General features: G+C 66.7%; 41 protein-coding genes and 3 pseudogenes. 13 read left to right on the top strand and 31 right to left on the bottom strand.

Annotated features, from left to right (window positions below; translation table 11 throughout):
• Window positions 1-192: pseudogene (locus HX774_RS09870) on the bottom strand (COQ9 family protein); the annotation flags it as partial.
• Between the two features lie 192 nt (window positions 193-384).
• Between HX774_RS09870 and rpsU the strand changes: the two are divergent.
• Window positions 385-633 (top strand): 30S ribosomal protein S21, encoded by a 249-nt coding sequence (rpsU, locus tag HX774_RS09865; RefSeq protein ID WP_114816932.1) that lies wholly within the window; start codon window positions 385-387, stop codon window positions 631-633.
• A 236-nt stretch (window positions 634-869) separates the two neighbouring features.
• On the opposite strand, the gene HX774_RS09860 is transcribed toward rpsU, so the two are convergent.
• From HX774_RS09860 to HX774_RS09835, 7 genes and pseudogenes are all read right to left on the bottom strand, one after another.
• Window positions 870-2315, bottom strand: a complete 1446-nt coding sequence (locus HX774_RS09860) for an ABC transporter permease (protein ID WP_178826419.1) — start codon at window positions 2313-2315, stop codon at window positions 870-872.
• Window positions 2312-3292 (bottom strand): ABC transporter ATP-binding protein, encoded by a 981-nt coding sequence (locus HX774_RS09855; RefSeq protein ID WP_178826417.1) that lies wholly within the window; start codon window positions 3290-3292, stop codon window positions 2312-2314. The genes HX774_RS09860 and HX774_RS09855 overlap by 4 nt, the downstream gene beginning before the upstream one ends.
• Window positions 3293-3405: 113 nt before the next feature.
• Window positions 3406-4035: a M23 family metallopeptidase gene (locus HX774_RS09850; protein WP_178826416.1), complete on the bottom strand. Its 630-nt coding sequence runs from the start codon at window positions 4033-4035 to the stop codon at window positions 3406-3408.
• A gap of 228 nt (window positions 4036-4263) precedes the next feature.
• Window positions 4264-6081: an autotransporter domain-containing protein gene (locus HX774_RS09845; protein ID WP_178826414.1), complete on the bottom strand. Its 1818-nt coding sequence runs from the start codon at window positions 6079-6081 to the stop codon at window positions 4264-4266.
• 97 nt (window positions 6082-6178) lie between these two features.
• Window positions 6179-7408 carry a phosphoglycerate dehydrogenase gene (serA, locus tag HX774_RS09840; RefSeq protein WP_370523468.1) on the bottom strand — a complete coding sequence of 410 codons (1230 nt, stop codon included), beginning with the start codon at window positions 7406-7408 and terminating at the stop codon, window positions 6179-6181.
• A gap of 135 nt (window positions 7409-7543) precedes the next feature.
• A pseudogene (locus HX774_RS20395) lies at window positions 7544-8068 on the bottom strand (HAD-IB family phosphatase); the annotation flags it as partial.
• Between the two features lie 84 nt (window positions 8069-8152).
• Entirely contained in the window at window positions 8153-8692 is a 540-nt protein-coding gene (locus HX774_RS09835; protein ID WP_178826429.1) for a hypothetical protein, read from the bottom strand.
• A gap of 190 nt (window positions 8693-8882) precedes the next feature.
• On the opposite strand from HX774_RS09835, the gene HX774_RS09830 reads away from it, so the two are divergent.
• Window positions 8883-9809, top strand: a complete 927-nt coding sequence (locus tag HX774_RS09830) for an Hsp33 family molecular chaperone (protein ID WP_178826410.1) — start codon at window positions 8883-8885, stop codon at window positions 9807-9809.
• A 107-nt stretch (window positions 9810-9916) separates the two neighbouring features.
• Entirely contained in the window at window positions 9917-10894 is a 978-nt protein-coding gene (locus tag HX774_RS09825; protein WP_178826408.1) for a glycerophosphodiester phosphodiesterase, read from the top strand.
• A gap of 425 nt (window positions 10895-11319) precedes the next feature.
• On the opposite strand, the gene HX774_RS09820 is transcribed toward HX774_RS09825, so the two are convergent.
• Window positions 11320-13179, bottom strand: coding sequence for an ABC transporter transmembrane domain-containing protein (locus HX774_RS09820; protein WP_178826406.1), 1860 nt, complete (start codon window positions 13177-13179; stop codon window positions 11320-11322).
• Window positions 13180-13312: 133 nt separating this feature from the next.
• On the opposite strand from HX774_RS09820, the gene rpmE reads away from it, so the two are divergent.
• Window positions 13313-13537 carry a 50S ribosomal protein L31 gene (rpmE, locus tag HX774_RS09815; RefSeq protein WP_114818770.1) on the top strand — a complete coding sequence of 75 codons (225 nt, stop codon included), beginning with the start codon at window positions 13313-13315 and terminating at the stop codon, window positions 13535-13537.
• A 153-nt stretch (window positions 13538-13690) separates the two neighbouring features.
• Window positions 13691-15247 carry a murein L,D-transpeptidase gene (locus HX774_RS09810; RefSeq protein ID WP_178826404.1) on the top strand — a complete coding sequence of 519 codons (1557 nt, stop codon included), beginning with the start codon at window positions 13691-13693 and terminating at the stop codon, window positions 15245-15247.
• A 36-nt stretch (window positions 15248-15283) separates the two neighbouring features.
• Here the strand turns inward: HX774_RS09810 and HX774_RS09805 are convergent, their stop codons facing one another.
• Both HX774_RS09805 and HX774_RS09800 read right to left on the bottom strand, forming a co-directional pair.
• Entirely contained in the window at window positions 15284-15811 is a 528-nt protein-coding gene (locus HX774_RS09805) for a DUF1465 family protein (RefSeq protein WP_114818768.1), read from the bottom strand.
• A gap of 103 nt (window positions 15812-15914) precedes the next feature.
• A complete protein-coding gene (locus HX774_RS09800) occupies window positions 15915-16118 on the bottom strand; it encodes a DUF1192 domain-containing protein (RefSeq protein WP_114818774.1) in 204 nt (67 codons plus the stop codon).
• A 79-nt stretch (window positions 16119-16197) separates the two neighbouring features.
• Between HX774_RS09800 and HX774_RS09795 the strand changes: the two genes are divergently transcribed.
• Window positions 16198-17169 carry an NAD(P)H-quinone oxidoreductase gene (locus HX774_RS09795; protein WP_178826427.1) on the top strand — a complete coding sequence of 324 codons (972 nt, stop codon included), beginning with the start codon at window positions 16198-16200 and terminating at the stop codon, window positions 17167-17169.
• A gap of 46 nt (window positions 17170-17215) precedes the next feature.
• Here HX774_RS09795 and HX774_RS09790 read toward each other — a convergent pair whose 3' ends face one another.
• Window positions 17216-17851: a beta/gamma crystallin-related protein gene (locus tag HX774_RS09790; RefSeq protein ID WP_178826402.1), complete on the bottom strand. Its 636-nt coding sequence runs from the start codon at window positions 17849-17851 to the stop codon at window positions 17216-17218.
• Between the two features lie 212 nt (window positions 17852-18063).
• Here HX774_RS09790 and HX774_RS09785 point away from each other — a divergent pair, with 212 nt between their 5' ends.
• The 5 genes from HX774_RS09785 to HX774_RS09765 all read left to right on the top strand — a co-directional run bounded on the left by HX774_RS09785 (window position 18064) and on the right by HX774_RS09765 (window position 32092).
• On the top strand, window positions 18064-18729 hold the full coding sequence (locus HX774_RS09785) for a DUF1013 domain-containing protein (RefSeq protein WP_114818696.1): 666 nt from the start codon (window positions 18064-18066) through the stop codon (window positions 18727-18729).
• Between the two features lie 324 nt (window positions 18730-19053).
• Entirely contained in the window at window positions 19054-28014 is an 8961-nt protein-coding gene (locus HX774_RS09780; protein WP_178826400.1) for a peroxidase family protein, read from the top strand.
• Between the two features lie 57 nt (window positions 28015-28071).
• On the top strand, window positions 28072-29820 hold the full coding sequence (locus HX774_RS09775) for a type I secretion system permease/ATPase (protein WP_178826398.1): 1749 nt from the start codon (window positions 28072-28074) through the stop codon (window positions 29818-29820).
• Window positions 29821-29824: 4 nt separating this feature from the next.
• Window positions 29825-31180: an HlyD family type I secretion periplasmic adaptor subunit gene (locus tag HX774_RS09770; protein ID WP_178826396.1), complete on the top strand. Its 1356-nt coding sequence runs from the start codon at window positions 29825-29827 to the stop codon at window positions 31178-31180.
• Window positions 31181-31441: 261 nt separating this feature from the next.
• Window positions 31442-32092 (top strand): response regulator transcription factor, encoded by a 651-nt coding sequence (locus HX774_RS09765; RefSeq protein WP_178826394.1) that lies wholly within the window; start codon window positions 31442-31444, stop codon window positions 32090-32092.
• Here the strand turns inward: HX774_RS09765 and HX774_RS09760 are convergent.
• The 7 genes from HX774_RS09760 to HX774_RS09730 form a co-directional block, all read right to left on the bottom strand.
• A complete protein-coding gene (locus tag HX774_RS09760; protein ID WP_178826392.1) occupies window positions 32089-33270 on the bottom strand; it encodes an aromatic amino acid transaminase in 1182 nt (393 codons plus the stop codon). The two genes, HX774_RS09765 and HX774_RS09760, sit on opposite strands and share 4 nt — an antisense overlap.
• Complete coding sequence (locus HX774_RS09755) at window positions 33263-33508, bottom strand: DUF6356 family protein (protein ID WP_178826390.1); 246 nt, start codon at window positions 33506-33508, stop codon at window positions 33263-33265. Before HX774_RS09755 ends, HX774_RS09760 begins: the two co-directional genes overlap by 8 nt.
• A gap of 108 nt (window positions 33509-33616) precedes the next feature.
• Window positions 33617-34084 (bottom strand): Lrp/AsnC family transcriptional regulator, encoded by a 468-nt coding sequence (locus HX774_RS09750; RefSeq protein ID WP_114818298.1) that lies wholly within the window; start codon window positions 34082-34084, stop codon window positions 33617-33619.
• Window positions 34081-34962 carry a LysR family transcriptional regulator gene (locus HX774_RS09745; RefSeq protein ID WP_178826388.1) on the bottom strand — a complete coding sequence of 294 codons (882 nt, stop codon included), beginning with the start codon at window positions 34960-34962 and terminating at the stop codon, window positions 34081-34083. The genes HX774_RS09750 and HX774_RS09745 overlap by 4 nt, the downstream gene beginning before the upstream one ends.
• 255 nt (window positions 34963-35217) lie before the next feature.
• Window positions 35218-36138 (bottom strand): TonB-dependent receptor domain-containing protein, encoded by a 921-nt coding sequence (locus HX774_RS09740; RefSeq protein ID WP_178826386.1) that lies wholly within the window; start codon window positions 36136-36138, stop codon window positions 35218-35220.
• Window positions 36135-37481: a TonB-dependent receptor gene (locus HX774_RS09735; RefSeq protein WP_178826384.1), complete on the bottom strand. Its 1347-nt coding sequence runs from the start codon at window positions 37479-37481 to the stop codon at window positions 36135-36137. The genes HX774_RS09740 and HX774_RS09735 overlap by 4 nt, the downstream gene beginning before the upstream one ends.
• 163 nt (window positions 37482-37644) lie before the next feature.
• Entirely contained in the window at window positions 37645-38943 is a 1299-nt protein-coding gene (locus HX774_RS09730) for an MFS transporter (protein ID WP_178826382.1), read from the bottom strand.
• A gap of 50 nt (window positions 38944-38993) precedes the next feature.
• Here HX774_RS09730 and HX774_RS09725 point away from each other — a divergent pair, with 50 nt between their 5' ends.
• The gene (locus HX774_RS09725; RefSeq protein ID WP_178826380.1) at window positions 38994-39155 is read left to right on the top strand and encodes a hypothetical protein; all 162 of its coding nucleotides are present in this window, start codon (window positions 38994-38996) and stop codon (window positions 39153-39155) included.
• On the opposite strand, the gene HX774_RS09720 is transcribed toward HX774_RS09725, so the two are convergent.
• The 10 genes from HX774_RS09720 to HX774_RS09675 all read right to left on the bottom strand — a co-directional run bounded on the left by HX774_RS09720 (window position 39146) and on the right by HX774_RS09675 (window position 49208).
• The gene (locus HX774_RS09720) at window positions 39146-40681 is read right to left on the bottom strand and encodes an AMP-binding protein (RefSeq protein ID WP_218650362.1); all 1536 of its coding nucleotides are present in this window, start codon (window positions 40679-40681) and stop codon (window positions 39146-39148) included. The two genes, HX774_RS09725 and HX774_RS09720, sit on opposite strands and share 10 nt — an antisense overlap.
• Window positions 40681-41658 (bottom strand): nitronate monooxygenase family protein, encoded by a 978-nt coding sequence (locus HX774_RS09715; RefSeq protein WP_178826378.1) that lies wholly within the window; start codon window positions 41656-41658, stop codon window positions 40681-40683. Before HX774_RS09715 ends, HX774_RS09720 begins: the two co-directional genes overlap by 1 nt.
• Before the next feature lie 200 nt (window positions 41659-41858).
• Window positions 41859-43307: an alginate export family protein gene (locus HX774_RS09710; protein WP_178826376.1), complete on the bottom strand. Its 1449-nt coding sequence runs from the start codon at window positions 43305-43307 to the stop codon at window positions 41859-41861.
• A 55-nt stretch (window positions 43308-43362) separates the two neighbouring features.
• Window positions 43363-43992, bottom strand: coding sequence for a maleylacetoacetate isomerase (maiA, locus tag HX774_RS09705; RefSeq protein ID WP_178826374.1), 630 nt, complete (start codon window positions 43990-43992; stop codon window positions 43363-43365).
• A gap of 4 nt (window positions 43993-43996) precedes the next feature.
• Window positions 43997-45331 carry an MFS transporter gene (locus HX774_RS09700; protein WP_178826372.1) on the bottom strand — a complete coding sequence of 445 codons (1335 nt, stop codon included), beginning with the start codon at window positions 45329-45331 and terminating at the stop codon, window positions 43997-43999.
• A 73-nt stretch (window positions 45332-45404) separates the two neighbouring features.
• Window positions 45405-46100, bottom strand: a complete 696-nt coding sequence (locus tag HX774_RS09695) for a fumarylacetoacetate hydrolase family protein (RefSeq protein WP_178826370.1) — start codon at window positions 46098-46100, stop codon at window positions 45405-45407.
• On the bottom strand, window positions 46097-47152 hold the full coding sequence (gene gtdA / locus HX774_RS09690; RefSeq protein WP_178826368.1) for a gentisate 1,2-dioxygenase: 1056 nt from the start codon (window positions 47150-47152) through the stop codon (window positions 46097-46099). Before gtdA ends, HX774_RS09695 begins: the two co-directional genes overlap by 4 nt.
• 3 nt (window positions 47153-47155) lie before the next feature.
• Window positions 47156-47485 carry a non-heme iron oxygenase ferredoxin subunit gene (locus HX774_RS09685; RefSeq protein ID WP_178826366.1) on the bottom strand — a complete coding sequence of 110 codons (330 nt, stop codon included), beginning with the start codon at window positions 47483-47485 and terminating at the stop codon, window positions 47156-47158.
• Complete coding sequence (locus HX774_RS09680) at window positions 47482-47961, bottom strand: nuclear transport factor 2 family protein (RefSeq protein ID WP_218650361.1); 480 nt, start codon at window positions 47959-47961, stop codon at window positions 47482-47484. Before HX774_RS09680 ends, HX774_RS09685 begins: the two co-directional genes overlap by 4 nt.
• Window positions 47958-49208 carry an aromatic ring-hydroxylating dioxygenase subunit alpha gene (locus tag HX774_RS09675; RefSeq protein WP_218650360.1) on the bottom strand — a complete coding sequence of 417 codons (1251 nt, stop codon included), beginning with the start codon at window positions 49206-49208 and terminating at the stop codon, window positions 47958-47960. The genes HX774_RS09680 and HX774_RS09675 overlap by 4 nt, the downstream gene beginning before the upstream one ends.
• 124 nt (window positions 49209-49332) lie before the next feature.
• On the opposite strand from HX774_RS09675, the gene HX774_RS09670 reads away from it, so the two are divergent.
• Entirely contained in the window at window positions 49333-50523 is a 1191-nt protein-coding gene (locus tag HX774_RS09670; RefSeq protein ID WP_178826364.1) for an NAD(P)/FAD-dependent oxidoreductase, read from the top strand.
• Window positions 50524-50527: 4 nt separating this feature from the next.
• On the opposite strand, the gene HX774_RS09665 is transcribed toward HX774_RS09670, so the two are convergent.
• Together HX774_RS09665 and HX774_RS09660 are read right to left on the bottom strand one after the other, a co-directional pair.
• Window positions 50528-51295, bottom strand: coding sequence for an IclR family transcriptional regulator (locus HX774_RS09665; protein ID WP_178826362.1), 768 nt, complete (start codon window positions 51293-51295; stop codon window positions 50528-50530).
• 162 nt (window positions 51296-51457) lie between these two features.
• Window positions 51458-52067, bottom strand: a pseudogene (locus tag HX774_RS09660) (IS5 family transposase).
• Between the last annotated feature and the right edge of the window lie 414 nt (window positions 52068-52481).

The following is a 52481-nucleotide window of genomic DNA, read 5'->3' as shown; positions in this document are numbered from 1 at the left end:
GTTCGGCAACAGCAGTTCCTCGTCGCCCAGCGACAGGCCGTTGGCCTCGCACGCCGCACGCACCAGACGGCTGTTCCAGCCTAGCGCGGGCGCGCGTTCTATAGCGGCGTCCAGCACCGCCTGCTCCATACGGACAGCCCAGTCGTCCTTGGGCGGGGCGGGTTTGGGATCGGCGGGGGCGGCTTCGGTCATATCCCCAAGATAGTCCTGTCCTTCCGGCATTTCGACCCATCACGATTGCCTGTGTCGATCTGGACAGGCCCCGACTGGTCGTGTATCAGCGCGCCTTCATCCGAGAGCCTTAGTTCTTTCGGTCGAGATTTTTATTTTGTCTGCCCGTCTCCCTTCGAAAGGACGCGGCGGGCGGCCAAAGGAGAGATAACCCTGGTTCAGATTTTCGTTCGCGACAACAACGTCGATCAGGCGCTCAAGGCCCTGAAAAAGAAGATGCAACGTGAAGGCAGCTTCCGTGAAATGAAGCGCCACGTGCACTTCGAAAAGCCTTCGGAAAAGCGCGCCCGTCAAAAGGCTGAAGCTGTCCGTCGCGCCCGCAAGCTGGCTCGCAAGCGCGCCCAGCGCGAAGGCCTGCTGCCGGCTCCGAAGCCGCGCGTTCCGGGCGCCGGCGGCCGGTAATACCGCCCCAGCCCAGGCTGAAAAGATCAAGGCCCGCCCCGGGAAACCGGAGCGGGCCTTTTCTTTGTCTCCCTAAAAATCCTTCTCCCCTTGAGGGNNGCTCGGATGAGGGGTGTGAGCGCCACCTGCTCGCCGAAGATCGCCACGCCCGATTTGCGAACCTTCTGAAGGCTGCGCCCCCTCATCCGACCCTGACAGGTCCCCTTCCCCCTCAAGGGGAGAAGGTTTCACACGCCTCAGCTTCCCCCGCGCACCGCGCCGAGGAAGCTCTTCCAGTTCAGCTTCACGTCCGACAGGGCGCCGGCGCGGAAGGCGCGGCCCGCAACCCAGACCATCAGGGCGGCGAACAGGAACATCCCGATCAGGGCGCCGATGATCTCGATCAGAGGCGGACCGCTGGGCGCGCGCGCCGCCATGACGAAGGGGGTGAAGGGCGGGATCAGGCTCATCACCTTGACCACCGTGGCGTCGGGCGTGCGGATGGCCATCTGCATGACGATCAGCGGCACGAACAGCACCATCATGATCGGCCCCATCAGGGTCTGGGCGTCGCGCGGCGTCTCGCAGAAGGCGCCGATGGCCGCGAACAGGACGGCGTACATCAGATAGCCGCCGACCATGAACAGCAGGAAATAGATCAGCAGCCCATTGCTCATCAGCACCGAGCCGATGTCGCCCGCCATATCCGGGGCGGCGGCGATCAGGCCGATTCCCCCCAGCCCGCCCCAAGCGACCAGCACCGTCAGCGTCAGCAGGGCCACGCCCAGCACCTTGCCGGTCAGGATCTCGGTCGCCGAGGCCGAGGACAGCAGCACCTCCAGGATCTTGTTCGACTTCTCCTCCATGACGCTGTTCAGCAGGATCGAGGCGCCGGTGATGATCAGCGACCACAGGATGAAGCCGACCGCTAGGCCGACCACGGTCGGCAGCTTGTCACGGAACGACACCTCGCCGCCCGACGCCGCCTTGGGCGAGAAGACAGCCAGCTCGGGACGGAAGCGATCGGTCTGGGCCACCACGGCGGGGTCGATGCCGCTGGCGGCGAAGACCTGACGGCGGTTGACGTCCTTCAGAGCGTCGCGGACGGCGTTCTCGACCGCGTCGTCGGTGGCGCGGGCGGTCCAGACGCGAGCGCCGGGCTGGCCTTCGGTCTCCGTCAGGAAGACGACGGCGCTCAGTTTCCGGCCGTCCGGCGCCTCATCGCTGAGGTAGCGGCGCGCCAGGGCGTCGCGGGCCTCGCCCGGCACGGCGGCGACGATCTCGGCGGGCGGGGCCGCCAGGGTCAGGCTGGGCTTCGGCGCGGTGAAGCCGGCCCCGGCGCGGGGCGCTTCACGCTTAAGGGCGGCAACCCCGGCCTCATAGCCCTGCGTCTCGGCGATCTGGCGCACCCGGTCGCCGCCCGCCACGCCCGCCTCAGGGATGGCGGCCATGCGCAGAGCGTTGATGTCGCCCTTCGCCTGCTCGTTCTCCAGCGACTGCCGCACGGCGGCCGCCAGGCCGGAGCCGGTCGGCGCCTCGTCGACCAGGGCCACCGAGCGCGTCGGCTCAGCATGGCTCATCAGAATGGGAATGGCCCCGCCCAGCGCCCCGAACAGGGGGAAGGCCAACAGCGACAGCCAGAAGCCGACGGTCTTGGCGTAGGCCATGTATTCACGGCGCGCGATCAGAAGGGTGCGGTTCATCGGGCGGCCTCCGCCTTGAGCCCATCGTGGGCGGCGTCTCTGGCGACGCTCTGGTCCTCGTCCGGGTGATCGCCGGTCAGGGCGATGAAGGCGTCGTGCAGGGTCGGCTCCTTGATCTGGAACCGGCGCACGTCCAGCCCAGTCAGGAAGGCCGACTTCAGCGCCTCCTGCCCCCCTGCCCCCTGGGCCAGACCGGCCCGAAGGGTGCGCGCCCCGTCGTGGTCGTTCAGCACCTCGACGCCCGACACCCCCGGCAGGGCCGAAACGGCGGCGACATCCAGCGCCCCCTCCAGTTCCAGGAAGCGCGGCGAGGTCGCCCTCGCCTGGTCCACCGTGCCTTCAAAGGCCTTCCTGCCGCGCGCCAGCAGCACGACCTTGTCGCACAGGCGTTCGGCGTGCTGCATGACGTGGGTCGAGAACAGGACCGTCGCGCCGTCGGCGGCCAGCGCCCGGATCATGGCCTCCAGCCCCTGCTGGTTCATCGGGTCGAGGCCGGAAAACGGCTCGTCCAGGATCACGAACTCAGGCCGATGCACGACCGATGCGATCAACTGGACCTTCTGAGCCATCCCCTTGGACAGCTCCTTCATCTTCTTCTTCTGGGCGTCGCCCAGGCCCATCTGCTCCAGCATCTCGCGGGCGCGCTTGCGGCCTTCGGCCACGGGCAGCCCTTTTAGCCCGCCGAAGAAGGCGATGGCGTCCACCGGCGTCATCTTCTTGTAGAGGCCGCGCTCTTCGGGAAGGAAACCGATCCGGTCGCGCACCTTGCGCCCGTCGTCGGCGCCCAGGATATCGATCCGGCCCGAGGTGGCGGGCTGCAGCCCCAGAATCATGCGCAGGGTCGAGGTCTTGCCCGCGCCATTCGGGCCCAGGAAGCCGCAGATCGTGCCCTTCTCGACCTCGAAGCTCAGGTCGGACACGGCCTGAAAGCCGCCGTATCTCTTGCTGATCCCATCCAGCGTCAGCGCTGCCGCCATGCCCTATCCTCCAACCGTCAGAGCCGAATCCTAACGGTCAGAGACGGGGGATGGAAAGGGCATTTTACATTACGGAACGGTCATCATTGCCGCAGACCCCGACGCGGCGCGTCCTAGACCTTGGGCGCCGTGACTTTCACGTCGAAACTCTGGCCCACGACCTTGGTCGGGTTCACCTGACCGCCGTTGCGGCGCACCTCGAAATGCAGGTGCGGGCCGGTCGAATAGCCGGTCGAGCCGACCAGGCCGATGCGCTCGCCCGTGGCTACCGACTGGCCGGTGTGGACATCGATACGGCTGAGGTGGCCATAGACGCTGCTCATCCCGTTCGGATGCTGGACCTCGATGAAGTTGCCATAGCCGCCGGCCTGGAAACCGGCGCGAACCACCTTGCCCTCGGCGGTCGAATAGACGCTGGCGCCCTTGGGCGCGGCGATGTCCACGCCCTTGTGGGCGCGGGCCTTGGCCTCGATGGCCAGCTTGCGCAGACCAAAGGCCGAGTTGATCCGATAGCCCTTCACCGGGGCTTCGAACACGACCTTGCGCATCAGGGGACCGGCGGGCTTGGCCACCGCCGTCACCGGCGGAGCGGCGGGGGCCGACAGATCCTCGACCTTGTCCGGGGCGGGATTGGCGCCGTTCAGCGGCGCGGCGGCCATGGCCAGAACAGCAGCGCCGGCCAGCAGGGTGATCTGACCGACATGAAGCACGAACGGCCGGGCGGCCGGGGGAAGAAAACGCATACGAAACAACAGCTCCTGGCGCTCTTTCAAGCGGGAGGGCCGTCGTGCTCGCGCGATGCGCGGATGGCGGAGAAAACAGTCGCCGACGGCCGGGGTTGTCCTTTTCTGGCATCACACCGGGACCTGAATGGGGCGCCTCGGGGGCGACACGGCGTCGCATCGTGGAACCCAAACGCAAAGGGGCCGCGCGGTCCTCGACCGCGCGGCCCCTCTTCGGTTGCTTTCGCCTTACAGCGGCAGGGTCAGCTGCACCCCGCCCATATGGCTGTTGGCCTGATCGCCGAAGCGGCCCTTGTAGCCGATCGAGACCTTCAGGCGGTCCATCACCGTGCCTTCGATCCCCGCCGAGGCCAGGAACTGACCGCCCCAGGGCTGATCGACCTCGCGCGCCAGGATCTTGGCGGGATTACCGGCGATGCCGGTGCGCACGGCGTCGCTGTCGTCGCTGAGGCTGTCGCGATAGCCGCCCTCGGCGAAGAAGCGGAAGCGGTCGACGCCGCCCTCGGCGCGCAGGGCGATCTCAGCGGTCGTGCCTTGCACCGAGCGGTCCTGATAGGCGTACTGGGCCGCGACGCCCTGCTCCATGAAGCCGTCCACGTCGCTGTTGATCCAGGCCACAGCGGCGCGCGGCGACAGGGCGATTCCGCCCATGTCGAACCACATCCCGCCCTGCAGACGCGCGCCGGTCGAAACGCCCCGCGTTGAACCTGTGTGGACGACGGGGGCCAGCGAGGTCAGACGGCTGATGTCATTGAAGTCGTCCTGAGCCACGCCCGCCGCCGCGTTGACGAAGATGTCGCCCGAGCGCCAGCCGCCGTAGAGGTCGAGGCCGAAGGTGTCGAGATCGACGTTCAGGCTGCCTGCGTCCACGTCGGCGTTGCGATAGCTGCCGGCCAGGCCGAACTTCATCGTCTCGGTGCCGGACTCCAGGGCGATGCGAACGCCATAGCCGTTGGAGGTCGCCTCGCCGATGGCGCCGCGCGCGTCCGTCTCGGTCCGGTCGGCCAGGGCCGAAACCGAGATCGCGGTCCCCGCCGTCCAGGCGTCGCGCCCCGACAGGCTGGCGGTCGAACCGTCCAGCGCATCCTCGCGGTGCCGCCAGGCCGTCTCGCCCAGGACCGCCGTCTGCGAGCCCAGATCGCCGTAGTAGAGATAGTCGTTGGCCAGGCGCGCGATCAGCCGGTGCCCCGCCGCCGTCGGGTGCACGCCGTCCCAGTAGAGGTAGCCGTCGGGATTGGCGCAGACGGTCGCGCCGTTGAAACAGGCGTCCTTGGCGTTGGTCAGACCGAAGCGATCCGGGCTGGCCGTCAGGGTGTCGCTGATCTTGTAGAGATCCATCAGGATGATGTTGCTGTTGGCCTGGTTCGCCGCCACCGTCATCAGCCCCGTCTGCAAGGCCGTGTTGAACGTGGTGCCGGCATAGTCGGCCAGAGGCTTGGCCGGCAGGCCAGGCCCCTGATTGAACTGCGGCGTCGTGCCCAGACGCGGCAGGTTCGTCACCAGGATCGTCCCCGCCCCGGCCGAGGCCACGCTGTTGACGATGAAGTTGACGTCCGCGGCGGCGCTCTGAGCCACCGGGGCGATGGCGCCCTGCGGGTTGGCGGATGCGCCCGCCGCCGGAACGGCCTGGAAGATGTTGTTGGCCCCGCCCAGGATGCTGACCAGATCCCCCGCGCCGAACTTGCCGCCCGCGCCCGTATAGGCCAGCAGTTGATTGCGCATGCCCGGCGGCGAGGCCTGGCTGTCGGTGCGCGCGCCGCCAAAGGCCAGATTGATGCTGCCCGTCACCGGCGCGCCGGCGGCGTAACGCCCGGCGTTGAAGCCCAGCAGTTCGGTAAACACCGGCCCGTTCGAGAAGCGACCCTGATAATAGGGCGGCGAGGTCGGCGTCGTATTGCCCGTCGCGGCGTAGAGGTTGCCGTTGTCGGACAGACTGTCGCCGAACACGACCAGACGGTTGTAGCTTTGGGCCCCGGCGGCGCCGGCGGTTGACACGGCAGCCAGGGTCAGCGCCGCCAAGGCGGCTCCGCGAAGAAGACGAGACATCGGTGTTCCTCCCTCGACCGTCAGTGCGCGGTCGTTATGGAGAGGATGCGCTGCTTCGCCGCGAACGCAAGATGCCCCTAGGGAAGGTGAACGTCGTTCAGTGAAGCATTCGGAAGCGGACCGTGCCCGGCAGGTCACGCAGGACCTTCAGCACCTCGGGATCATAGTCGCGATCCACGTCGGTGATGACGTAGCCGGTGCGCTCGTCCGTCTTCAGATGCTGGCCCAGGATGTTGAAGCCTGCCGCCGACAGGGCGCGGTTCAATTCGGCCAGAACGCCCGGCTGGTTCCTGTGGATGTGCAGCAGACGGTGGGCGCGCGACACCTCGGCCAACTGCACGTTCGGCAGGTTGACGCAGAAGGTGGTGTCGCCCCGGTTCAGATAGCCCAGCAGCCGCTCGGCCGCGAACTCGGCTATGGCTTCCTGCGCCTCCTCGGTCGAGCCGCCGATGTGGGGCGACAGGATGACGTTCTTCAGTCCGCGCAGAGGGCTGTCGAAGGGGTCGGCGTTGGTGCGCGGCTCCTCGGGGAAGACATCGACCGCCGCGCCGGCGACCCGGCCCGACTTCACCGCCTCGGCCAGGGCGTCGACATCGACAACGTGCCCGCGCGACAGGTTCAGGAACAGGACGCCCGGCTTCATCTTCGCGAACTGGGCCGCGCCGATGACGTCGGCGTTTTCCTTGCGCCCGTCGACATGCAGGCTGACCACGTCGGCCTCGGCCAGCAGGGCGTCCAGCGAACGCATCCGCCGGGCGTTGCCCAGGGCCAGCCGCTCCGACAGGTCATGGAAGATGACGCGCATCCCCAGCCCCTCGGCCAGCACCGACAGCTGCGAGCCGATGGCGCCGTATCCGACGATGCCCAGGGTCTTGCCGCGCAGCTCACGCGAGCCGGTGGCCGACTTGTTCCACTGACCCTGGTGCATGGCCGCCGACTTGTCGGCCACGTCGCGCATCAGGACGATGGTCAGCCCGATGGCCAACTCGACCACCGAGCGGGTGTTGGAATAGGGGGCGTTGAACACGGCCACGCCGTGCGCCGCCGCTGCGTCCAGGTCGATCTGGTTGGTGCCGATGCAGAAGGCGGCGACGGCCAGCAGACGGTCGGCGTGCTCCAGCACGCGCGCGCTGACATTGGTCTTGGAGCGGATGCCCAGAACATGCACGCCCTTGATGGCCTCGATCAGGTCGTCCTCGTCCAGCGCGCCCTTCATCGTCTCGACGGAGTAGCCCGCCTCCTCCAGCCGTTCGACGGCGGCGGGGTGGATGTTCTCCAGCAGCAGCATCTTGATGCGGTTGCGCGGGTAAGACCAGCGGCCCGACACGCCCTCGGCGAACAGGACCTCGTCCAGCGAAGCGGCGACGGCGTCGGCGACCTCGATCACCTTGGCCCGGCTGACGACCTCGGTGAAGGCGTAGAAGCGGTCGGCGGCGCCGGCCAGCTTGACCTCGGCGTCGGTCCAGCCGTCGCCGACCATGACCACGGGTCCGGCCAGTTTCAGGGCATTGATGACCTCGGGCTTGCCGTTGTCGCGCGACAGGGGGTTGGCGTCGTCCACGCCCGTCACCAGGCCCTCGGCGTCATAGATCAGGTCGTTGGCCAAGACATGATCGGCGGCGATCCCCAGCCGCGCGGCCAGGGGCGCGATCACCTCGCGGAAACCGCCGGACAGGATATAGACCCGCTCGGCGTGACGCTCGAAGAAGTCCACGTTGCGGCGGATCGAGGCGCTGGCCTCGTCCAGAATACGGTCGCTCAGCGCCTCGACGTGACTGCGGTTCAAGGCCAGCAGTTCCAGCCGACGACGCAGGGCCGTGCCGAAGTCCACCTGCCCCGTCATGGCCTGATCGGTCAGGGACGCGATCTCGGCCTTTTTCGCCGCCGCATCAGGCGCGTCGGACAGGGCGATGTCAGCGAGCGCTTCAAGCGTCTCGATGCGCACCAGGGTGGAATCGAAGTCGAAGATGAAGACGGGCGAAGTCATGCGCCGCACCTAGCCCACCTTCGCACTTGCAGCAATAAAAAGGGGGGCCGAAGCCCCCCTTTCCGCATGAATTTTCCAAAACCGTCACAATTTGCCGAAACCGCCTGATCCCTGGCTCTTGCGACGGCTTTCCAGCGCCGCAGCGCCGATGGCGGCGGCGATGGTGGCGACCGCCAGCAGGGCCCCGCCCTCCCTGGCGTGGTCACGCGCGAAATCGCCCGCGTCCTCGGCATAGCGCCGCGCCTGCCGTGCGTAGCGCTTCATGGGCTTGCGCGTCTTCTTGCCCGAATGGTGCAGCCAGTGCTCGGCCTTGGCCCGCGCGTCCTGGCCGAGGTGCCCGGCGCGCTCGCCGGCGTAGCCGCCCAGGTCGGCGGCGCGGTGGGTCAGGTCGTCGGCGCCGTGCCGCACGCCGCGCGCGATGTCATCGAACCGATGGCGCAGGGCCTCCGCATCGAACCAGCCGCGCGGATCGACCCGCTCACGCAGCCGCTCATAGCGGGTCGGGCCTGAACGCTGCATCAGCAACAGGGCGGCAATCCCTACGCCCGCCAGGACGGCGACCACGCCGGCGGTGATGCCTGGATGTTTGCGGACCTCGTCCACGGCGTTGAACTGTCGAACCATGGGCAATCAAACCTCTTCTTGTCGAAAACTGTCGTCAGGACAGGAGCGAACCGCGCCGAAAGAGGTTCCGCCGTAAACGGTCAAGCTGCAAGCCTCGTCGGCGGATCGGCCCCTCCCCCTTACCAAGGGCGGGTCGCCTCCCTATGTTGCGCCGCTTCCAGACAGTTTCGCCTTTTTCAGGATCTTCGCCGTGACCGATCACGCGCCCGCCGCACAGACCATCAAGGCTCACGCCGACGATTTCGCCGCCGCCTTCCAGATCGAAGGCTGGCCCGTGCGCGGCCGCCTGGTGCGGCTGGGCGAGGCGGTAAACAAGATTCTGTCGGCCCACGACTATCCCGAGCCCGTCGCCGCCCTGCTGGGCGAGGCCTGCGTCCTGGCCGCCATCGTCGGCTCGGCGCTGAAGTTCGAGGGCCGCCTGATCGTTCAGGCCCAGGGCGACGGCCCGGTGCGCTATGTCGTGGCCGACTACGACACCGCCGGCACGCTGCGCGGCTTCTGCCGCTTTGATCCCGAAGAGGTCGCCCAGGCCTCTGGAGGCGCTGCACGCCCCGGCGCGCAGGCCCTGCTGGGCCAGGGCGTCTTCATCATGACCATCGACCGGGGCGAGGATTTCGAACGCACCCAGGGCATCACCCCGATCGAGGGCGACAGCCTGTCGCTGTGCGCCGAACACTACTTCACCCAGTCCGAGCAGGTGCCGACCAAGGTCCGCCTGGCCGTGGGCGAAGTGACCACCGAGGCCGGAACCTCGTGGCGCGCGGGCGGGGCGATGATTCAGGTCATCGCCGGCGACAGCGCGCGCGGCTCGACCGAGGAGGTGTGGGAACGCACCCGCGCCCTGTTCCACACCCTGGGCGACGACGAACTGATCGACCCGACCATCAGCGCCGAGACCCTGCTGTATCGCCTCTTCCACGAGGACGGCGTGCGGCTGGAAGGCGCCCGGTCCCTGGCCGCCGTCTGCCGCTGCTCCAAGGAACGGCTGGTCACGGTGATGCAGTCCTTCCCCCTCGAAGACCGCGCCGAGATGGTCGAGGACTACGGCATGATCCACGCGACGTGCGAATACTGCTCGACCATCTACAAGATCGACCCGCAAGAGATCGCCGGCTGATCTTCCTTTTTCAGGGACACTGAGCGAAGGCGGCGGGGCGATGGCTCCGCCGCCTTTGTCCTATCCGCCCCCTACCCTCGGCGGGCGATCCAGCCCATCCTGACGCCATGTCCGCCCCCCAAGTCATCGCCCATCGCGGCGCGTCCGGCGAACGGCCCGAGCACACGGCCTCGGCCTATCGACTGGCCGTCGAACAGGGCGCGGATGTCATCGAGCCGGATCTGGTCATGACCCGCGACGGCCAGTTCGTCGTCCGCCACGAGAACGAGATCGGCGACACGACCGACGTGGCCGACCGCCCCGCCTTCGCCGCCCGCAAGACCACTAAAACCGTCGACGGCGTCCAGACCACCGGCTGGTTCACCGAAGACTTCACCCTCGCCGAGTTGCAGACCCTGCGCGCGCGCGAACGCCTGCCGCTGCTCCGTCCCGCCAACACCGCCTGGGACGGTCAGGAGCCGATCCTCACCTTTGACGAGGTCGTGGCCATCGCCCGCCAGGAGACCGTCCGCACCGGACGGGTCATCGGCGTCGCCCCCGAACTGAAACACCCCTCCTATTTCGCCGGCGTCGGCCTGCCGATGGAAGACGCCTTCGTCGCCGCCCTCGACCGCCACGGCCTGACCGCCGCCGACGCCCCCATCCTGATCCAGTGCTTCGAGGTCGGCCCGCTGCAACGGCTCAAGGCCCGCATCGACGCCCCCCTCTTGCAACTGATGAGCGTCATGGGCGGCCCCGCCGACCGTCCCGACCTGACCTATGCCGCCATGAGCACGCCTGAGGGCCTCAGCGCCGTCGCCGCCTATGCGGACGCCATCGGTGTCGAGACCGGCCTGATCCTGCCGCGCGACGGCGCTTCCCGCAGCCAGTCCCCCACGCCCCTGATCCCCGACGCCCACGCCGCCGGGCTCAAGGTCGTCGCCTGGACCTTCCGCGCCGAAAACGCCTTCCTTCCCCTGGAACACCGTCACGGCGACGCCCCCGCCGCCCACGGCGACCTGACCGCCTATCTCAAGGCTTTCTACGCCCTCGGCGTCGACGCCGTGTTCAGCGACTTTCCGGGCGTCGCGGTCGCGGCGCGCTAAGACATCCCTCTCCCAACGGGAGAGGGTAACGATCACGCGGCCAGCCATCACAACGTCGCTGCCTCGCGCCTTGATCTCAAAGCCTTTTCCAACGCGCCGACGCGCAACGCATGGCGCCGCCCCAGACCGCGTTATCATGCTCGCGTTCTTTGACATCGTCGCAGCCGCAAGCGCCCCTCGATCCTCCCCCGCTCCGCAGGGAAGGATCGTCGCTCACCCGGCGAATATTGCACCAATTGCACTGTTTTTTTTCGAAGCACAGTGCAATCGCCCCCGCTCTTTCCTCCCCATTCCATGGGGAGGGGGACCGCGCAGCGGTGGAGGGGGCGACGCAAACGTCTTCGGTCGAGTCGCCCCCTCCGTCTCGTCTGCTATCGCATCCGATCCACCTCCCCATCGCTTCGCGACAAGGAGGAAAGAAGCCGCTACGTCCCCTGGAACTGCAGGGCCGCTAGTCGCGCATAGAGCCCGCCCTTGGCCGTCAGTTCGGCGTGGGTGCCCTCCTCGACCACCTGGCCACCGTCCATGACGACGATGCGGTCGGCGCGCAGAACCGTCGCCAGACGGTGGGCGATGACCAGGGTCGTGCGCGCCTCCATGGCCTGATCCAGCGCCGCCTGCACCAGACGCTCGTTCTCGGCGTCCAGGGCGCTCGTCGCCTCGTCCAGCAGCAGGATCGGGGCCTCGCGCACCAGAGCCCGCGCAATCGCCAAACGCTGGCGTTGACCGCCCGACAGGCTCTTGCCGCGCTCACCCAGCGGCGTGTCGAAGCCCTGCGGCAGGGCCTCGATGAAGCCCAGCGCCTGGGCCTCGTCGGCGACGGCGCGGGCCTCGGCCAGGGTCGCGGCCTCGCGGCCGAAGCGGATGTTCTCCAGCGCCGAGCCCGAGAACAGGGGCGCCTCCTGCGACACCCAGGCGAAGCGCTCACGCACCGCGATCGGATCGGCGGCGCGAACGTCCACGCCGTCCACCGACACCAGACCCGATTGCGGATCATAGAAGCGCAGCAACAGACGGAAGACGGTCGACTTGCCCGCCCCCGACGGCCCGACCAGAGCCACGGTCTCGCCCGGACGCACGGTCAGGCTGAAGCCCTTCAGCGCCGGCAGGTCGGGACGGCCCGGATAGGCGAAGTCCACCGCCGACATCGACACCTCGCCGCGCGGCGGCTGCGGCAGGGCCACAGGGTTCGCGGGCGGGGCGATGGCGGGCACGGCCCGCATCAGCTCGTCGATCCGCTCCATGGCCCCCGCGGCCTTCTGCACGTCGCCCCAGCTTTCGCCGAGCGCGCCCACGGCGCCGGCGGCGAAGACCGACAACAGAACGAACTGCAGCAAGGCCCCCGGCGTCATGGTCCCGGCGATCACGTCCTGCGCCCCCAGCCACAGCACCAGGGTCACGCCCCCGAACATGACCACGATGATCATGGCCGTCATCACCGCCCGCGCCCGCATGCGGACCAGGGAGACGCCGAAGGCCTCCTCCACCGCCGCGCTGAAACGACCGATGGCGCTCTTCTCACGACCAAAGGCCTGGACCGTCTCGATGGCGTCCACGCTCTCGCCGGCGAAGCCCACGGCGTTGGCGAAGGTGTCCTGCGACTTGACCGTCAGCTTGCGCACCTGACGGCCAAAGATGAACAGCGGCACGATCAGGATCGGCACGATCAGCAGCACGAAGCCGGTCAGCTTGGGGCTGACGAAGAACAGCAGGATCACCCCGCCGATCAGGGTGAAGAAGTTGCGCAGGGCATAGCTGACCGAGGTGGTCAGCAAGGTGTCGACCAACTGGATGTCGGTCGTCAGGCGCGACAGCACCTCCCCGGTCCGCATATGGGCGAAGAAGACCGGGTCCAGCGTCAGGATGCGCTGGAACAGGGCCGTGCGCAGGTCGGCGATGACCCGCTCGCCGGTCTTGGTCACGTAGAAATAGCGGAAGGCCGTCGCCAGCCCCAGAATCAGGGCGTTGGCGCCCAGAATCAGGAACCAGGTGTTGATGTCGCGGCCGCCGTTCTCGAAGCCGTTGTCGATGGCGCCCCGCGCCGTCGCCGTCAGCCCCAGGGACGCCGCCGTCGAAAAGACCAGCCACAGACCCGCGATCCCCGCGTCCAGCCGGTGCCGCATCATGAAGGGCAGCAAACGGGCCAAGGGCTTGATGTTGCGGGTCTTGGCGCGCTTGCCGCCCGCCTCATCCATCTGTTCAACCAACAGGGCGCCGGCGCCAGGGCGGCCCCTCGCCGCTGAACTGGCCTCTGGGGAAGCGGAAGGCGTGGAAACTTGGGTCATATCCGCGCTCTTGCCCCGGAACGCCCCCCGGTGTAAACGCCGCCGCTCATTCCCGCCGTCTAGCCTCGGCGGGTTTCTCTATTTACGCGCACTGACGGTCGGCATCGTCGACGCGCAGAGACGGATCAGATCGATGAAAGCGGACACGCACCCCGACTACCACTTCATCACGGTTGTGATGACTGACGGCAGCACCTTCCAGACCCGTTCGACCTACGGCAAGGAAGGCGCCTCGCTGGCCCTCGACATCGACCCGTCGACCCACCCCGCCTGGACCGGCGGCAACGCCCAGATGCTGGACCGCGGCGGCCGCGTGTCGCGCTTCAACAACAAGTTCGGCGGCTTCATCAAGAAGTAAGCCCTACAGGCTGCGACATAGTCGCCACAGAAGCGCCGGTCCGATGGGCCGGCGCTTTTTGTTTGCCCGGAACGTCGATAACATGGGGGCGTTCGATCCTTCGGGGCGCAGACGACGGGTCTGGCGCCGGATCGGCCTTACGAGCGTTTGCATATGAACCGACGGGAACTGGGCTTTGGCGTCGCGACGACGACCCTGACCCTTGGCGCGGCCTCGACCGCCCTGGCGCAAAACCGGCCGGTCGACCCCCAGGTCTTCATCGCCGGCTTCGACGCCCAGGCCTCGCGTCTGCCGCAGGCCGTTCAGGCGGATGTGCGCGCCGTCTATCAACTGACCGGCGGCAGGCCGATCTGGACCGCCGACCGCCTGCGCGTGCTGCAGGAAGTCGCCGCCGGGGCCGAGCGCCACGCCCTGCCCGTCGGGGACTTCTTCGACTTCGTCGGTCTGGCCGCCGATCCGGGCTCGGCCGAGATCCGCACCACCGCCGCCGCCGTGACCTACGCCCGCGTCCTGGCCGAGGGCCGCGTCCGTCCCGAGACGGTCGAGGACCTGTGGGAGATGCAGAAGAACAGCGTCGACATCCCGACCGGCCTGACCCAGGCGATCACCGCCAACCAGCTGAGCCAGTGGTTCGACGGCCTGGCTCCCACCGACATCGGCTACACCAACCTGTCGGCCGGCTACGCCCGCTATCGCCGCATCACCCGCGCCGGAGGCTGGCCCGCCTTCCGTCAGGGCGGCACCATCGAGCCGGGGACCAGCGACAACCGCATCCCGGCCCTGATCGCCCGCCTGGTGGCCGAGGGCGACCTCAGCGCCGCCGCCGGCGAACGCCTGAAGGGCAACCTGACCTACGGCTCGGAACTTGAGCAGGCGGTTCGCAGCTTCCAGACCCGCCACGGCCTGGGCGCAGACGGCCGTATCGGCGCCGGCACCCAGCGCTCGCTCGGCGCCTCTGCCGAGGACCGCGCCCGTCAGATCGCCCTCAACCTGGAGCGCCGCCGCTGGCTCAAGCGCGACCTCAATCCCGAGCGGATCGAGGTCAACACCGCCGCCGCCATCATGGTCTATTGGAAGGACGGCAAGCCGGTTCACTCCAACCGCGTCGTCGTCGGCTCGAACGAAAACCAGACGCCCAGCCTGGAAAAACCCTTCGCTTCGGTCGTGGCCAACCCGCCGTGGACCGTGCCCATGGGCATCGCCCGCCGCGAGATCCTGCCCAAGGGGCCCGGCTACCTGGCCGCCCATGACATGTATATCAACAAGGACGGCTGGGTGGTGCAGCGCGCCGGTCCGCAGTCCTCGCTGGGCTATGTGAAGTTCGAGCTGCGCGACAGCTACGCCATCTTCCTGCACGACACCCCGTCCAAGGGCGCCTTCAACCTGTCGGTGCGTCAGCGCAGTCACGGCTGCGTCCGGGTCCAGAACGCCGTCGAGTTCGCCCGCCTGCTGTTGCAGCCCGATCCCGCCAAGCTGGCCCAGTTCGACGCCGCCCAGGACAGCCGCGAAACCACCCGCGTCACCACCGGGCGCGAGATCGCCGTGCGCCTGCTCTACTGGACCGCCTTCGTCGACGGACAGGGCCGCGTGGCCTTCCGCGAGGACGTCTATCGCCGGGATGAAAAGCTGGCCCAGGCGCTGGGCATCGCGGTCAGCCTGCCGCGCGTCATCGCCGACGGCCCCAGCGACGCCAACGACGTCGGGCCGTAAGGCCAGCTTTCAAGGGCGTTCCGGTGATCGGGGGCTTCAGCCCCCGAAGGCCGCCTGCAGGCGATCCAGCTGGCTCTGCACCGGATTGACCGGCTGCTCCTCGTCGCCGCCCAGGTACATCCGCTGGTCCAGGTGCAGGACGCGGTCGTAGAGCTTCTCGGCCCGCACGGCGTATTCGATCAGGGCGATGGGCAGTTCGCGGTGGCTGGGCTCGCTCTCGATCTTGCGGTCGGCCAGCCGATAGCGCGGCTCGCAGGCGGCCACGGCGCTCATGTCGTCCTCGCGCACGGCGCGCTGCACCAGAAGCCAGGACGCGATCTGCATCAGCCGCGTCGTCAGCTTCATGCTTTCGCCCGCATAGGCCAGGGCGGCGGCGCGCGACAGCAGGCGCGAATCCTGGCGGCCGTCGCCGTCCAGATAGGCGGCGGTCTCCTCGACCAGCTCCATCCCCTCGCGGAAGGTGCGGTCAAACAGCTCCGAGCGCGCGAAATCCAGCACCTCAGCGCTGCGTGAACGCAATCCGACCCTGTCAGCGTCGATGGCAGTCAACTCGGTTCTACCCATGAAACGTCACGCGCGTCCGTCAAACTCGCGGGTCAGAACGACGCCGCACGGACCGGAACTGCAATCGTCATGCCACGGATCGCCAAATCGCGGGAGAGGACAATCAGCGGAAATTGAACAGGGCGTCGGCGGCGCTGCGCTTGGAGGACTTGCCGTCGATGGCGGCTTTCGACCGCGCGATCTCGGCCTCCAGCGCGGCGATCCGCTCATGCAGCTCGTCCACGGCGTAGAGGTCCAGGTCCTCGCGTCCCAGCGCCCTCAGCGCCTCGCCGCCCTGGGGTCGGGGCTCCAGATCTTCGAACGTCATCACCGCCTCCGTGGCCAGAAACCACACGAACCCGTATGAAAACGCCCCAATGACGACGATTGCAAGCGGCGGAGACATCATGCGGGTCATCGAAATCGAAGGCGGCAAGGGTCCCGCCGAGGCGCTGCGCCTGGCCGAACGCCCCCAACCTGAACCGGCGCCGGGTGAAATTCTCATCCGTGTGCGCGCCGCAGGGGTCAACCGGCCCGACATCGTCCAGCGGCTGGGCCACTATCCGGCCCCGCCGGGCGCCTCGGACATTCTGGGCCTGGAGGTCGCCGGCGAGGTGGAGGCCTTGGGCGAAGGCGTGACCCGCTGGAAGCTGGGGGACCGAGTCTGCGCCCTGCTGGGCGGCGGCGGCTACGCCGACTACGCCGTGGTCGACGCCCGGCACGCCCTGCCCGTTCCTGACAGTCTCGATTTCGTCCAGGCCGCGGCCCTGCCCGAGACCGTCTTCACCGTCTTCACCAACGTCTTCGAGGGCGGCGGGCTGAAGGCGGGCGAGACCCTGTTGATCCACGGGGCCACCAGCGGCATCGGCGTCATGGCCATCCAGATGGCCAAGGCGGCGGGCGCCCGCGTCATCGCCACCTCGCGCGGCGCGGCCAAGGCCGAAGCCGCCCTGGCCCTAGGCGCCGACGTCAGCCTGGACGCCACAGCCGTCGACCTGTTGGCCGAGATCAAGGCGGCGGGCGGGGCCGATGTGGTGCTGGACATGGTGGGGGCGGCCTACGCCGAACTGAACCTGAACGCCCTGAAGCCCGGCGGGCGATGGGTGGTCATCGCCACCCTGACCGGCGCCCTGGCCCAGATCGACCTGATGCGGGTCATGTTGAAACGAATCGTCCTGACCGGCTCGACCCTGCGCAGCCGCCCAGTGGACGAAAAGGCCCGCCTGGCCGCCGCCGTCGAACAGACGGTCTGGCCCTGGGTCGCGTCCGGCAAGGTTCGCGCCAAGGTCGAGGCGACCTTCCCGCTGGACCAGGCCGCCGCCGCGCATCAGCGACTGGAGACCGGCGACCACGTCGGCAAGATCGTCCTAACGGTCTGAGCCGCCCAAAAAAAACGGGAGGCCGAAGCCTCCCGTTTCAACTTGCTTACCAGTTGCCGCCGCGACGGGCGGGACGCAGCGAGGAGATCCGGTCGTTCATTCCCGTACGGCCCAGATTGCTGACGTCGCCGTCGATGATCTGGCAGCGGCCGCGATAGTTGGCGTCTTCGCAGACTTCCCAGCTGCCGCGACCCAGACGCATCGAGCTGATGGCGTCGTTCAGGCCGCTGTTGCGCAGGTTCGGAACCTCCTGACGGAAGGTCATCGACTGGCCGCGATAGTTGGCGTCGCGATAGACGGTGATCGAAGTGTTGCCCCAACCGCCGCCGTTGCCGCCACCGGGGCCGCCCGGCCAGCCCGGACGATTGCCGCCGCCGGGGCGACCGTTGTTCTCATAGTCGCCGCGATGGCCCTGGCAGACCAACAGGCCGTTGTCGTTGGCGATATCGCTGCTGGAGCAACGCGCCAGCTCAATCGAGGTCTCGCGCATCTGACCGCGCATGTCACGGCAATCGGCGTATAGTCGCCCCTGATTGACGTAGGAGCCTGTGCAGCTCTGCGCATAGCTACCGCGTGGGGCGCCCCGCGCCTGAGCCTGCGCCTCCGCCGAACCCGACGGCACAGTGACGGCGCCGCCAAAGGCCATGACTGCGCTGGCGGCGATAATCGCGAACTGTCTCATGGAGGTGTCCTTCCTGATCCTTTGGCGCACAACGCACCACAAGCCCGACTGTTCAACATTCTCGATGAACCTTTGCTGTACGTGTCATTCGGACAGCGTTTTCTTTTATCGCGAAAGCGCCTATACAGAAGTCTCAGCGCCCGGCCGAAAGGTCGGGCGCCGTCGATTCAAACGCCCGATTTTCGGGCCGCAAACGCCGGGACGCACGCCCCATGACCGACATCCTGATGCCCAAGGCCACCGCGGTCTGGCTGGTGGACAACACCTCGCTCTCGTTCGAGCAGATCGCTGATTTCTGCGGCCTGCACCCGCTGGAAGTGCGCGGCATCGCCGATGGCGACGTGGCGCGCGACATCCGCGGCGTGGACCCGGTCACGGGCGGTCAGCTGACGCGCGAAGAACTGGAAAAGGCGCAGGACAACCCTGACTACCGCATGAAGGCCGTGGTCAGCCGCCACGCCGAGCTGCTGAAGCCGTCCAAGACCGCGCCGAAATATACGCCGGTGTCGCGTCGTCAGGACCGCCCCGACGCCATCGCCTGGTTCGTGCGCAACCACCCGGAAGTGACCGACGCCCAGATCGCCAAGCTGCTGGGCACCACCAAGTCCACCATCGAAACCGTGCGCAACCGCACCCACTGGAACTCGGCCAACATCAAGCCGGTCGATCCCGTGACCCTGGGCCTGATCGGTCAGCTGCAACTGGACGAGATCGTCAAGAAGGCCGCCGACAAGAAGGCCAAGGACGACGCCAAGAACGGCGGCGCCGCCCTGCAATCGATCCAGGCCGAGCCGGAAGAGCCCGAGTTCGTCCCCGAAGAGCGCGTGCGCCCCGGCGCCGAGCCGACCGCCGAATCGGTCTTCGGCAAGAACGACTGATCCTTCCGCACTGAAAATTGGAAACGGCCCCGAAGAGCAATCTTCGGGGCCGTTCTCGTTTTAGCACGGAGGTCAAACCCTGGCGGGCTGGCTAGAGCGACCATGAGACTAATACAGAGGTGCTAGTCCGAACGGCCGGGTCTTGGCGCGCAACCCCGAAGGCCTAGTCCGCCTGGCCAAATCGACGCCCCTCGGCGATCGGCCGATAGTCGCTGGAACGGGAGGCCTGTCTCCGCCCCGGCGCATCGAGCGACCTGATCGATCATGCGCGGAGCCCAGATCACCAACGGCCCTCCCCCAGGCATTTCCGCCCCGGAGGCTAAGATGGTCGCGCTTGTTCAACATGATCTGGAATTCATCCTGAAGCAGATCAAGATCGCCGAGGCGCACGCCAACGGCACGCCCCTGACGGAGATCCGTCTGGACGCCGACGGTCGGGTCATCACCGACCGGAGCTGGTACACCTCGGCCAGCTTCGACCCCACCCTGCCCCTGGCCATCCCGGACGCCAAGACGCCGTTCGGCCTGCGTACGGTGGACGGCAGCTACAACAACCTGATCGAAGGCCGCGAACTCTGGGGCGCGTCCAACCAGCCCATGCCCAGGCTGCTGAACCCCAACTTCATCAACGAGGGCGACGACAGCATGGCGCTGGGCGGCGGCCAGACCGTCGGCAACAACGATTACGGCACGGTCGGCACGCCGACGCCAGGCGTCAACGGCGGGCACTCGGGCAATGTCGCGGACGCGGACCCGCGCCTGATCTCGAACCTTGTCGCCGACATGAGTTTCAACAATCCGGCCGCCATCGTCGCCGCCCTGACCTTTGCCGGCTCGGCGGACGTCTATGGCGACCTGGCCGTGGTGCGCGCCGCCCACACCACCCTCATCAGCACGATTGTCGCCATCAACGCCGACGCCGGCCTCGACGAAGCCGCGAAACAGACGGCGCGCGACGCGGCCCAGGCCCAGTTCGATCTGGTGCTCGAGGCCAAGGGGCTGGAGGCCGAGAACGGCTCGCTGGTCATTCCCAATGTCGCTGCCGATGAAGGCCTCAGCGCGCCTTTCAACGGCTGGATGACCTTCTTCGGCCAGTTCTTCGATCATGGGCTGGACCTGATCACCAAGGGCGGCAACGGGACCATCTACATCCCCCTGGCGCCCGATGACCCGCTGCGCACGCACGGAGCCGACGGCATTCCCGGCACCGGCGACGAGGTTTCTGCGCAGAACGCCTTCATGGTGCTGACCCGCGCCACCCCGGTGGCCGGCCCCGGCGCCGATGGGATCATGGGCACCGCCGACGATACGGCCCAGGAAGCGGTGAATGTCACCACCCCCTTCGTGGACCAGAACCAGACCTATACATCCCACCCGTCGCATCAGGTCTTCCTGCGTGAATATGCGACGGTGAACGGCCGAACCGTCGCCACCGGCCACCTGCTGGACGGCGCGAACGGCGGCCTGAGCACCTGGGCCGACGTCAAGGCCCAGGCCCGCACCATGCTGGGCATCGAACTGAGCGATCAGGACGTCTTCAACGTCCCCCTGCTGCGCACCGACCCCTATGGCCGCTTCATCCCCGACCCGACTACCGGCTACGCCCAGGTCATCGTCGGCATCGGCGCTGATGGCGTGCCCAACACCAGCGATGACATCGTTATCTCGGGGACCGCCGCCAACCCCATCAACCTGATCGCCATGGCGACAACGCCTGTGACCATTAACGGCGTGGACTACTTCGGCCCGGTCCGCACCTCTCACGCCTTCCTCGACGACATCGCCCACAATGCAGTCCCCGGCTCGGTTTACGACGCCGACGGCGATCCTTCGACGCCCGGCGTCCTGGTCGTCCAGGCCGACGGCGACGACGTGGCCGGCAACACCATCGCCGCCGACTTCCGCGGCCGCAAGGTCGCCTATGACGACGAGCTCCTGGACGCCCACTTCGTCACGGGCGACGGACGCGGCAATGAAAACATCGGCCTGACGGCCGTCCACCACGTCTTCCATTCAGAACACAACCGGCAGGTCGAAGCCCAGAAGCTGACCATCCTGCAGTCGGCGGACATGGCCTTCATCAACGAATGGCTGGCCACCGACATCCCCGGACTGCCCGGTAACTTCGCCTCCCTGTCCGCCCTGGATCAACTGGCCTTCGCCAACACGCTGAACTGGGACGGTGAACGACTGTTCCAGGCGGCGCGCTTCGCCACCGAGATGCAGTACCAGCACCTGGTGTTCGAGGAGTTCGCGCGTCAGGTGCAGCCCCTGATCGATCCCATCGTCTTCAACAGCACCACCGACATCAACCCCTCCATCTTCGCCGAGTTCGCCCACACGGTTTACCGCTTCGGGCACTCCATGCTGACCGAGAACATCAGCCTGGTGGATGCGAACACCGGCGCCCAGAGCGAGATCGGACTGATCGAGGCCTTCCTCAACCCCGGAGCCATGAACGCCCTGGGTACAGCGGACGAGGCTACCGCCGCCATAATCGCCGGCATGACCCGCGTGCGCGGCAGCGAGATCGACGAGTTCGTCACCGGCGCCCTGCGCAACAACCTGCTGGGCCTGCCGCTGGACCTGCCGGCGATCAATATCGCGCGCGGTCGTGACGCCGGAATTCCCTCGCTCAACGACGCCCGCGCCCAGCTTTACGCCGCGACCAGCTCAACCTTCCTGGAGCCCTACAAGAACTGGGTCGACTTCGCCGCGAACCTGAAGAACCCCCTGTCGGTGGTGAACTTCATCGCCGCCTATGGCGTCCACGCCAGCATCACCGCCGCGACCACCTCGGCGGCCAAGCAGGCGGCGGCCTGGGATCTCGTGTTCGGCGTCGCAGGCGAATCCCTGTCCGACAGGGCCGCCCGGATCGCCTGGCTGAACGGTCCAGCCGCGGCGACCGGCGTCAACGCCATCGACTTCTGGATCGGGGGTCTGGCCGAAAAGAAGATGCCGTTTGGCGGCATGCTGGGCTCGACCTTCAACGCCGTCTTCGAGGCTCAGCTGGAGAACCTGCAGGACGGCGACCGCTTCTACTACCTGACCCGCACCCAGGGGCTGAACTTCCTCAACCAGCTGGAAGAAAACGCCTTCGCCAAGCTGATCATGAGCAACTCCGCCCTGGCCGACCCTGGGCCCGACGGCATTCGCGGCACCGGCGACGACGTGATCGACCGCCACCTCGGGGTCAATGTCTTCGCCAACTATGACTTCTATCTGGAGGTCAACGCCGCGATGCAACTGGGGCTCGATCCGCTCGGCAACGATCCCGTGCTGGAGGGCATGGGACGCGGCAAGGTTCAGCGCGACGATCCCCTGACAGGCGCTGTAGAAGCCAACTTCCTGCGCTTCACCGGCGGCGAACACGCCTCGGTCGGCGGCACGAGCGGCAATGACACCATCATCACCGACTTCGGCGACGACTCCATCTGGGGCGGTGCCGGCAACGACCGCATCGAATCCGGCGCGGGCGTCGACCTGGTCAACGGCGGCGACGGCGACGACATCATCACCGACAGCGGCGACAGCGGCGATTTCCTCAAGGGCGAAGGGGGCGACGACGTCATCGCCAACTCCAACGGCCTCGACATCCTGATGGGCGGCTCGGGCAAGGACGTCTTCTTCGTCGGCGTCGACGACACGGAGGTGTTCGGAGGCCTGGGCGACGACTTCATCCTGGGCGGCGACGCCGTCGACTTCCTGATGGGCAACGAGGGCGACGACTGGATCGAGGGCGGCGGCGGCTTCGACACCACCGCCGGCGACAATTCCGAGCTGTTCTTCAACTCCACCATCATCGGTCACGACGTGATGTTCGCGGGCTCGGACGAGCATGATTTCGACGCCGAGTCCGGCGACGACATCATGGTCCAGGGCGAAAGCGTCATGCGCAACGAGGGCATGCTCGGCTTCGACTGGGCGATCCACAAAGGCAGCGCGATTGCGGCCGACTCGGATCTGACGAAACCGATCTTCACCACCGACCAGGCCGATATCCTGCGCGACCGTTTCGACGCCGTCGAAGCCCTTTCCGGCTGGAACAAGGATGACCGGCTCTGGGGCGACAACCGCGCTGCGCCGACAGACGCTGGAAATGTCCTCGCCGGCGCCGAGGGCGACATGACCGGCCACGAACTGGACCAGGCCGGCATCGACCGCATCGCCGGCCTCGACCAGATCATCACCCCCAATCTGATGACGACCCGCCCCTATTGGGCGGACAGCACCGGCGAAGTGAAATCGGTGTTCGTCGGCGGGAACATCCTGCTGGGCGGCGGCGGCAGCGACGTCATTGAAGGCCGCGGCGGCGACGACGTGATCGATGGCGACGCCTGGCTCAACGTGCGGATCTCGATCCGCGACACGGCCGGCGCCGAAATCGCCACGATCAACAGCCTCAAGGACAATGTGACGCTGGACGGCGTGACCAAACCCCTTTCGGTCTGGATGCTCGATCGCGCCATTGCGCCCAGCCAGCTCCACATCGTGCGCGAGATCCAGCACGACGACAGCGGCGACGATGTCGCCGTCTATTGGGACGTTCGCGCCAACTACGACATCACCTCGAACCCTGATGGTTCCGTGACCATTTTCCACCGCGCGCAGACCATCGGGGCGATTGATCCCGCCACAGGTCAGAACCGCGTGTCCGACGGGACCGACACCATCCGCAACATCGAGGTGCTGCGCTTCGCCGATGGCGACGTCAGCCTCTCGCCGCCGGAGCTATTCCTGCAACAGGTCATTCGGCAGTACGCGGACAACTTCAACACCGCGAACCTCGGCGCCTCGACGGGCAGCGCGCCCTGGAACCCTGACTGGGTTGAGGCCAACGACAGCGGCGGCGTCACCACCGGCCAGATCCGCATCGACGGCGGCAACAACAACGTCCTGCAGTTCACTCAAGGCGATGGCGCGCAGATCCAGCGGACCGTCGAACTGGGCGGCAAGCTGTCGGCCTCGGTGGCCTATTCGGTGGATGAGAACGGCCTCGACGCCGGAGAGACCGTGACGGTCTTCTTCTCGCGGGACGGCGCCGAAGCGGCGATGGTCCAGATCGACCAGATCACCGGCACGACCGGCAATGCGAACAGGAACATCGCGCTCGAAGGCCCCTTCACCCAGAACGCCTTCATCCGCTTCGTGACCTCCGGCATTTCCGCCGCCACCGAGACGGTCAACATCGACAATCTGACCATCAGCTTCACGGAGTCGGCGAACCGGGACTATGAGACCACCTTCACCGAGAACGGCGCCGATCAAAGCATCGCCTCCGGTCCGCTGATCGTCGAGGACGAACAGATCGTCTCGGCGCGCGTGGTCCTGACCAACGCCCAGGCGGGCGACGCCTTCGACGTGCCGGTCAACCTGCCGGGGAACATCACCCGCACGATCGACACCTCTGTTCCGGGCCAGATCATCGTCACCCTGACCGGCAATGAACCCAGCATCGCCAACTGGCAGGCTGCGCTTCAGGCCGTCGAGTTCCGCAACACCTCGCAGAACCCCGGCACGGTCGACCGGGTCATCGAGGTGAGCGTCAATGACGGCTTCCTCTCCAGCCAGGTCGCCCGCACCACGGTCAACGTCGTGGCGGTCAACGACCAGCCGGCGGTCAACAATGACACGGTGATCACCAACGTCGCGACCGGGTCCTTCGTAATCCCTGAATGGGTGCTACTGCGCAACGACGTCGACGTCGACGGCGACACCATCGCCGTCACGGGGCTGAGCAACACCAACGGCCTCACGGCCACCCGCGCCGGCGGCGTCGTGAGCGTGACCGACACGGGCGGGGCCGGCGGGTCCTTCGTCTATACGGGCAATGACGGCTCAGGCGCCGGAAACGCCACGGACACGGCGACGGTGACGCTTACCCGGGACGTGACCGGCGTCATCGGCGGCACCAATGCGGCCAACATCCTGATCGGCAATGACGCCGCCAGCACCTTCGACGCGGCGGAAGGTGACGACGTGATCCTCGCCGGCGGCGGCGACGACACCATTCTGTGGAATGCCGGCGACGGCCAGGACTTCGTCGATGGCGGCTTGGGCAACGACACCTTCACGGTCACCGGCAACAATACCGCCGAGGCCTTCGTCGTCTATTCCCGCGTCGCGGCGCAGGCCGACGGCATCCTGGGTCTGCGCCCTGAGACCGAGATCGTCGTGACCCGGAATGGCGCGGTGATCGCCGAGCTCGACAATATCGAGGAAATCATCATCAACACCGGCCTGGGCAATGACACCGTCACCACTCGTGGCGACTTCAACCCGACCAGCCTCAGCTTCTCGACCATCACCATCAATGACGGCGGAGGCAGCGACACCCTCGACATCACGGGCATGGAGTCCGCGCACCGCGTCGTCCTCCGCTCCAACGGCGGCAACGACACCATTGTCGGCGCCCTGCGGCCCCAGGATGTGATCGAACTGGCCGAAGGCAAGGCGTTCAGAGACTACGTGAAGACCTACAATCCAGACGGCAGCATTCGGCTGGCGAGCGGCGCTCACACCATCACCTACTTCGGCACGCCGAGCCTGGCCGCCGAGGGCGTCGTCCTGCCGCCGTCCAACAGCGCCTTCAACCTGCCGATGGACGAAGAGGACTTCAGCGATCTGTTGCAGATGGTGCGCGACGGCCTGGTCCGGGATGCTTCAGGCCTGGGCAATAATGTCGCCAATCCCTATCTGGCCAACGCCAGCCAGCCCTTCATACGCCTGACCGACCCCTATTATACCGACGGCGCTTCGGGCGTGCGCCAGACCACCCTGACGCCCCGTCAGATCTCCGACCTGATCTCGAACCAGGACAATGACGGCGACGGCTTCGAGGAGAGCGCGCCCAACGCCTTCGGCGGCACCGCCCTGCTGACCGCCTTCGGCCAGTATTTCGACCACGGCCTGGACTTCATCAACAAGGGCGCGCCGGGCAATATGCCGATCGGGTCGCCCTCCTTCCCGATCTCGGCGCCGCGCGCCAATATCGTGCCCGAGACCGGCGTCGATCCCGACGGCGTGCCCAACACGGGCGACGAGATCCCGGCCCAGTACCTCAATAACACCTCGCCCTTCGTCGACCAGAACCAGGCCTACGGCTCTCACGAGGCGATCACCGATCTGCTGCGGCAATGGGTGGTCGGCCCTGACGGTCAACCGCTCCAGACTGCCTATCTGCTGAGGGGAGCGCCTGACGCCACGGGCCGCGCCAACCTGCCGACGCTGGACGACATCCGCGCCAACTACCGGATCATGACCGGCGGTCAGGAACTGACGGCCGAGGACATCAGCAACTACGACGGCACAGGCCAGCCGCTGCTGATCGACTTCGTGCCCGTTTACAAGACCGTGCCCGGCTCCGGTCCTGTGCTCGATCTGGACGCTATCGGCCACTACTACGTGGTCGGCGACGGTCGCGGCAACGAGAACGTCATGCTGCTCTCGGTCCATACGATCTGGGAGCGCAACCACAACCACTGGGTCGACCGGCTCAAGGAATCGACCAACGGCGCTTGGACCGAAGAACAGTATTTCGAAGCCGCGCGCATCATGAACGTGGCCGAGTATCAGCGGGTCGTCTTCACCGAGTTCGCCCAGGCCATGGCTGGCGGGTTGGACGACGACGATGAGCATGGCTTCGAGGGCTATGATCCGACGGTGGACGCCTCCATCTCGCTGGAGTTCGCCCAGGCGGCCTACCGCTTCGGCCACTCCATGCAGAACGAGACCGTCAGCTATGTGGACGCCAACGGAACGACCCAAGAAATCTCGCTGGTGCAGGCCTTCCTGAACCCCGCGACGTTCGCCGGCATCGGCCTGGACGCACTGCTGCTCGGCGCCGCCGCGACCCCGCATGAGGCTATCGACGTCGATATCGTCAACGCCCTGCGCAACCAGTTGGTCGGAAGGCCGCTGGATCTGGCCGCGCTCAACATCTTCCGCGGACGCGACGTCGGCATCCCGCCGTTCAACGCCGTTCGCGAACAGCTCTACGCCAAGACAGGCGACGCCAGCCTGCTTCCCTATACGGGCTGGGCGGACTTCCAGGCGCGCAACGGCCTGTCCAACGAAGCCCTGCAACAGCTCAAGACGGCCTACCCCGACGGCTTCGCAAGCATGGACCTGTGGGTCGGCGGCCTGTCCGAGAAGCCCCGCCACGGCCAGCTCGGCTCCACCTTCGGCTACATCTTCCTGGACCAGCTGAACCGGCTGCAGCACGGCGACCGGCTCTATTATCTCGAGATCTTCGACGACTCCCTGTTCAACGACGGGCAGGCGCTGACCTTCTCCGAGATCATCATGCGCAACACCGGGCTGACCAACCTGCCCGAGCACATCTTCCAGCCGAACCCGCCGCCGCCTGCCGGCGATGATGAGGAGGAGGAGGATGACGACAGCACGCTTCCTCCCGGCGATGATGACGACGACGATACGGGCCAGCCCGGCGGCGACGATGATGATGACGATGATGACGGCGTCGACACCGGCCTTCCCCCCGTCGTCGTTCCCGTCACGCCGCCCGTGGACCAGGTTCTGAGCGGCGGTTCCGCCGACGACGCCCTGGTCGGGGGCGACGGCGACGATACCTTGAACGGCGGGTCGGGCGACGACACCCTGACCGGCGGCGACGGCGACGACTTCCTCTATGGCGGCTCCGGCGACGATGTCATGAAGGGCGGCGCGGGCGACGACCATCTGAGCGGCGGTTCCGGCGATGATCGCCTGGACGGCGGGGCCGGCGACGATGTCCTGACCGGCGGTTCTGGCGACGACGTCTTCGCCTTCGGCGACGGCGACCGGATCACTGACTTCAAGGTCGGGACGGACAGGATCGACCTCAGCGGCCTCGGCGTGACCGCGGCAAGCTTCGCTTCAATGGTCGCCATAGGCGCGGCAGGATCGGGCGCCAGCGTGACGATCGGCGGACGCACCCTGCTGCTGGACGGGGTCGCAAGCGGCAGCCTCACGCCGACCGCCTTCATCCTCGACGGTTCGCCCGGCCTCGCTCCGGCGACGCAACACGAAGCCTCTCTGCCCACCGGAGAAATGGGAAAGCAGGTCCCCCTGTCGAGCATGATCGATCCGGATGCGGACGACTTCGTCATCCCGCACGGACGGCCGTTCGGGTCCAGGATTTCCGAAGCCTGGCCTGACTGGTCGCCAGGGGGCCTGAAGTTCAGAAGCCTGAACGAAGAACCCGGCCATCACATCTTCAAACTCTTCGACGCCGTCATGTTCGAGAGCGACCGGAACGATGACGACGGATACATTTTCGGGTGATCTCCGCCGGGCCGCGCGCCTCGGCGCGGCCGGCGCCTCCGGTAGGGAGACGTGACTGTGAAGATCGTACTGGGCGACATCCCCAAGCCGTTCGACAATGCGCTAACGGCGTGCCGAAGCTATTTCTGGCTGGCCGCCTTCTTCAGCGCCCTGGTCAACATCCTCTATCTGGCCCCGACCATCTACATGATGCAGGTCTATGATCGGGTGGTGCCCACCAGCGGGGTCCTGACCCTGCTCTGGTTGACCGTCCTGGTTTGCATAGCCCTGGCGACCCTGGCGGCGCTGGACGCCATGCGCAGCCGGATCATGACCCGGGCGGCGCTGCGGCTGGACAATCTGCTCGCCGGAGAAATCCTCGACCGCCTGATGATCCGTAAGCGGCTGACGCCGGGCGAGCCCTCGACCGCCCAGGCCATGCGGGACTTCGACGCCCTGCGCACCGCCCTGGCCGGACCGGCGGCCATCGCCTTGATGGATGTGCCCTGGACCCCGATCTACCTGATAGTGGCCTTCATGATCCACCCGCTGCTGGGCGGACTGATCATCGTCGGCGGCTGCGTTCTGACGGGGCTGGCCCTTGCCAACGCCAGCAGCACCCGCAAGGGCGCCCGGGAAAGCCACCGCGCCACCGCCAACGCCCACGCCGCCCATGACGCCGCCGTAGGCATGTCCGAAGTCGTCCGCGCCCTGGGCATGCGCCGGGCCATGGTGGCCCGTCAGCTGGAGACCCGGACCCAGGCGCTGGAGGGCGGGGTCGAGGCGCAACTGACCGGCAGCCGCTACACCGCCTTTGTGAAGTTCTCGCGCATGGCGCTGCAATCCCTGGCCCTGGGTGCAGCCGCCTGGCTCGCCGTCAGCGGTCAGATCTCGGTGGGCGCCATCATCGCCGGTTCGGTGCTGCTGAGCCGCGCCCTTCAGCCGATCGAACAGACAGTCGGCGTCTGGCCGACCATCGTCCAGGCCCGTCAGGCCCTGGGCGTGCTCAAGACCCTACTGACCAATACCGAGCCCCTGGTCCGCGACACCCTGATCCTGCCGCCGCCGGAAGGCTATGTCGAACTGGCAAACGTCAGCGTGCGCAACCCCGAGGGCACGGCATTTCTGCTGCATTCGGTGTCGCTCTGGCTGGTTCCCGGCGACATCCTCGGCGTGATCGGTCCGTCCGGCGCAGGCAAGTCCACCCTGTCGCGCGTGGTCGCGGGCGCCCTTGCGCCGGACGGCGGCCATATCCGCATCGATGAGGCCAGCTACGCCGACTGGGACCCCGAGGCCCTAGCCCGCCATATCGGCTATCTCCCTCAGGACAGCAGCCTGATGGCCGGAACCATCAGTGAGAACATCTCCCGCTTCGCCGGCGATCTCGACGGCGACCAGGAAGCGATCGACCGGAAGGTCGTGGCCGCGGCGGAGATGGCCGGCGCTCACCAGATGATCCTGCATCTGCCGGGCGGCTACAACGCCATGCTCGACGCCGGAGGCAAGGGGCTGTCGGGCGGTCAGGCCCAGCGTATCGCCCTGGCCCGCGCCCTGTACGGCGATCCCCGCATCCTCATTCTCGATGAACCCAGCGCCGCCCTCGACGCGGAGGGCGAGTTGGCGCTGCGCAACGCCATGGACGCCGCCAAGGCGCGCGGCGCGGCCATCCTCATCGTGGCGCATCGGTCGTCGGTGCTGCGCAACGTCGACCGCCTGGCCGTTCTCAACAGCGGTACGATCGAGCGTCAGGGCCCCCAGGCCGACATCCGCGCCGCGCTGGCCGCGGTCGGCGCCGGCGACAATGTCGTCAACATGAAGCCGAGATAGAGCCATGCAGGACCTGCCCCGCCCAAAGTCTTCATCGACCGACATGAGCCGCGCCAGTCTGGCGGCCCCTCACCGCGAGGCCCGGCTCGGCTTCATCCTTTCCGGCGCCTTCTTTATAGGTCTGCTGGGATGGGCGGCCTTCGTGCCGCTGGACGCCGGCGCCATGGCCGACGGAATTGTCGCCGTCTCGGGCAACCGACAGGTCGTCCAGCACAGGGACGGCGGCGTCATCACCGACCTCTATGTCACCGAAGGTCAAACCGTCCGGGCGGGCCAGCCCCTGCTGCGCGTGGCCACGCCGGAACTGGTGGCGTCAGAGCGCGCCATGACCAGCGAGGTGGTCTCGCTGCTGGCGAGGCGCGCCCGTCTGGCCGCCGAGCGCGACGGGCGGGGCGAACTGACCGAACCTGCCGAGTTCGCCAACCTGCCCGCCGCGGACGTCGCCCTGGCTCAAGAGGCCCTGGCCGGACAGCGGCAGTTGCTGAAGGCGCGGCGCGCCTCGATCCAGACCGAGCGAGCGGTGCTGTCGCAACGCGTGCGCCAGCAGAGCGAACAGATCGGCGGCCTGTCCCACCAGATGGGCTCCAACCGCGAGCAGTCCAGACTGTTGGGCGAGGAACTGGAGGGAATGAAACGCCTGCTTCCAGACGGCTTCGTCGCCGTGAACCGCATCCGGGCCATGGAGCGCAACGTCTCTGAGTTGGACGGCCAGTACGGCGCGCTTCGCGCCGATACCGCTCGCACCTCTGAAGCCATCGGCGAGACCCGCCTGCAGATGGTGTCGCTGGACCGGATACGGCTTGAGGAGATCACCACCGAACTGGGTGAACTTCAGCAACGTCTGGACGAGATCCAGCCCAAGCTGGACGCCATGCGCGAGCAGGTGGCGGGGTCCATCATCCGCGCCCCGACCGGGGGCAAGGTGGTGGGCCTGACGACCTTCACCATCGGCGGCGTGGTGGCGGCCGGGGCCACCATCATGGAGATCGTGCCTCAGGATCGGGCTTTGGTGGTCGAAGCCAAGGCCGCGCCGACCGACGCCGACGACCTTCGCGTCGGAATGAAGACCCAGGTCCGCTTCAGCGCGCTTCAGGAACGCAACCTGCCCATTCTGGAGGGGGCCGTCACCCGCGTCTCCGCCGACAGCTTCGAAGACGAACGCACAGGCGCGCGATATTTTGAGATCGAGATCGTGGTCCCGCCCGCTGAACTGGACAAGATCCGCCAGATTAGAGGCGACACGGGCCTGCGCGCCGGTCTGCCCGCCGAGGTCCTGGTGCCTCTGCGCTCGCGCAGCGCCCTGAGTTATCTTCTGGAGCCCCTGACCCAGACCCTGTGGCGGGCGGGGCGAGAGCATTGAAGCGACGACAGAGATCGGCGCCCCTTAGCAACAACTAAATACAGTGAAAGTAACTCTCCGCTTTCAAAAGCTTTAATCGAGACGCGGCAACCAAGCAAAAATCATCATTTGATACAATGTTCCCGATTTAATGAAACATAGATTTTTATATCTTGTCTGTATTATAGTCTAGCCGCAATAATCCATGTTTAGGAAAGGCGGCGATCGCAATCGGGGGAGATCGGCCAGACAAGGGCTGCGGGCTGAAGAATGGAAAGGTTCATGGTGGCGGACGACCAGCCCCTCTATCGCGCCGGGCTGGTGGCGACGCTTCAAAACCATCTTGCCGCGGAGGACGTCCGCGAGGAGGCCGACTACGGCGGCGTACTCAAGGGCCTCGCCTCTGCGCCTGACACGCAACTGCTGTCTATCGATCTTGAGCTTCCCGGCATGGGCAATCTGGACGGAATTCGACGTCTGCGCCGTCACTACCCAGAGCTGAAGGTCATTGTCGTGGCCTGGCCCCCGGTGCGACGCTCTGTCTTCAGCGCCCTGTCCGCCGGCGCCCACGGTTTCGTCTCCAAACGCTGCGCCCCCGCCGAAATGGCGGCCAGCTTCAGGTCCGTGCTGGACGGCAACATCTACATTCCGTCGACCGTATGCGATCTACAGGCCGAGCCCCGCCCAGACGATCACGACGGCCCTCATCTGTTGACCTGCCGCCAACGACAGGTCCTGACGCTGCTGACCGCCGGAAAGTCGAACAAGGAGATCGGGCGCGCCCTGATGATCTCCGAAAGCACGGTGAAGGTTCACCTCACCGCCGCCTTCCGACTACTGGGCGTCCACAGCCGCATGGCCGCAGCCGCCGCGCTGCAACAGCAGCGCGGCTCATCCCAACCCGATCTTCCCGGCCTCTCGGCGCTGGGCTAGGCAAGGTCCACGTCAGCCAAGCCCGCCGCGAAGCGGGCGAAATTGCTGTCGTTGAGGCCCGCGACATTGATGCGGCCCGAGGCGTCCACATAGACAGCGTGACGCTCGCGCAGGGCGAGGACCTGGTCGCCGGACAGGGGAAGGAGAGCGAACATCCCACGCTGCTGCGACAGGCGGCTGAGATCCAGTCGCTGTAGCGGGATGCCCGACAGACGGGCGCGGACGGCGTTGACGCGCACGCGCATGGCGTCCAGTTCGGCCCGCCACTGATGTGTCAGCTCAGGCGAGGACAACACGGCCTTGACCACCGCCGCACCATGATCCGGCGGGTTCGACCACAGCAGCCGCGCCTGACCGGCGGCGGTCTGACCCAGGTTGGCGGCGGTTGCGACTGATCCGCTCAACATCATCAGCATACCGGCGCGATCGCGGTACAGACCGAAGCTCTTGGAGCAGGACAGGGCCACCAAGGCGGTCTCGCATACGTCCAGCAAGGCGCGGACGCCGGCGACATCTTCTTCGACGCCGTCGCCGAGGCCGGGATAGGCCAGGTCGATCAACGGGGTCAGCCCCCGGTTCGCAGCGACCATCGCGGCCTCGCGCCAGGCGTCGAGCGACAAGTCCGCGCCGGTCGGATTGTGGCAGCAGCCGTGCAGCAGGACGACATCGCCCGACTGCGCCTGCGCCAGAGTGGCGTTCAGCGCCTCGACATTGGCGGCGCCGTCTGCGTCGAGATGGGAATAGGTCTGCGCCTTCAGGCCTACGGCCTCGATCAGCGGCAGATGGGCCGGCCAGGTCGGCGTGCCGATCCAGACATGGGCGCCGGGATTGGCCTGGGCGATCAGTTGCAGCGCCAGACGCAGGGCGCCGGTGCCGCCCGGCGTCTGTATCCACGCCAGTCGACCCGCAGCGGCGGCCTCCAGTCCGGGGAAGGTCGCGTCCTGAAGCCGAAGGGCGAATTCCCTGTCGCCCGCCGGGCCGACATAGCCCTTGGAGGTCTGCGTGTTCAGGATCGTCTGCTCGGCTGTCTTCACCGCCGCCATGATCGGAATGGCGCCGCGCTCGTCGCGATAGGTGCCGACGCCGAGATCAATCTTGTCGGCGCGCGGATCGGCCTGCATCAGCAGGCCCAACTGCATCAGGGAGTCGGTGCGCGCGGGCGGCAGACGATCAAACATGGGCCTGATCCGGGCCGGGAACGCGCGCCGGGTCGGTCCGGTGCGTCACCATGCGACGATGCAGGGTGGTGACGACGCCGCTGCCCGTCTTGACGCACAGGCCCGGAAAGACGGCGTGGACGAAACAGGCCAGCGAACCGAGGAACATCGCCCCGCCGAACGAAGCGGCGACGCCCATATGCTCGAGATAGCTCTCGCCCACCGACGCGGGATGCTCGACAAACAGACGCTTGAACATGGGATTCTCCTGAACAGGAGGCGGAGCCTATGTCATTCGTTTGAGAGCGATTTTCTTATTTCGGGCCGAGTTTGAACCCTAGGGAGAATAGCATTCTCTCTGGCAGGATCAGACGCACTGAACCGGCACCGCGGTGGTGAATTTGATCTGCTCCATGGCGAAGCTGGACGAGACATCGCACAGCGGGGCGATGGCGATCAGTCGCCGATAGAAACGGTCATAGGCGGCGATGTCCTTGACCAGGACCTTGAGCAGATAGTCGACCTCGCCGCTCATCCGGTAGAACTCGACCACCTCGGGCAGGGCGCTGGCCTTCTTGAAAGCCTCCAGCCAGCCCTCGTCGTGCTGGCTGGTCTTGATCGAGACGAAGACCACCAGGGGCAGGTCCAGAGCCTCGCGGTCCAGCAGGGCGACGCGGGCGACAATGACGCCTGTGTCCTGCAGCCGCTTGATCCGTTTCCAGCACGGCGTCTGGGACAGGCCTACCCGCTCGGCCAGTTCGGCGATGGACAGGGTGGCGTCTTCCTGAAGAATGGCGAGCAGGCGACGGTCAGTCGCGTCCAGGGAAATGGTCATGCGCCCTCTCCTTGCAGCAGATCGCCGATCCAGCGCCGCAGCTTGGCGACCATCGGCAGCCCCTGCAGGTCGCGATTGACGCCGAACCAGTATTTCAACCCGGTCTTGATCGGACGGTCGCCCAGGATGACGACCCGCCCTTCAGCGGCCATGCGCCGCGCCAGATAGGTCGGGGCCAGGGCGACGCCCAGCCCGTGCTCCGCCGCCGAACAGGCCGAAGCCATGGAATCGAAGGTCAGAATCTTGGCGTTGACGGGCAGCTCATAGCCGATGTTCTCGGCGACCCCCGTCCAGTAGCTGGTCCCCACCGTGTAGCCGATCAGCGGCACGTCCAGCACGCGCCGCGCCGCCAGACCAACCGCCGCGCTCGGCGAGGCGATCAGATGCATGTCCAGATCCATCAGCTCGTCGATCTTCCACCCGCCGCCGGGCATTTCGCCCACACCGATGATGATGTCGTAAGAGCGGGTCGGCGGCGCATCGCCATGGCGAATATTGGTGAACTCCAGTTCGACATCGGGGAATTTGCGCCGGAAGGCCTCGATATTGGGCAGGACGAAATGATCGCCGAAACTGGCCATGCAGCACAGCCGCAGGCCGTTGGCGTTCCGGCTGGCCGTGATCTCGTCCCAGGTCCGCATCAGTTCGGCGCGGGCCACGCCGAACGCCTTGGCCAGCAGCAGGGCGTGCTCTGACGGCTCCACCCCCTGCCCCACGCGAAAGAACAAGGGAAAGGACAGGGCCTGCTCGACCGACTTGATCCTATGGCTGACAGCGGATGGCGTGACCAGAAGTTCGTCGGCCGCCCGCTTGAAACTGCCGCACCGCACCACCGTCTCGACGGTCTGCAACAGGATCAACGGCGGCATGGTCGACATCGGCGAGGCTTCCACAGCAAGAAGAGACGGCGGACCGCCTCATGAACTGAGCTCATCTGTATCGAGCGTTCCCGTTTGTGTCGACCGTCGCCCACGTCCCATGTCGCGCCGCAGGGCTGACACAAAAAGAAGCCCCCCAGGCTTGGCGGCCCGAGGGTCATGAGGTTGAGGACAGGCTGCGAGCCTGCGCGTCCCGGTCCCTCGCAAGACCGAAAGGGTCAGGCCTGCGACGGAGCGCAGGCCCAGTCACTGAAGCTAGTAGTTGACCGTCACGCTGAAGCCGAAGGTGCGCGGTGGGATGATCGAGGCGACGCGGGCGCCCGAGAAGATCGGCACGTTCATCACATAGCCCATGGCCCGTTCGTCGGTCAGGTTCTTGACCAGCAGACCGGCGCGCCAGCGGTTGCTCTCGCTGACCACGGCCACGCCGGCGTCCACCGAAGCATAGCCGTCCTGCAGCGAGGCCTCAGCCAGGTCAGTCGCCAGATAGTGCTTGCTGCGATAGTTGACGCCCAGATTGCTTTGCAGCGTCAGGCCGTTCGGCAGGTCGGCGACGTGCTCCAGATTGACGTTGCTTGACCACTTGGACGAGGCGAACAGCGGGCGCCCGCTGAGGTCCTGCAAGCAAGAGCCTGGTCCCGTGAAGGCGGCCTTCTGCTCAGCGGTGCAGACCGCTCCGGTGTAATTCTGATAGGTCGCGTCGGTGTAGGCGGCTGAACCGGTGAAGTAGAGGGCCGGGGTGATCTGCCAGCGCCCATTGACCTCGACGCCCTGCGAGCGGGCGGCGGCGGCGTTGGTGGTCAGGAAGCGCACGCCGTCGAAGGCCGAGACCTGCAAGTCTTCGAAGTCGGTGCGGAAAATGGCGAGGTTCACCTCGGCGCGGTTGTCGGCCAGGCGGGTCTTCCAGCCCAGTTCATAGGCGGTGGCTTCTTCGCCCTGATACTCAAGGCTGAGGCCGCTCTGATCGGCGACGTCGAAGCCGCCGCTCTTGAAGCCCTGCGTCACCTTGAAATAGGCCATGCCGCGATCAGCGTCGCCGTATTGCAGGGCCAGCGACGGCGACAGGTTGCTTTCACTGCGGTCCAGGTCGGCGGCGAAGTTGACGCTGCCCAGCGCGGCCTTGCTGACGGCCAGAACCGTGAGGTTGGTTTCGGGCGTCTGGGTCCCGAACTTCATGACCGTGTTTTGCTTGAAGGCCGACTTGTCCTCACTGGTGTAGCCAGGCCGCCGACGACGGTGAAGGCGTCGTTCAGATGCCACTTGCCCTCGGCGAAGGCGCTCCAGATGGTCGAGGTCTGATCAAAGGTCCGCTGCGAGGCGACCTTGGGCAGCGACAGCAGCGAGCCGTCCACGTCCAGGCGCGGATCGGTGAAATAGGTCCCGCGCTGATAGAAGGCGCCGAGGGTGTAGTCAAAGCGGTCGCCAATCGGCGACTCCAGACGCAGCTCCTGGCTGAACTGGCGGAACTCCTCGCTCTGCTTGTAGGCGATCAGCGGAATGGACGTGCCGTCGGCGTCGTTGGTCTGCCTGGTGTCGAACGACGAATAGCCGGTCACGGCGGTCAGGACGAAGTCGCCCAGTTCCTTGTGAACCTCCAGCGCGAAATTGTCGGACTGGATCTCTTCGGCGTCGTTGAGGAAGCGGCCCGACGAGCTCTGGCGATCCAGCTTGTCTTCGATCCTGGGATCAAAGGCCGTCAGCACATTCTTGTAGGCGCCGAAGCTGATCAGCTGGAAGGGCGAGCCGACGCGGTTGACGTCGCCGTGCTCATACTTGGCGTTGACCCGCAGGGTGTCGCTAGGCTCCCACTCGACCGAGGCGCGGATCAGGGCGTCCTCGCTGGTGCGCTCGCGGCGGTCGGTCAGGGTGTTGAACAGATAGCCATCGTTGCGCGACACGCGCGCCGCCAGACGACCGCGCAGGGTCTCGGTCAGCGGCCCGCTGACATAGCCGGCCAGGACGCGCTCGCGCGCCTCGGTTTCATATTCGGCGGTCAGGCTGGCGCGCGGTTCGGTGGTCGGACCTGCCGTGGTGATGTTGACGGCCCCGGCGATGGTGTTCTTGCCGAACAGAATGCTCTGCGGGCCTTTGAGGACCTCGACGCGTTGCAGGTCGAAGAAGGGCACGGCGAACTGCTGGTCGCGACCGGCGAAGACGCCGTCGACGAACATGCCCACCGACTGTTCAAAGCCGCGGTCGCCGCCCGAGCCGATGCCGCGGATGCTGATCAGGGTGGTGCTGCCCGACTTGCGGACGCTGAAGTTGGGGATCTTGCCCGACAGCTCATCGAAGTTCGACAGGCTGAGACGGTCCAGGGTCTCGCCGCCGACCACGTCGACCGAGATCGGCACGTTCTGCAGGGCCTCCTGCTTCTTCTGGGCGGTGACGATGATGTCGTCCAGCGTGCTGGAGGCCTCGGCCTGCGGCTCCGGGGCGGCGGTCTGGGCCAGCGCCAGACCCGGCGTCAGCAGGGCGGTGGACACCAGACAGGCCAGGCGGAATCTGTTTTGCGTCTTCATGATCATTCTTCCCCGAAGGCTTCAGCACTGGGGGCGAGCCCCGTGCGGCCTCTTGCGACCGAGCCTTTTCAAGTATCGATGCTAGGTTCGGCTTCGACGCGAAAACAAACGAATTGGACGCGCCATCGATGAACTGTTCTCATCAGTTCGAAGCCGTACCGCCCTACTCGAACGTCCCGCCCGGCCGGGAGCCCAGACGCAGGGTCAGCGCCATCAGACAGAGCGACACCACAGGCACGGTGATGCCGACAGTCAGCAGAATGCCGATGCTGTGCGCCGTCGCCTGAGCTGTGGGGTTGAAGCCCAACCAGGCCACCAGCGGCAGGACCACGCCCGCGGCCATGCCTGTGCCGACCTTGTCGAACAGGGTCACGACCGAGAAGGCCATGCCGCGCACGCGCCGCCCCGTCTGCGCCTCATAGGCGTTGGCCTGAGCCCCCACCAGCGAGCGCACCAGATAGGGACCGGACCCGAAGGCCAGACCCACGCTGGCCATATAGGCGAAATAGGCGCCGGACGTGCCGATCCGCCCCCACAGGAAGAGGCAGAGGAAGGCCGCCGCCGTATAGAGGCTGGCCACGATCAGGGTGCGCTTGTCGCCCAGACGGGCGGCCAGCTTCATCCAGATGACCATGCCCAGGCCGCCGGCAAGGAAGAAGACCACCTGGCCCAGGGCGTAACGCCCGCCCATGCCGAAGGCCTGCTCGGCCAGGAAGAAGCCCAGAACCGAGGCCGAGACCCAGCCCAGGTTGAGCAGCAGGATGCCGAGGCAGACGCCGACAAACCCCCGGCTCAACAGGAAGTCGCGATGCTTGGACAGGGGCTCGTGGCTGTAACGCTCGGTGCGGCGCTCGTCCGGCGCGAACAGGCTGGTGATCAGTGTCGAGACGACGATGGCCACGAGGATGAAGCCGCCGGCGGCCGCCGCCTTGACGGCGATGCCCGGCCCCACGATCTGCTCGGCCACCGCCGTCGCGCCGAAGGTGCCGAAGATGCCCAGGATGACCGCGATCTCGCGCCAGCCGAACAGCTTGGACAGGGTGCGCGGTTCGGTGGCGATGGCGGCGGCCCAGGCCTGGTGCGCGATCAGGGCGGTCGTATAGGCCGCCGAGGTCAGCATGGCGGCGATGAACAGATAGGGCGCGCCGACCAGCGCCTTCACCGGGAAGAACAGCAAGGTGATGGCCGTCAGAAAGACCGGCAGGGCGATCCAGATCCACGGCTTGTGCTGCTGCTTGAAGTGGCTGCGATCAATGGCCAGACCGATCAGCGGGTCCAGAATGATGTCGATCAGACGGACCGCGAACAGGATGGCGCCCACGGTCGCCAGCGGCAGACCCAGACCTTGCGAATACAGCGGCGGCACGAAACTGAGCGTCGCCACGGTCACTGCCGTCAGCGGCACCGCATAGGCGCAATAGGCCGTCATGGCCACACCGCCGACCTTGCCTTCGGTTTTCAAAATCCCGCTCCCTATCCCTGTCGACGTCCGTCCGAATTCCGCATGGATTCATGCAGTTCGGCCTCTTTGTATTTTTGTGCGTTCCGGCAGAGCCGCCGCAGCGTCAAGACCCATCTGTGCGCAAGGCGCAAGGGCCTTCAAATGAAATCCCCGGCCTGCTGATGAGCTCAGATCATCAGCAGGCCGGATCGCTCAAAGAGGCTCAGGAATAGCGGGCGATCAGTTCGCGCTTGTAGAGCTTGCCGGTGGCGTGACGCGGGAAGTCCGCCTCGAACTCCACCGCCTTGGGCGTCTTGATCGGTCCCAGCCGGGCGCGCACGAAGCTGCGGATAGCCGCCTTCATCTCTTCGGTCGCCTGGGCGGGGTCCACCAGTTCGACGACGGCGAGAGCCACCTGGCCGAACTCCTCGTTGGGGACGCCGATCACGGCGGCGTCCTTGATGGCCTCATGCTCCAGCAGGACGGACTCGATCTCCTGAGGATACAGGTTCACCCCGCCCGAGATGATGGTGAAGTGACGGCGGTCGGTCAGGTACAGATAGCCGTCGGCATCGACGTAGCCGATGTCGCCGAAGGTTCTCCAGCCCTCGACGCTGGTGATCTGGCCGGTCTTCTGGGCGTCGCCCAGATATTCAAACGCATGGTTGGATTCAAAATAGATGTCGCCGATCTCGCCCACGGGCAGTTCGACGCCATCGGGGCCAAGGACATGGACGGCGCAGTCATGGGGGCGCCCGACCGAGCCGGGATGGACCAGCCACTCGGCCGAACTGATATTGGTCGAGCCGACGCCTTCGCTGCCCGAATAATACTCGTCGATGATCGGCCCCCACCAGTCGATCATCCTCTGCTTGACGTGCACCGGACAGGGCGCGGCGCCGTGAACGGCGTGGCGGTGGGTCGACAGGTCATAGGCGCCGCGAACATCGTCCGGCAGTTGCAACATCCGATGGAACATGGTCGGCACCCACAGGCTGTGGGTCACACGCAGTGCCTCGATGGCCTTGAGGCAGGCTTCCGGGTCGAAGGTTTCGGCCACCACCAGCATGGCCCCGGCGTGCAAGGTGACGTTGGCGAAGCGGTGCGGCGCGGCGTGATAGAGCGGGCAAGGCGACAGCATGACCGACGAGGCCCCGAAACCATAGGCGGCGGCGGCCCCCATATTGACCGGGTCGAGCGCGTCGAACGCGCCCTCCGGCAAGCCCTTCAGGATGCCCTTGGGCCGCCCGGTCGAACCTGAGCTGTAGAGCAGATCCCGCCCCCGAGAGACGTCGGCAGGCAGGCTCGACGACTGGGCCGCGACAAGCTCGGCCCAGTCGTCGAGCCCGTCCTGGGCGATGTCCAGCAGGCAGACCTTGACGCCCAGTCTAGCTAGGCCCTCAGGCGTTTCGGCAGCGAAACAGCCCCTGGAGACGATGATGACCTTGGCTTTGGAATCCGCGACCACATAGGCCAGATCATCGACCGACAGCTTGGTGGACAGGAGCACGTAATAGAGGCCGATCCGCTGTGCCCCAAGCATGACCGTCAGGAATTCCGGCCGGTTGGTGATCGAAATCCCGACGCAGTCGCCGCGTTTCAGACCGAGGGTCCGCAGGGCGTGCGCCGCCTGATTGGCCTGGGCCTCCAGCGCGCCGAAGGTGATGGTCCGACCGCTGGGAATGAAGGTCGCCGCCACGCGATCCGGTGTCGCCGCCGCGAACCGGCTGACGTGATACATGGCCCCCTGCTCAGACATCAGGCGAAGGCCCACGCCTGCATGCGCGCCAGGGCGGCGCGGTACTGGGCTTCCAGGCTGTCGACGATCTGGGCCGTGGTTTCCTGCTCGGTGATGGAGCCGCAGCCGTGGCCGCAGCCGCGGATATCCTTCCAGACCTTGATCTCGCCGTTGTCCATCTTGCGGTACTTGGCGGTCTCGGGGCTGAACTTAGGCAGGTTGTCGATATCCAGACCGGCGGCGGTCAGGGTGGACTTCAGATAGTTGCCCGGAATGCCGGTGAAGATGTTGGTGTAGATGATGTCTTCGGCGCGGCTAGCGATGACCTCGCCCTTGTGCTGGTCGCTGGCGCCGGATTCCTTCGACGCCAGGAAGCGGGTGCCGAGGTAGGCGAAGTCGGCGCCCATGGCTTGGGCCGCCAGCACGTCCTGGCCGGTGCTCATCGCCCCTGCCAGGATGAGGACGCCGTCGAAGAACTGGCGCACCTCGTTGATCAGGGCGAAGGGGCTGCGGTCGCCGCCCTGGCCGCCCGCGCCGGCGCAGACCAGGATCAGACCGTCAACGCCCATCGAGGCCGCCTTGCGCGCGTGGCGGATATTGGTGACGTCGTGGAAGACCAGACCGCCGTAGTTGTGGACTTCGCTGATGATCTCGGGCGGCGGGGCGCGCAGGCTGCTGATGATCAGCGGCACCTTCTCGCGCACAATGGTCGTCAGGTCGGCCTGCCAGCGGGTGTTCAGTTCACCCATGACCTGGTTGACGCCAAAGGGGGCGATCTTCGCCTCGGGGTTTTCGGCGGCGGCCGTCGCCAGGCGTTCGCGGATTTCGGCGATCCAGTCGACCAGGGTTTCCTGCGGGCGCGCGTTCAGCGCCGGGAAGGCGCCGATGATGCCGTTACGGCACTGCTCGACCACAAGGTCACGCGTCGAGGCGATGAACAGCGGCGACCCGATGATCGGAAGGCGCAGCTTGCCCTGAAGGCTTGCCGGAATCGTCATTTCAAAACCCACCCACGTCAGAAACTAGGGCTTTGAAATCCGGCAGATCGGCCGGCAAGACAAACGAGTTATCCCGGCCATTGATGAATGGAGTTCAGGATACTTCCCGCCAATCTAGGCGGACGGGCGCGCCGATCGCATCAAGAGAGAAAACTCCGCTTCATCTCAGAAGCGGAGCCGCTCTGGTGGCGCTTCTGGTGTCAGAAGCGGAAGGTCAGGAAGGTCCCGAGGTACGACTGGTCCTCGGCCGTGCCGGTTTCCTTCAGGAAGTCGCCGGCCTTGGTGTAGTTGGCCACGCCCATCAGCGAGACATAAGGCGTCAGGGCATAGCGGGCGAAGACGCCGGTGCGCCAGCCGACGTAGGACGACTGGCCCTCGTTGGCGCCGCGCAGCACCATGCCGGGCAGGGCGTAGAGGCCGTCGTCCTTGCTCTGACGCCACAGGCCGGCGGTGTTGGCGCCCAGGGTCAGCTTGAGCGTCGGACGCACCGTCACCTCGGGCTGCAACAGCACCATGTTGGCGACGCCCAGGTCGGTGCGCAGGGCGGCCGGTTGCGGGAACAGGGGGTTGAAGCTGTTCAGCTTGCCGTCGTTGGGGTCCTTGTCGCCCGAGCCGACATCCAGGCGCACGGCCACGCGCGGCGACCACTTCACACCCGAGAAGGTGCGGCCGCCGACGGCGGAGAAGAACCAGGCGTCGATGTCGAGGTCGCGGAACGACCCCCACTGCTTGACCGCCTCGACCTCATAGTCCCAGGGCGCGACCTTGCCGGACAGACGCACCGACAGGGTGTCGCGGTCGTCGCGGCCGGGGACCTGACCGTCAAACGGCGTCACCAGACGGTCGGTGTTGGCGTAGAGCAGTTCCAGCTTGGGCGCCGTCGCCCCCTGCCCCAGGGTCTTGGCGGCCGTCGCGCCATACAGGCGATAGTCGAAGTTGGTGGCGTCGTCCCACGAGGCCTTGCCTTCGCGCAGGGCAAAGCCGGCGAAGGCGCCGCCGCTCCAGCCGGCCGGGCTGTCATACAGGACCCGCACCATGTCCAGGGCCACGCGGGCGTTGGCCCCCTCGCGCATGTCGAACAGACGGAACGACCCTTGCCCGAACTCCTGCCGTCCAGCGCGGACGCGCAGCGTGCCCTCGCCCAGTCCTGTCTTGGCCTCGATGAAGGCCTGATGCAGGTCGGTGCGGTTTTCCTCGATCACCGGCTCGCCGCTGGCCAGGCCCGAGGTGCGGGCGTCCTGAACATCGACGAAAGCGCGCAGGGACGAACCCAGATTCAGCTCCCCCCACAGGCGGGCGCGGCTCTGGAAGTCGCCGCCAGTGTCCTGAGCCCCGCGACCGAAGCGTTCATTGTCGCGATGTTCGGCGCGGAAGCGCAGTTCGCCGCCGAAGCTGGCCCAGACGGGGCTGCCCTCGCCGCCGACCGGCACATATTTGAACTTCGACCAGGTCGAGGTGCGCTTGGCCGGATCCGCCAGCCAGGCGTAGCTCTCGTCGTGGTTGATCAGCTTGAACGGCGGCGGCGCGGCCGAGGCGGCAGGCGGGGCGGCCGGAACCACAGCGGGCGCGGTCTGGATCGGCGCCTTGGCGTCGGCGGCCATGGGGGCGTGCGAAAGCAATGCGGCGGCGGCCGCAGCGGCGATACTCATGGATGTCCTCCGGGAAAGGGCGCGGTTGGCTCCGCGCTCGGTTCGATTGGGGTGATTATTCGGCGTCGGGCTGTCGGCCCGGCACGGCGTTCTGGAAGGCGGGCAGTTCGAGGCAGGCGGCCTCCAGCACCAGCAGGCGCGGCCAGCGCACCTCGACCCCGAAGCGACGGGCGTTGCCTAGCTGCGGCACGATGCACAGGTCGGCCAGGGTCGGGGCGTCGCCGAAGGCAAACGGGCCCGGCTGGTCGGCCAGCAGCGTGGCGACCGCGTCGAGTCCCTCCTCGATGACGGTCGCGGCCCAGGCCTGGACCACATCTTCGCTCAGACCGAAGTCGCGCAAGCGTTGCAGCACCTTCAGGTTCTGCACCGGGTGGATATCGCAGGCCACGACCTGGGCCACCGCCCGAACCTTGGCTTTCTGCACCGGATCGACGGGCAGCAGCGACGGCTCGGGCGAGGTCTCGTCGAGGTATTCGATGATGGCCAGCGACTGGGTCAGGACCGCGCCGTCGTCGGTGACAAACGAAGGCAGCAGGCCTTGCGGGTTGAGCGCCAGGTACTCCGGCGCCCGTTGCTCGCCCTTGCGCAGGTGGTGGATGACCTGCACGGCCTCCAGTCCCTTGAGGCCCAGGGCGATACGCACACGCCAAGAGGCCGTGGAGCGGAAATAACCGTGCAGGATCATGGGGTCAGACTCCGGCCCGACGGCGCACGCCGCCGAGGGTGAAGACCGCGATCGAAGCGATCACGGCGGGGATGACGGCCAGAAGGATCAGGTTTTGCGGGCTCCAGCCGGCGGCCAGCAGCACGCCGCCGACCAGAGGACCGACGATGGCGCCGATGCGGCCCACGCCCAGGGCCCAGCCCACGCCCGTCGCACGGATGGCGGTCGGATAGACGGCCGCCGTCAGGGCGTTACAGCCGATCTGGGCGCCGACGACGCCGAAGCCGGACAGGGCCGCACCCAGCAGCAGGACCGTCAGATTGGTGCCGCCAAAGGCCAGCAGGGCGATGAAGGCGGCCGAGGCGGCATAGGCCGAACCCAGGACCACATAGGGGCTGATCTTGTCGATCATCCGGCCCAGGACGATGGCCCCGACCACGCCGCCGAGGTTCAGGGTCGCGGTGGACAGGATGGCCATGCTGAGCGGCAGACCGGCGCCCTTCAGCAGGGTCGGCAGCCAGTTCACCAGGAAGTACATGACCAGCAGGTTCATGAAGAAGGCGACCCACAAAAGCAGGGTCACGGGCGCGCGGCCCTCACGGAACAGCTGGAAGACCGAGAAGCCCTTGGCCGCCGACGTCTGCTCGTGTTTCAGGCCGGCGATGAATTCGCTGACCGAGGCGTCGGCGTCGATCTTCTTCACGATGGGGGCGATCATGTGCTCCGGCGCGCCCTTGGCGACCAGGAAGCGCACCGATTCCGGCAACATGAACCAGAGCACCGGCAGCAGCAGCAGCGGCAGGACGCCGCCGACGACGAAGACCGAATGCCAATCCCAGGTGGCGATCAGCCAGGTCGAGACCAGACCGCCGATGGTCGAGCCCAGCGGGAAGCCGCAGAACATGACCGTCACCAGGGTCGCGCGCAGGCGGGCCGGGCCATATTCGCTGGTCAGGGCGATGATGTTGGGCATGGCGGCGCCCAGGCCGACGCCTGTGATAAAGCGATAGATCAGCAGCTCGTTCATCGAGGTCGAGAAGGCCGTCAGCAGGGCGAACAGGCCGAAGATGAAGGTCGAGATCAGAATGATGGTCTTGCGGCCGAACTTGTCCGCCGCCGGGCTCAGGGTGAAGGCGCCGACTGTCAGGCCCAGAAGGCCGATGGCGAAGATCGGGCCGAACGCCGACGGGGCCAGACCCCAGTCCTCGGCGATCTTGGGCGCGACGAAGGCGATCGACTGAGTGTCGAAACCGTCGAGCATGGCGATGATGAAGCACAGCGCCGTAACGCCGAACTGTAGCGGGCCAAACCTGGCCCGGTCGATGACGGCGTTTCCGCCCCCCTCACCCATGGCTGCCATATGTGTCGTCCTCCTGCGGAGGGCGCGTCTGTCGCGCGCCTCTCCGTGTGTTGATGATGCGTGTGAAAAGGGATCAGGCGGCGGGCGGGCCGACCTTGATGTTGAGCGGGGTCAGGCCGTCGATTTTCACGGTCATGGCGTCGCCAGGAACCACCGCGCCGACGCCGGCGGGGGTGCCTGTGTAGATCAGGTCCCCGGGGTGGATCTCCCACAGACCCGACAGGTAGGCGACGATGTCCGCCACCGGCCAGATCAGGTCGGCCAGGTCCGCCGACTGCTTGACCTCGCCGTTGACGGTCAGTTCGATCTTGCCGTGTTCGGGATCAAAGCCCTCGCCCGCCTTGTGGATCAGGCCCAGCGGCGACGACTGCTCGACGTTCTTGCCCGTGTCCCACGGACGGCCTTGGGCGCGGGCTTCCAACTGCAAGTCGCGGCGCGTCATGTCCAGGCCGGTGGCGTAGCCCCAGACGTGGTCCAGCGCGTCCTCGACAGCGATGTTGCGACCGCCCTTGCCGATGGCGACGACCAGCTCGGCCTCGTAGTGGAAGTTCTCGGTCTTGGACGGATAGGCGATGGTGGCGCCGTCCAGCACCACCGTCTCGGCCCAGGCCGTGAAGAAGAAGGGCGGCTCGCGGTCCGGGTCGCGGCCCATTTCGCGGGCGTGGGCGGCGTAGTTGCGGCCGACGCAGAAGATGCGGCGGACCGGGAATTCGTCCCCGGTGTTGGTCGGGGCAAGCACGGGCGCTTGCGGTTGGAACAGCAGGCTCATGCGTTCTCTTCCTTGTAGAGGTTCAGTTTTTCCTGACAGGCCTTGTCGGAGTATCCGAACAGGACCAGTCGGCTGGCCGCCTTGAAGGCGACCGATTTCCACGACGGTGCGACCACGATGTCGCGCGGCTTCAAGGCGATGGTCTCGCCTTCGATCACCGCCTCGCCCGCGCCTTCGACCACCACGAAGATGGTCCCGTCGGTCGAGCGGCGCGATTTGGATTCAAAACCTTCCGGCAACAGGCGCACATGGGCCGAGATGGTGGCCATGATCGGCCCGCCGTTGATCGGGTTCATGAACTCCAGCGCGTGACCCAGATACGGGTCGATCTCGGCGCCGCTCTCCGCCATGGCGTCCAGCGCTGGACGCCACTCGGCGTAGGGGTAGTGGAACAGCGGCTGGTGGGCTGGGCGGCGATCCGCCATGTGCCCTTTCAGCGGACGCATGTTGCGGCCATAGCGGTTCAGGCTGTCGCCGGCCGGGGCCTGCTCCGGGAACTGGTCTTCTGCATAGCCCTCGGCGAAGCTGGCGTCGAAGTGACGAACGGTCGGGATATCCAGCCCGTCCAGCCAGATCATCGGCGTCTCGGTCGGGTTGCCGTGGTCGTGCCACTGGCCGCCCGGCGTCAGCACCAGGTCGAAGGGCTGCATCACCGCCTTCTCGCCGTCCACCGAGGTATAGGCGCCGCCGCCCTCCATGACGAAGCGCAGGGCGCACTGGGCGTGGCGGTGGGCCGGGGCGATCTCGCCCGGCAGGATCAGCTGCAGACCGGCGTAGAGGCTGGGCGTGATCGACGACAGACCCGGCAGTCCGGGGTTCTCAAGAATCAGCACCCGGCGCTCGGCCTGCTTGGCGCTGATCAGGTCGCCCGCCCTCATCAGATAGTCGCGGGCCTTGTCATAGGACCATTTGTGGACCTTGGCCGGCGAATTGGGCTGCGGCAGGACCAGGGCCGCCAGCTTCTCCCACAGCGGATAGAGGCCCTCCGGCTCCATCCGCTCATAGAGGGCGTTCAGCTGGGACTGCTGGTCGTTGGAAAGGACTTCATTCACGCCTCAGCCCTCCATGCCGACATGCAGCAGGCCGTCCTGAAGCTTGACCGGAAAGCTGCGCACGGCGACCGAGCAAGGCGCGTCGACCGGCGCGCCGGTCTTCACGTTGAAGGTGCCCTGATGCAGCGGGCATTCGATCAGCTCGCCGTCCAGGAAGCCGTCGGACAGGCTGGCCTGGCCGTGGGTGCACAGGTCGGCGGTCGCGAAATACTCGCCATCGACGACATAAAGGGCGACGCTCAGGCCGTTGGCGCTGGCCTTGGCCACGCCGTGCTCTTCGAGGGCCGAGGGCGGCAAGGTCGCCACCCACGACAGGGTCGCGGCTTCGGTCATGCGGGGTACACCAGACTGTTGGGGATCATTTCTGAATCGAAGACGACGATGCGCTCGACAAAGCGCAGGCGGTCGCCGTCGCGGACGATGCGGTCGTGGCAGACGGCGGACAGGATGATGTCCGACTGCTTGTCCACCAGGGTCTGCACCACCAGCAGGTTGTGGCGGACGCTGACGCTCGCCTCGTCCTGTGCCGTCACGCGCGGCGCGGTGGGGAAGCGGCGATAGTAGCGCGGCGCATACATCTGGGTCCGTGTCAGGCCTGTCACCCGGTCCTTCAGCATTCCGCGGCTCTCGGCCTGCATGGTGCACAGGGTATAGCCGGCCTCATGGTTCTCGCGCGGGATCACACGGTACAGGCAGTCCTCGGTGAAGAAGTCGGGCCATGCGTGCAGATCGACGTCGTCGAGCACGCCGTAATAGGCGTCGTACAGGTCGCGGATTTCGTCGCGGGCGATGGTCATGGTCTCGCTCACAGGCCCATCACCTTGCGCCAGTAGCGGTACATGCCCCGCACGGCGGTCTCCGTGACCTGGTGATCGGTCGGCGCGATCTCGCGACCGCCCATCTGCAGGATGAAGTGCTCGTCCGGCGAACCGGCGGCGCCCTGCTGGGTCATTTCCAAAACCTCGCCGTCATCGGCCGAGACGAAGCCCGCCGGGCCGAACAGATTGGCTTGCCGCGTGCGGCGCAGGCGCATCTCCGGCGTATCGTCGGCGTAGCACCAGTGGGTCCAGTGGAAGTCGAACCCGCCCGGCCCTTTGGGCACGATCTGACGCGTGGTCAGGCTGTTGACCTGCTGTTGCAGGATCACGCTGGGGAAGATGGTGATCATCCCGACGGTTTCCTCGCCGGGAAACTCCTGCACCACGTCCATGACGCGGGGGTCTTCCAGCACCAGATCGCCCTGGAAGTTGCGGATGTCGGCCATGGCCTCGGTCTTTTCCTGCTCGCCCTTGCGCGAGATCAGGATGCCGTGACGGCCCTCGTCGTCGATATCGACGGCGGACTTCTGGTCGGCGCGGAACAGGCCGAAGGTGGCGAAGAACACATGCAGCAGACCCGCGTGATAGGGGTCCTTGATGTTCTCCTGCATCTGCTTCCAGTTGGCCGGGATGTGCTGACGGTTGTAGCCCAGCACCTCCAGTTTCCGACCGTCATAGACGCGGGTATAGTGCTTCCAGAACTTCTCGCCGAGATATTCGCGGAAGGGCGGCGTCTCGTCCGAGAAGGTGGCCCAGACCACGCCGTTGACGACCTCGACACGCAGCTTGTTCAGGCTGTGGTCCTTGGGATCGAAGTCCGACGGCATGCCGCCCTGGCGCTTGACGCCGCGACGGAAGGGCACCCCCTGCAGGTCGCCGTTCAGCGCATATGACCACTGGTGATAGGGGCAGATCAGCTCCTTGGAATGGCCGGTGCGGGTCTGGCAGAACTTGACGCCCTTGTGGGCGCAGCGGTTCTCGACGACCGAGATCTCGTCCTCGCCCGAACGGACCATGACGCAGGGCTTCTCGCCCAGGGTCGTCGTCTTCCAGTCGCCGACCTCGGCCAGTTCGCACTCCAGACCGACATAGAGCCAGTGCGGCCCGTACCAGATCTTCTGCAGTTCCTCGGCGTAGATCGCGGGGTCCGTATAGACCCAGAAGGGCACGGCGGCGTCGACGTCGGCCGGCCATGCGCGGCGGTTCTCGCCCTCCGGCGGGCGTACGGGGATGTTCACTGAAAAGCTCCCGGAGAAGAATTCGAAGCAGCGATCTCATGTCGCCGTTGACCGCATTGGTGTCGTGGTTTTTGATCTATGTCAAATGCGTTGCATCTAGTGCAACGTCCGATGGAGATCACAAATGGCTGAACGCATCGTCATCCTGGGGGCCGGACACGCTGGCGGCGCGACCGCTATCGCCTTGCGAGAGCTCGGTTTTTCGGGATCAATCCTCGTCATCGGCGACGAGGCGCACCCCCCCTACGAACGTCCAAGCCTGTCCAAGGAATACCTGTCCGGCGCGGAGGATGATCCGGTCTGGTTGGCGCCCGCCGAACGATGGGCGGAGCTGGACGTGGTCCTGAAACTGGGCGCCGAAGCCGTGGCTGTCGACCGTGACACGGGACAGATTCGACTGGCCGATGGCTCGGTCGAGCCCTTCGACAAGTTGGTGCTGGCCATGGGCGGCCGCGTGCGCCGCCTGCCCCTGCCTGACCACCCTGCCGTCCGCTATCTGCGCACCGCCGACGACGCCCGCGCCATCGCGGCGGCGGCCAAACCCGGCGCGCGCGCCCTGGTGATCGGCGGCGGCGTCATCGGGCTGGAGGCCGCCTCGACCCTGCGCGATCTGGGCCTGACCGCCACGGTGATCGAGGCGGGCGAGCGGCTGCTGGGCCGCAACGTCCCCGCCGAGGCCGCAGAATGGCTGGCCGCCGCCCACGCCCGCATCGGTGTCGATGTGAAGCTGGGGCGGTCGCTGCAAGCGCTGGAAGACGCCGCCGACGGTTCCGTTCTGGCGCGGCTGGACGACGGCTCGACCATCGAGGCCGACCTGATCGTCGTCGGCATCGGCATCATTCCCTCGACCGAAATGGCCGAGGCGGCGGGTCTGCCGGTCGCGGGCGGAGTTCTGGTCGGCGAGGACTACAGCTCGCCCGCCGATGACCGCATCTTCGCCGTCGGCGATCTGGCCGCCCGCATTCGCGACGGCGCCGCCGCGCGCATGGAGACCTGGGCCCACGCCCAGACCTCGGCCCGCGCTGCCGCCCTGGCCATCATGGGTCAACCCGCCGAGGTCGAGCCCACGCCCTGGTTCTGGACGGCCCAGTGCGGCCATAACCTGCAGATTCTCGGAGATCCCTCGGCCGCCGACGCCGTCGTGGCGCGCGGCGAGGCGGTGCGCCTCTACCTGCGCGACGGCGTGCTGGTCGGCGCCGTCTGTCTGGACCAACCGCGCGACTTCGCCGCGGCGCGTCGCCTGATGGGCAAGATCCTGATCGCGGAAACGGCCAGCGATCCGGCGACCGACCTGCGCAAGGCGGTCGCCACCTGAGCGGTCAGATCGACGGGCGTACCCCGCCCGTCGCGCGGGTGATCTCGTCGCAGACCTCGATCAGGCGTTCGCGCGCCTGATCATCGTATTCCGGCTTGAACACATCGGTGGCCAGCACCGTGGCGGTGAAGACCGCCTCGCCCTGCAGGTCAAAGATCGGCACGGCGGTGGCCCGCAGGCCGGGAATCAAATCCCCGCGCATGGCGGAATAGCCGTCGCGCTGGACGCGCCTGCGCAGGCCCTCGACGTCGACCGGCTGGAATTGAGGCTGTGTCTCGCGCTCGACCATCTGCCGCGTCGCCGCCTCGGGGCGGAAGGCCAGAAACACATGCCCCGTCGCCGAACTGAGCAGCGGCAAGGGCGAGCCCACCATCAAGGACGTCGAGATGGCGGGCGTGCCCATGATCCAGCGCACCACGATCGGCCCGGTCGGACCCAAGGCGCCCATCTGCACCGTGCGCCCGGTCTCGACGACATAGTCGGTCAGGGCGATCGCCGCCTCGCGGAAACTGTCCATCCGCGACAAGGCCGCCAACCCGAGACGCAGCGCCCCCGAACCCAGCTCATAGCGCCCCGTCGCCGCATCCTGGCGCGCCATGCCCGCCGCGATCAGACTGGCCAGATAGCGATGCGCCTGCGACGCCGACAGGTCCGACGCCTGGGCTATGGCCCCCAGCGCCGCCGCCCCGTTTTGCGACGCCAAAACCTCCAGCACGCGCAGGCCGATGCCCACGGACTGAATCCCCTGCCGCCGCTCACCTGCTTCGCTCATTCGTCTTGTCCACCGCCGCGTTTGTCGGCGCCAACCTACAGTCTTTTGTTCCGGCGCACCCCCATAGATCCGCGCCATCACCATACCGATGGGCGTCAGTTCACCGAACTCGACTGGAGACTGCGGCGACGGGCGTGTCTGTCGGCTAGGACGAATCGGCATTCACCGGATGCAGAGCATGGACGCGGCGATGTGGACGAAGGCGAGGTAGTGGTGCGCCAGTCTGTCGAACCGGGTGGCGAAGCGGCGGAAGTGCGTGAGCTTGTTGAAGCATCGCTCGACGCGATTGCGTAGCTTGTAGATCAGGAGATCGTGCGGGATCGGGGTTTTTCGGGACCGTGTCGAGGGGATGACCGCCTAGGCTCCGATCCCGGCCAGATAGGCGTGCAGACTGTTGGTGTCATAGGCGCGGTCCGCGAGGACGGCGGCGGGGCGATAGCCTTCCAGAAGCGCCGGGACGGCGAGGATGTCATGGCTTTGCCCTGGTGCGATCAGGAATCGGACCGGCCGTCCGAGCGTGTCGCAGGCCATGGGGACCTTGGTCGTCAGTCCGCCTCGGGAACGCCCCACAGCCGGATCGAGGCCCCCTTTTTTGAGCCGCTCCCCGGCCGGTCGTCGCCTGCTGGTGAGCCCGCACCAGCGTCGAGTCCAGCATCAGGTACTGATTGTCACGATCCTCGACGAGATTGGGGAAGACCTTCTCCCACGCCTTTCCTGGCAGCAAGGGCGCGATCCGGGACCATTGTGCCTCATCCAGCTCGTGACGCTTCACGCCCATCGCAGACCTCCGCCAATGCGGAGACCTACGAATCATGCATGACGTCGCTCGGGAATCCCTGAATGTCGATTGGACCTAGCTCGACCCTTGCCTAATGTGAGCGCGGCCCTGGGCCTGAACGGACGAGCAGGACGGCTGAGCCGAAGCCGATGTGCGAAAAAGCCTTCGTGACAATTTCTGAGCGTTCCCGGGCGACGCGGCAAGGTGCAGATCTTGGGTGTAGCCGCAGTTTCGCGGCGGCCTGATCTCGCGGTCGAAGGCGGGCGAGACAGGACAGCAAAAACCCCCGCAGTTTTGTCTGCGGGGATTTTTGTGATGCTTGGGTGCGGGAGCCCGCACCGCCCACCATAATATCAGCGGCACGATGGACATTTCCGCTTAGACCGCAATGCGCCATGTGTGGACGGC

The organism is Brevundimonas sp. P7753, assembly GCF_013386595.1.
In the GTDB taxonomy this organism is placed as follows: domain Bacteria; phylum Pseudomonadota; class Alphaproteobacteria; order Caulobacterales; family Caulobacteraceae; genus Brevundimonas; species Brevundimonas bullata.
The sequence above is the reverse complement of the archived record's forward strand: the minus strand, read 5'-3'. Positions and strand labels throughout refer to the sequence as shown.

Coding starts and splice junctions, on each gene's coding strand:
- HX774_RS09860 (WP_178826419.1), bottom strand. CDS start 2,315: ATGAACCGCACCCTTCTGATCGCGCGCCGTGAATACATGGCCTACGCC.
- HX774_RS09855 (WP_178826417.1), bottom strand. CDS start 3,292: ATGGCGGCAGCGCTGACGCTGGATGGGATCAGCAAGAGATACGGCGGC.
- HX774_RS09850 (WP_178826416.1), bottom strand. CDS start 4,035: ATGCGTTTTCTTCCCCCGGCCGCCCGGCCGTTCGTGCTTCATGTCGGT.
- HX774_RS09845 (WP_178826414.1), bottom strand. CDS start 6,081: ATGTCTCGTCTTCTTCGCGGAGCCGCCTTGGCGGCGCTGACCCTGGCT.
- HX774_RS09835 (WP_178826429.1), bottom strand. CDS start 8,692: ATGGTTCGACAGTTCAACGCCGTGGACGAGGTCCGCAAACATCCAGGC.
- HX774_RS09825 (WP_178826408.1), top strand. CDS start 9,917: ATGTCCGCCCCCCAAGTCATCGCCCATCGCGGCGCGTCCGGCGAACGG.
- HX774_RS09820 (WP_178826406.1), bottom strand. CDS start 13,179: ATGACCCAAGTTTCCACGCCTTCCGCTTCCCCAGAGGCCAGTTCAGCG.
- rpmE (WP_114818770.1), top strand. CDS start 13,313: ATGAAAGCGGACACGCACCCCGACTACCACTTCATCACGGTTGTGATG.
- HX774_RS09810 (WP_178826404.1), top strand. CDS start 13,691: ATGAACCGACGGGAACTGGGCTTTGGCGTCGCGACGACGACCCTGACC.
- HX774_RS09805 (WP_114818768.1), bottom strand. CDS start 15,811: ATGGGTAGAACCGAGTTGACTGCCATCGACGCTGACAGGGTCGGATTG.
- HX774_RS09800 (WP_114818774.1), bottom strand. CDS start 16,118: ATGACGTTCGAAGATCTGGAGCCCCGACCCCAGGGCGGCGAGGCGCTG.
- HX774_RS09795 (WP_178826427.1), top strand. CDS start 16,198: ATGCGGGTCATCGAAATCGAAGGCGGCAAGGGTCCCGCCGAGGCGCTG.
- HX774_RS09790 (WP_178826402.1), bottom strand. CDS start 17,851: ATGAGACAGTTCGCGATTATCGCCGCCAGCGCAGTCATGGCCTTTGGC.
- HX774_RS09785 (WP_114818696.1), top strand. CDS start 18,064: ATGACCGACATCCTGATGCCCAAGGCCACCGCGGTCTGGCTGGTGGAC.
- HX774_RS09780 (WP_178826400.1), top strand. CDS start 19,054: ATGGTCGCGCTTGTTCAACATGATCTGGAATTCATCCTGAAGCAGATC.
- HX774_RS09770 (WP_178826396.1), top strand. CDS start 29,825: ATGCAGGACCTGCCCCGCCCAAAGTCTTCATCGACCGACATGAGCCGC.
- HX774_RS09765 (WP_178826394.1), top strand. CDS start 31,442: ATGGTGGCGGACGACCAGCCCCTCTATCGCGCCGGGCTGGTGGCGACG.
- HX774_RS09760 (WP_178826392.1), bottom strand. CDS start 33,270: ATGTTTGATCGTCTGCCGCCCGCGCGCACCGACTCCCTGATGCAGTTG.
- HX774_RS09755 (WP_178826390.1), bottom strand. CDS start 33,508: ATGTTCAAGCGTCTGTTTGTCGAGCATCCCGCGTCGGTGGGCGAGAGC.
- HX774_RS09750 (WP_114818298.1), bottom strand. CDS start 34,084: ATGACCATTTCCCTGGACGCGACTGACCGTCGCCTGCTCGCCATTCTT.
- HX774_RS09745 (WP_178826388.1), bottom strand. CDS start 34,962: ATGTCGACCATGCCGCCGTTGATCCTGTTGCAGACCGTCGAGACGGTG.
- HX774_RS09740 (WP_178826386.1), bottom strand. CDS start 36,138: ATGAAGTTCGGGACCCAGACGCCCGAAACCAACCTCACGGTTCTGGCC.
- HX774_RS09735 (WP_178826384.1), bottom strand. CDS start 37,481: ATGAAGACGCAAAACAGATTCCGCCTGGCCTGTCTGGTGTCCACCGCC.
- HX774_RS09725 (WP_178826380.1), top strand. CDS start 38,994: ATGCAGTTCGGCCTCTTTGTATTTTTGTGCGTTCCGGCAGAGCCGCCG.
- HX774_RS09720 (WP_218650362.1), bottom strand. CDS start 40,681: ATGTCTGAGCAGGGGGCCATGTATCACGTCAGCCGGTTCGCGGCGGCG.
- HX774_RS09715 (WP_178826378.1), bottom strand. CDS start 41,658: ATGACGATTCCGGCAAGCCTTCAGGGCAAGCTGCGCCTTCCGATCATC.
- HX774_RS09710 (WP_178826376.1), bottom strand. CDS start 43,307: ATGAGTATCGCCGCTGCGGCCGCCGCCGCATTGCTTTCGCACGCCCCC.
- maiA (WP_178826374.1), bottom strand. CDS start 43,992: ATGATCCTGCACGGTTATTTCCGCTCCACGGCCTCTTGGCGTGTGCGT.
- HX774_RS09700 (WP_178826372.1), bottom strand. CDS start 45,331: ATGGCAGCCATGGGTGAGGGGGGCGGAAACGCCGTCATCGACCGGGCC.
- HX774_RS09695 (WP_178826370.1), bottom strand. CDS start 46,100: ATGAGCCTGCTGTTCCAACCGCAAGCGCCCGTGCTTGCCCCGACCAAC.
- HX774_RS09685 (WP_178826366.1), bottom strand. CDS start 47,485: ATGACCGAAGCCGCGACCCTGTCGTGGGTGGCGACCTTGCCGCCCTCG.
- HX774_RS09670 (WP_178826364.1), top strand. CDS start 49,333: ATGGCTGAACGCATCGTCATCCTGGGGGCCGGACACGCTGGCGGCGCG.
- HX774_RS09665 (WP_178826362.1), bottom strand. CDS start 51,295: ATGAGCGAAGCAGGTGAGCGGCGGCAGGGGATTCAGTCCGTGGGCATC.